We start from the raw sequence: 56478 nt of genomic DNA on the forward strand, positions 1-56478 counted from the left end.
TCACCCGGGACGACGAGGCGCTGGCGCTGCAGATCCCCAGCGACGGCAGCCAGCGCGAACTGCGCTCCATCCTCGACTGGCTGGACTCGGCCGGCATCGAGGCCGACGAGCTGACCGTGCACACCCCCGACCTCGACGACGTGTTCTTCGCCCTGACCGGCGGCACCGATCAGCCCAAGGAGGCTGTCCGATGAGCACCCCCCTGGCTCCCGCCCACCCGACCCGGCTTTCCCTCGCCCTGCGCGACTCTTCCACGATGCTGCGCCGCAACCTCCTGCACGCGCGACGCTACCCGTCCCTCACCCTGAACCTGCTGCTCACGCCGATCGTCCTGCTGCTGTTGTTCGTCTACGTCTTCGGCGACGTGATGAGCGCGGGCATCGGCGGTGGCGGCGCCGACCGCTCCGAGTACATCGCGTATCTCGTCCCGGGCATCCTGCTGATGACCATCGGCGGCACCCTGGTCGGCACCGCGGTGTCCGTCTCCATGGACATGACCGAGGGCATCATCGCCCGCTTCCGAACGATGGCGATCCACCGCGGTTCCGTGCTCATCGGACACGTCATCAGCAGCGTGGTGCAGTCGGTCGTCAGCGTGACTCTCGTCGGCGCCGTCGGCGTGGCCATCGGCTTCCGATCCACGGATGCCACGGTCCTGGAGTGGATCGCGGCATTCGGGCTGCTCGCGCTGTTCGCCCTGGCGTTCACCTGGATCGCGGTCGGGATGGGCATGGTCAGCCCCAGCGCCGAGGCAGCCAGCAACAACGCGCTGCCGCTCGTCTTCCTGCCGCTCATCTCCAGCGCCTTCGTCCCGGTCGACGCGATGCCGGGCTGGTTCCAGCCGATCGCCCAGTACCAGCCGTTCACGCCCGCCATCGAGACCTTGCGCGGACTGCTGCTCGGCACCGAGATCGGCAACAACTGGTGGATCACCATCGTCTGGTGCCTGGGCCTGGCGGCGCTCGGCTACCGCTGGTCGAAGGCGGTGTTCAACCGCGACCCGAAGTGACCGCGCGGGCTGCCTCCGGCGGTTCGTCCCGCTCGAGGGCGGCATGCTCCGGCACCGCGTCGGCGTACGCCGCCCCATCGTCGTTGTCCGCCGCCTGCCGGAGCCGCGCCGCCCGCACCGTCGGCAGGAACTCGCGCTGTACTTTCGACGACCGAACGCCGAAACCGGCCTCGCATGCGGACGGACAAGCTTGCTGTCACCTACCAGGCTGCACCGCACGTGGCCGTCATCCGCCCCCGGACCCCGCAGGTGGCAAGACGCCGACGTAAGCCCCTGCCCCTCAGGGTGAGGCCGCCACCGGCAGGTCCAGATGCTGTGGCCGCCGCCCTCATCAGAGCCCAGGCGCCGAGCCCCAGAAGCCACAGCGATGCGGTGAAGAATCCGGCGGTCAGCAGGGCGGCCATAAGGAGGAAGAGACCGCATTGGATGCGCCGGAGACCGCGGTCGGGGTCGTCAGGGTGCGACATCGCGTCTGTTCCCTATCGGTCGGCGGTCCGCCGCGTCGCCAGGCTGAGGTGACGGGCTCAGCCGCCGACGTGGATACCGGGGCGGCGGTCGTGGTCGGGTTCGTTGCTGCGGATGATCTCGCGGGTGACCGGGGCGGTGTCACCGCGGCCGAGGAGGAAATATCGGATCATGTGCACCAGGGGGCTGCCTTCGGCCCAGGCGAAGTAACAGTGCGGCCGCACGCCGGTGGCATCGCGCAGGGCGAGCAGGATGGCGGCGATGGCGTTGGGGGCGGCCGGCGCCTCGGCGCGCAGGATGCGGTAGCCGTCGACTTCGACGCCGTGGACGGTGAGGGTTTCGCTGAAGTCGGACGGGTCGACCACGTCGATCTCCAGGAAGATCACGTCAGCCGGGCCCGGCACCGGGTTGGTGCCGCGCTGTTCGCGTTCCTTGGCGCTGTACTCGGCGAAGTCGCCGGCCTGGCGACGGTTGGCGATGATGTTGATGGACTCGTCGTGGGCGAGGGTGTCGGCGATGAACCGGCGGGCGGCCTCGTCGAAGACGATGCGGTCGGCGCGCAGTTCGGTGGTGCGCGAGACGCGGGAGATCAGCGATACGACGATGATGCCCAGGATGAAGAAGCCGGAGATGGCGATGCCGTCGGGCTTGTCGACGATGTTGGCCACCAGCGCGTAGAACAGGACCGCGGTGAGCAGGGCGAAACCGACGGTACTCGTGCGCCGGCGGTTACGTGCGACGAAGACGGTCACGGCGAAGGCGCCGGAGACCATCATCGCCAGGATCCCCGTCGCGTAGGCACCGGCCTGGGCATCGACGTCGGCGTCGAAGGCGATGGTGATCAGGATGCACAGAGCCGTGTAGACGATGACGACCGGACGCACCGCTCGTCCCCACTCGGGGGCCATGCCGTAGTCGGGCAGATAGCGGGGAACGATGTTGATCAACCCTGCCATGGCGGAGGCACCGGCGAACCACAGGATGAGGATGGTGCTGATGTCGTAGGCGGTGCCGAATGCCTCGCTGACATGCTCGTGCGCCAGCCAGGCCAGCGCCCGGCCATTGGCCGCACCGCCGGGCTCGAACTCCTTCTCCGGAATGAGGACGGTGGTCACGAAGCTGGCGGCCAGCAGGTAGACGCTCATGATCAAAGCGGCCGTCGTCAGAAGGCGCCGGGCGTTGCGGATCCGCGAGCGCAGCCGCTGCTCGGCGTCGGCACCGTCGGCCGCCACGAGCGGCATCATGCTCACCCCCGTCTCGAAGCCGGACAGACCCAGCACCAGCAGCGGGAAGGCCAGCAGTGCCGGACCGGCAAGGTCACCGAAGCCGCCTCCGCCGTCGACCAGCGCGTCGGTCCAGACCGACAGCGCGCCGTCTGTTGTGAACACATGGACCAGGCCCACACCGATGACCACCGCGTTGAGCGCCAGGAAGACGGCGACCAGCGGGATGGCGACACTGACCGCCTCACTGAACCCGAGCAGGAATACACCTCCCAGCACCAGCAGCAGCCCCACGGTCAGGGCGACCTCGTGGCCATGGAGTACGGAGGGGAAGAAGGGGTTCTCCACCACGTGTACGGAAGCGTCCGCCGTGGACAAGGTGATGGTGATGATCCACGAGGTGGCCACGAAGCCGAGCAGGACCAGAACAAACAGCTTGCCCCACCAGAACGGCAGCAGATCCTCCAGCATGGCGACCGACCCCGCGCCGTGCGGGCTCTCCTTCGCCACCTTCCGGTACATCGGCAGCATCCCCAGCAACGTCAACGCCACGATCAGCAGCGTCGCCAGAGGAGAGACGGCCCCAGCGGCCGACGCAGCGATCGCCGGCACGTAGGCCAGGCTGGAGAAGTAGTCGACCCCGGTCAGGCACATCACCTTCCACCAGGCATGCGGCTCGGCATGGCTCTCACCGGCCGCGGGCCCCACCGGCTGCACCTGGTGACGCAGCAGCCACCGCGCCGCCTTGCCTGTCGGCGGTGTCCGCAGAGCTGGACTGTCCACCGACTCGGGCATTATCGGCCGGTTGCCACCACTCATGTCCCCCATGCCCTTCGTTGTCTGACCACCGATCGGTCGCAGCAGCCACCGCCCTGCGGCTCCGCAACGATCACCGAGTATGCGGCCTCCCGGCACCACCACCCAATACCGGGGCACGTATGAGCCAGCCGACGGCGGAACTGACGTGCGGGACGACCCGCATCAGCGTCGGCGATCCGGGTGCCGCGGTCGGAGCGGGCTGGACCTTGACGCTGCGTCAACCCTCCATCCTTCCGGCAGGAGCTTCCCCGCAGTCGCCTGGAGCAGCTCCTCGAAGGAGGCGGATGACCATGACGGCCCAATCCATCGCGCATCCGGCGATTCGCCCCTCACCCTGCAGCTGCAGCTGCAGCACAGCCTGCTGTCCCGCGAGAGCGAATGGGAAGTCGTCCCGGCCGCCCTGCACAACGACATCGGCCTGCTGCCCTGGTCCCCCCTGGCCGGCGGTTTCCTCACCGGCAAGTACCAGCGCGGCGACGTCCCGGCGTCCGACTCCCGCGCGGGCTCCGAGAAGCACCTCTACCAGTGGGTGTCAGCCGAGTACGCCGCCCCGGACCGGAACTGGGCCAACGATGGAGCCCAGGCCCCTGGCCCCCTCCTCGAAGGCGGCTCGGACCATCCCCTCGGACGCGTCTGACACCCGCCTCTCAACACGCAGTGGCTCAGCAGACCCTGTGGGCCTGCTGAGCCACTGCACGCATGAACGCCAGGGCCGGGCCAGCTCGACGCGCGCAGTTTCCGCATTCCAACTGGTCCGCCATTGCGGACGAGCAGAAAACTCGACGGCGGGTTCGGGGCCCACGTCGTTCCGGATTCCGCGAACTTGCACGCTTCAGCGTTCGATCTGCTCAGGTTGTCCGGGATGCACACGACTGGGTGGCCGTACCAGCGGCGGCGGGGCCGCGCTGGAGTCGATGTTCGCCGCTCGCCGGCTTTTCGCGCCGTGGGTGCTGTGTCCGTCGACCATCGCCCCGGCCACCGTGTGCAAGTGGCTGTCATGGGCGTCGGTCAGGATGGAAGGCGTTGTCTTCGAGAAGCTCAGTGATCCCTACCAGCCGTCGGTGAGGGGCCGGCATTGACGGCGGCCGGGTGCGGAGGCCCCGCCGACGCGCAACGCGAGCGAGCGCGCCCCGATCCTCGGCTGCGTCCGCGCCGCCCATCCCGCCCCTCGCTCATCCTCAACTCCGGCCAGGGCATGGTCGAAGGGGGGGCGCATCGGGGATGTCAGCAACCCGACCATGTCGTACGCCCGTGGTGACCTGGGCGGACTCCAGGACGCTGTGGAGGCCTACGCAACACCTACCGCAACACTCAGCGCAACGCAGGGACTTGTGCGGTGGAACGGCTGACGGGCGGGCTGGTCACGGTGTCGTCCTGCGATCTCCTGAGTTGGTCGCCGGTCACGCGCACAACCAGGTCCAGGACGTCGTCGAGGGCGAGCCGAAGTTCGCGGCCGTCCTCCGAAGCGGCACGGGTCGGGAGTCCAGGATCGCGGCGCATCGCGCTGCGACCGGTGCGAGTCGTCCGTGGGAGACCTCGGGGCGGGCTGAAAGTCAGCCGCGGCGCCGGCCTGCGGAATCGTCCTCCTGCTGGGGGATCGCCTCGGCTTCGTGCTTGCGCGTCTGCGCCCAGGAAGCGAGCAGGACGAGGCCGTCGGCGCTTGGGCTGCCCGGCGCGGCGGTGTAGGTGACGATCGAGACGTCGGGGTCGCCGGGCAGGTCGAAGTCGGTGTACTCGAGGTCGAGGGTGCCGACGGCCGGATGGTGGATGACCTTGCGGCCGCGGGAGTGGCGGCGCACGGCGTGCTTGGCCCACCGGGCGGCGAAGTCGGTGCTGCGGGCGGAGAGCTCGCCGATCAGGTCGGTCGTCCTCCTGTCTAGCGGGTCGCGGCCGGCGGTGGCGCGGAGCACGGCGACGAGGAGGTCCTTGCCGGCGTCGATGTCGGCGTAGAAGTCCTCCGCGCGGGGGTCGAGGAACACGAAGCGGGCGAAGTTCGGCGGCTGCTCGGCCATGCCGTCGAGCGGGGAGTAGAGGGCGCGGCCGAGGTCGTTCGCGGCCAGGAGGTCCAGTCGACCGCTCTGGACGATGGCGGGCACGCTCATGGAGTCGAGGACCTGCTGCACCGCCGCCGTGATCGGCGCGGCGGGCTTGGCGCGCCTGCGGCGGGATCCAGGGGCGACGCTGCGGGCCAGGTCGTAGAGGTGGGCGCGCTCGTCCTCGTCGAGCTGCAGCACGCGGGCGATCGCGTCGAGCACGCTCTCGGACGCGCCGCCGAGGCGTCCGCGCTCCAGGCGCGTGTAGTACTCGACGCTGACGCCGGCGAGCATCGCGACCTCCTCGCGGCGCAGGCCTGCGACGCGGCGGTCCCCGCCGACGTACGGCAGACCGGCCTGCTCGGGCGTGACGGCGGCACGGCGGCTCATCAGGAAGTCCCTGATCTCCTTCTGAAACTCCATGTCTCAAGGCTATGGCGGCCATTCCCGCATTGGGGGGCCCTGAGAGTGCCTGGCAGCGCCCCGGGACGCGGGTGACGCTGGATGGGCATTTACGGATCGTGCTGGAAGGAATTGCACAGATGAAGGCCATCGGCCTGAACACCTACGGCGGCCCCGAGGTACTCGAGGTGGTGGATCTGCCCGAGCCGCGTCCCGGCACTGGCGAGGTGCGGGTGCGGGTGCGCGCGGCCGCGATCGCACCGGTCGACGCGCTCATGCGCACCGGGGCGTTCGCCGCGGCGCACGAAGGGCTCGAGCCCCCGTTCGTGCCCGGCATGGAGATCTCCGGCGTCGTTGACGAGGTCGGCCCCGACGCCGAGCTGGAGCCCGGCCTGGCCGTCGGCGATCCGGTCGTCGCGTTCGTCGACTTCGCCGGCGCGCACGGCGGCTACAGCGACGTCGTCGTCCTGCCCGTCGCGTCGGTGACCCGCGCCCCGGAAGGTGCGAGCTTCATCGAGGCAGCGTCGTTCGTGAACAATTCCCTGACCGCTCGTAACGCCCTGGACGCGCTGGCCCTGGAGCCGGGGGCGACCCTGCTGGTCACCGGTGCCGCCGGATCGGTCGGCGGGTACCTCACCCAGCTCGGCACGGCCGAGGGCCTGCGGGTCGTCGCGGTCGCCGCCGAGTCCGACGAGGACCTGGTCCGCTCCTTCGGGGCCACCGACTTCGTCGCCCGCGGCGAGGACGCGGCGCAGCGGGTGCGCGACCTGTTCCCGGACGGGGTCGACGCGGTGGCCGACGCCGCGGTCCTCGGCGATGGGATCGTCGGCGCGATCCGCAACGGCGGCCAGATCGCCAGCTTCCGCGCCTACGACGCAGACCCCGGACGAGGCATCCGCTCCCACGTGCTCAACGTCCGGGAGCGGGCGACTGACCACGCGGCGATCTCGCGGCTGCGCGAGCTCGTGGAGAAGGGCGTGCTGAGCATGCGCGTGGGCCGCGTCCGCCCCGCCGCCGAGGCGACCGAGGCGCACCGCCTGATGGAGAGCGGCGGAACCCGCGGACGGATCGTCCTGGAGTTTCCCGTGGAGAAGACCGAAAAGTGACGACCGGACAGGAGACGCCCATGACCGTATGGCCCGCGGAGACGATCGAGAAGATCGCCGCCACCGACGACCTGCACATCGCCCCCTACCGCGCCGACGGCAAGACCACCGGCACCTTGACCTGGATCTGGTCGGTCGTCGTCGACGGACGGCTGTTCGTCCGCGCCTACAACGGCACCCGCGGACGCTGGTACCGCTCCGCGGTCGCGCAGCGCGCCGGGAGGATCACCGCCGCCGGCAGCGAGCACGCGGTCGCGTTCGCCCTGGTCGACGATCCGGAGCTGAACGACAGGATCGACCAGGCCTACCGGGAGAAGTACGCGGGCAGCCCGTACCTGCCGCCCATGATCGCCGCGGGCCCGCGGGCCGCGACGGTCGAGATCGCCCCGCGCGGCGCGGCCTGAGCTGCGCCGGTCCGACGTCCGCTGACCACCATCCCGGCCTGCGCCATCCACCGAACCCGAGGAGCATCTGCGTGGCACCAGCGCCGCAGGAGACCGTCGAGCGCTGAACGACTACTTCGGCGCGCTGGAGGCGAAGGACTTCGACCGCCTCCGCGCCTTCTACGCCGACGACGTGACCCTGACCTTCGCCAACCACCCGACCATCACCGGCGCGGACGGCGTACTCGCCCTCATGGCCGACCTCGCGGGCAAGCTCGAGCGCATCGAGCACCGCCTGCTGCGGGTGTGGCAGGAGGACGACGGCGTCGTGATCCTCGAGGTGCGGTGCGTCTACCACCTGAACGACGGCGGCGTCATCGAGATCACCGCCTGCTCGATCTTCGCCATCACGGACAGCAAGCTCGCCGACATGCGCCTCTACGTCGACCACGCCCCGGTCGACGCCGTCCTCGGCTGAACCGCCCGCACGCATCGGACCCACCACTCATCGACAGGAGAAACACCCCTCATGCGCGCAGCGCTCATGCACTCCGCCGGCGACGTCCGGATCGAGGACGTCCCCGATTCCCGCATCAAGCACCCCACCGACGCCCTGGTGCGGATCACCGCGTCCTGCATCTGCGGCTCCGACCTGCACCCCTACCACTCGATGACCGCCGAGGCCGGACCGGCCCGGATGGGCCACGAGCTCCTCGGCGTCGTCGAGGAGGTCGGCGCGGACGTCGCCACCCTGAAGAAGGGCGACCTCGTCGTCTCCCCGTTCGCCGTCTCCGACGGCGTCTGCCAGTTCTGCCGAGAGAACCTGCAGACCTCCTGCAGCCATCACGAGGCGAACTTCTGGGACGGCATCGCCGACGAGGGCGGCCAGGCCGAGGCGGTCCGCGTGCCGCTGGCCGACGGCACCCTGGTGAAGCTGCCCGTGGCCGCCGACTCGGCGCTGATCCCGTCGCTGCTCACCCTCGCCGACGTGTACGGCACCGGTCACCACGCCGCGAAGATGGCCGGGGTCAAGCCCGGCGACAGCGTGACCGTGATCGGCGACGGCGCGGTCGGCCTGCTGGCCGTGCTCTCGGCCAAGCGCCTCGGGGCCGAGCAGATCGTCCTCATGGGCCGCCACAAGCCCCGCACCGACCTCGGACGCGAGTTCGGGGCCACCGACGTCGTCGCCGAGCGCGGCGAGGAGGGCATCGCGAAGGTCCGCGAGCTCACCGGCGGCCACGGCTCCCACGCCGTGCTGGAGGCCGTCGGGCATCTTCCCGCCTACGAGCAGGCCATCGGCGTCGTCCGCCCCGGCGGTGTCATCAGCCGTGTCGGCGTCCCGCAGTACGAGGACGCGCCGATCGGCTTCGCCAGCCTGTTCCGCCACAACATCCGCCTCGCAGGGGGACCCGCTCCGGTGCGTGCCTACGTCGAGGAGCTGATGCCCGCCATCCTCGACGGCACCATAGAGCCGGGCAAGGTCTTCGACGCCGTCACGGACCTCGAGGGCGTGCCCGCCGGGTATCGCGACATGGACGAACGGAAGAGCCTCAAGGTCCTCGTCCGCCCCTGATCGCTGTCGCGCTCCTCTCCCCGCGCCAGGCCGTCGGTTCGACGTCGATGCTCGGGGCCCGGGCGGCCGGGGTGCGGCCCATGTCCCCTCGCCGCCACGCGGCGGCCCATCGGGTAGCGACGACCTCGCTCACGTCAACCAGGCCTGGCTCGCCACGACCGAGGATCCCGGGGCGCTCGTCTCCGGCCGGTACTGATTCCACCAGAAGACCGAGGACCCGCACCCGGCCGTGCGCGACGAGCTGTCCCGCGACTGACCTCGCCCCTCAGCACCACATCACAAGGAACACCACCCATGACCGTCACCTACGACTTCACTGGCAAGACCGCGTTCGTCACCGGCGGCAGCGCCGGGATGGGCGAGGCCGCCGTCCGCGCCTTCGCCGAGGCAGGGGCCGCAGTCGCGATCGTCGACCGCGACGTCGACGCGAGCCAGCGGCTCGCCGACGAGCTCGCAGCCAAGGGGCAGAGGGCCATCGCGGTTGCCTGCGACGTCGCCGACGAGGACCAGGTCGCATCGGCGGTTCACGCGGCCGTCGAGGCCTTCGGCGGCCTGGACATGGCGTTCAACAACGCCGGAATCATGCTCCCGCCGGTCGACTCCGCCGACGAGACCGCCGAGGCGTTCAACACTCTCGTCGCGGTCAACCTCAGGGGCGTCTGGGCATCGATGAAGCACGAGCTGAAGCAGATGCGCGAGCAAGGCTCCGGAGCGATCGTGAACTGCTCGTCGCTGGGAGGCCTTGTCGGCGGCGATGGCCGCACCACCTACCACGCGACCAAGCACGGCGTGATCGGAGCGACCAAGTCCGTCGCCCTGCAGTACGGCAGGCACGGTGTGCGCTGCAACGCCGTCTGCCCCGGCACCATCGAGACCCCGATGGTCGCCCGGATGGCCGCCGGCGGCGAGCTCGACACCGAGGCAGCCGCAGCAGGAGTGCCACTGGGCCGGCTCGGCCGTCCCGACGAGATCGCCGCCGCCGTGCTGTGGCTGTGCTCCGACGCCGCCAGCTATGTCACCGGCGCGGCCCTGCCCGTCGACGCCGGCCACACCGCCCAGTAGCAGGGGCACCGCGAGACGGACGACCACGTCCGCGCCGTCACGCAGGCGCGGAAGCGGTTGCCTGGAGCAGCGCCCCGGTCACGACCGTACCGACCACCACACTCCTTTCCCCCACCGATCGAATATGAGGTCCGCTCCATGGAACGTCGCAAAGCGCTCGGACTGATCGCCGTTACCGGCGCCGCCACTGCCGCATCCTTCACGGCTCTGCCCGCCTTCGGTGAAGACAGCGGCCGCGCCGCGGGCACCACAGCACAGGGCAAGGCCATGGCCAAGGGCGGCTACACGTTCGCCCTGGACGAGAACGTCAGGCGGACCTCGGTGCGGTTCAAGAACCGCTACGGCATCGAACTCGCTGCGGATCTCTACGTGCCGAAGAACGCCAGGGGCAAGCTGCCCGCCCTGGCGGTCAGCGGCCCGTTCGGCGCGGTCAAGGAACAGGCCTCGGGGCTCTACGCCAACGAGTTCGCCCGGCGCGGCTACATCGCTCTCGCCTTCGACCCCTCCTTCACCGGGGAAAGCGGCGGCACGGTGCGCGACGTGGGCTCGCCCGACATCAACACCGAGGACTGGAGCGCCGCCGTCGACTTCCTCGGCCTGCAGAAGATCGTCGACCGCAAGCGGATCGGCGCGCAGGGCATTTGCGGCCTGAGCGGCATGGCGCTCACCGCAGCGGCTGCGGACAGCCGTATCAAGGCGGTCGCCACGGCCGCGATGTACGACATGTCGCGCGCCATATCCCGCGGCTACCAGGACTACTACACGCGTGAGCAGCGCCAGAAGGTCGTGGACCACCTGAGCCGGCAGCGCTGGATCGACGCCGAGAGGGGCACCTACGCGCGGCTCTCCGCAGAGGTCCCCTTCGACGAGAACGGCAACGTCGCCCCCTCCAACCGCGGCTTGCCCGAGACCCTCCCGGCGGACGCCGACCCGATCACGACGATGTTCTTCAACTACTACCGCACCAAGCGCGGCTACCACCCACGCTCGATCAACTCCACCACCGCATGGACCGGGACCACGCCGATGTCGTTCTTCGCCTTCCAGCAGATGACGAACATCGACCTGCTCGCGCCCCGCAAGGCCCTTTTGGTGACCGGATCCGAGGCGCACTCCCGCTACTACTCCGAGGACGTCCAGAAGATGGCTCCCGACAGCATCGACCTCCTGGTCGTTCCCGGCGCGGACCACGTCGACCTGTACGACCGCAGGGACATCATCCCCTTCGGCAAACTCGACGAGTTCTTCGCCAAGAACCTCGCCTGACCGGAAGCGTTCCACGACAGGCCGGTACCCCCGCCGGCCTGCCCCCCCCTGCGTTCCTGAGCGACCAGCACCGACTGTTCATCAGGGGACCACCGGTAAAACGTGACCGGGAACAGGATCGGCCGGTAGGTGGCATGCGCATGATCATGGCCACGGCCGAGGGCGGGGCGGCGAGCGCATCACCGTGCTACTGGTCGACGACCACGCCATGGCGCTCGCCCCGGAGGCGGGCTCGGCCCTGCTCGTCACCGGGGCCGCCGGCTCGGTCGGCGGCTACCTAACCCAGTTCGGCACGCACGAAAAGCTGCGCGTCGACGCGATCGCCGCCAAGGACGACGAGGAACTCGTCGGCTCTTTCGGCGCCGAAACCGTCGTGCCCCGCAGGAGTACGCCTGCAGTACATCGGCCGCAGCACCACCCACGCAGCCGCGGCCTCGTGACTCGGCGCCACGAAGGACTTCGGTGCCCGCTGGCGCTGCTCGACATCGGGGGTGGGCCCCTGGAAGTCGGCTTCGGCCGGGGCCGAATGCCCGGCTTCGCCGTCTCTCTCCCGCTCGGCGCGAGCCGGCTGACGGCAAAGTTCCTCACCGCTCACGATCCGCCCACCCCCGTCGAATTCGAGGCGCTGCGGCGTCACCTCGCCACACGCCATATCCATATCTTCTGTTGAACGGCGGCTGGCCCAGCTGCCGCCCGACGCCCGGCCGCTGCCCTCGGTCGCGGCCAATGACCAGCTGCTGCGAGTACGGCAGCCGGCCGACCGCCCCGCCATCCAGGGAGAGATGCCGTGACACTCAAACGACACCGCGCGCTGACCGAACAGGCCGCGACCGCCGCCGTCGACCAGGCATGCCGCATGCTCCGGCTGCCCACTATCCGGGCCCAGTTCCCCGAACTGGCCGAAGCCGCCGCCCGTGACCAGATGTCGTATCGCGGGTTCCTCGCCGAGCTGCTGATGGGCCGAGTGCGACGACCGGGCCCGGCGACGCTCCGAACGGCGGATCAAGGCGGCGCAGTTCCCGCGGGAGAAGTCGCTGCGGGCCTTCGACTTGGGTCAAGAAGGGCGTGTCGCTCTGCCTGATCGGCGACTCGGGCACTGGCAAGTCCCACCTGTTGATCGCGCTCGGCACCGAGGCGGCCATGGCCGGCTTCCGGGTCCGCTTCACACTCGCCACCAAGTTGGTCAACGAGTTTGGTCGAGGCGGCGGACGAGAGGGTCCTGACCAAGACCATCGCCCGCTACGGACGCGTCGATCTGCTCTGCATAGACGAACTTGGCTACATGGAGCTGGACCGCAGGGGCGCTGAGCTGCTGTTCCAGGTGCTGACGGAGCGGGAGGAGAAGAACAGCGTCGCCATCGCCTCCAACGAGGCGTTTGGAGGGTGGACAAAGACATGTACGGATCCGCGGCTTTGCGCGGCCATCGTCGACCGTCTCACCTTCGGCGGGAACATCATCGAGACCGGCACCGACTCCTCCCGGCTCGCCAGCACCCGGGCCGCCCGGGCGCAGAGCGCAGTCTCAGGCTGACCCGTCCGAGCCTCAAAAACCGGCTATCCGTGCCACGACCGAGTGGGCGTGCGCTGAACACGCTACGGGCGGGGGAGCGAGTTGAGGCCGTCGATCGCGATGTCGGTGGCCCTTTGAACGGCTTTGTAGGTCTGCTCCGGCCGGTTGCCCCGCTTTTGGCATGCGGCGACGACGACCTTGATCGCCCCGACCAGCGAGCCCACCGCCGCGGCCGCCTCGACGAGGTCCAGCTCGGGGCAAGCCAGGTGGAGCGCTTCGGTCAGCTGTAGCTGGATGTCGAACAGCAGGTGCAGCTCGCGCGCCTGAAGTGCCGGGACCGATGCGATCAGCCGTCTCCGAGCTGGGCCGACTCTCCGCGCCAACTCCGAGTCTGTGTCCGCGAAAACACTCTGGTCGATGACGCGCCGCAGCAGGTCGGCCACCGGTTCGCCGGGCTGCCGTTCTCCGATGATCTCGACCGCGCGCTCCAGCCGCGACCTGTCGTCGAAGAAGACGATGTCGTCCTTGCTGTCGAAGTAGCTGAAGAAGGTCCGTGTCGCGATGTCTGCGGTGGCCGCGATCTCGGCCACGGTTGTCTGGTCGTAACCCTTCTCCGCGAACAATCGCAGGGCGCCTTCGATGAGCGCTTGCCTCGTGCGCATCTTCTTCCGCTGGCGCAGCCCTGGGTCGCTGGTCACGACCGCACCTTACCGCATGCGATGTAATTTTGCATCCGTTGATGTTTTGCATTGAGTGCTGTTTTATCGGGAGGCCCGTACCGACCGAGGAGCGGCCGATGGAGAGCACATCCCCGGCAATGGTCATGCCCACGGCCCGCCAGAACCCGTTCGATCCGCCCGAGGCACTGCGCCGCCGGCAGGGGCTCGGCCCAATCCATCGGATGACCTACGTCGACGGTGGTCAGGGGTGGTTGGTGACCGGCTTCGCCGCAGCGCGGGCGATCCTGGCAGATCCCCGATTCAGCGTCCGCCCGGACCACATGCGCTCACCAGTTGCCCAGCCGACAAGGACGCCCGTGCCGCCGGGATTCTTCCTCCGCATGGACCCGCCCGAGCACGACCACTATCGGCGGTTGCTCACCGGTGACTTCACGGTGCGCCGGATGAAGCTCCTCGAACCGGAGATCGAAGCGATCGTCAATGACCAGTTGGACGCGATGGAGCTCGCCGGGGGCCCGGCCGACCTGGTCAAGGCATTCGCGCTGCCGATCCCGTCACAAGTGATCGGCGAACTGCTCGGGGTGCCCTACTCCGACAGGCAGGGGTTCCAGCGGAACGCCGCCACGCTCTTGAACATCGACCTCACACCGGAACACCGGCAAGAGGCGGTCAGGGAGCTCATGGCATATCTACGGGACCTGCTGCGACACAAGCGTTCCTGGCCAGAGGAAGATGTGCTCAGCGGGCTCGCTGCGCACGAGGGACTTACTGCGGACGAGAGAGCCGGACTGGCGCTCCTGCTCCTGATCGCCGGGCATGAGACAACGACGAACATGCTTGCGCTGGGCACTTTCGCTCTGCTGGCCAACCCCGCACGGTTAGCCGAGGTCCGCGACAAGGAGGAAGACGCCCCTGCGGTGGTCGAGGAGCTGCTGCGTTACCTCACGATCATCCAGCACGTGGTCCGCGTCGCGCTCGAGGACATCGAGCTCCACGGCTGCCTGATCAAGGCTGGCGAGTCCGTCACCGTCGCACTTTCCGCGGCGAACCGGGACGCTGACCATTTCGCCGACCCGGACGCGCTTGACCTCACCCGCTCCACGGCCGGACACCTCGCGTTCGGTCACGGCCTCCACCGGTGCCTCGGGCAGCGACTGGCCCGCGCCGAAATGCGCATCGCCCTCCCCGCACTGCTTCGCCGCTTCCCGGCACTACGTCTCACTGTCGCGCCCGAGGAAGTGCCACTGCGATCGGCCATGACGGTCTACGGCGTGCGTGAACTTCCGGTCACCTGGTAGGCAGATCAAGGTCGAGAAGAACGACGTGTGCCCGCCGACTTGCAGCGCGACGTCTGCGAGTTCGAGCAATGCCCCTTCAATGCCGACTTCCCACCGACATCCGGCCCTTCAAGCACCGCCCGCATCACCGCCCCCAGACACCTCCCCGACTAACGCCTCCAGCGGATACCCCGCATCGGACCACGATCGTCTGGATCGAACTCACCCAGGCGCACGGCATGGATCAGTTGCGGCCTCCGGTGTTGTCACTTCGCATCGACACTTCCGACCGAGTGATCGCTAAGTGCTTCCGGAAACCGCCGACAAATGTTGTCCGTTCCCACCTACGAAACCAGACGCGCGGTACCGCTGGCGAGCTTCCCTGACGTCCTCGAGTTGTCGAGCTTCTCAATCGGTCGTGTGCCCTCTGGAGGTTCGCCGCGGTCCCAGCCTCGGGCAGCGCGGTCTCGCACCGATGGTCGGCGGCTCCTTACTCTCCCCCGGCGGAATGGAGCTGGAAGTCGACGACGACGCAACCAACCTGTCCGTCATCGGTGCGGCCGATCCAGACAGGGTAGGCCCCGTCACCCCGGCCGGCACGGAAGGCGATGAGGTTCGGCTCGGGCTCCGTGCTGGGCAGTTCGACGGTGAAACGGCTGTCGAGGGGTATGAACAGGTCCTCATCCAGCTGGTCTTCGATCACCGTCCGGGTCGCATCCAGGAAAGCCGCTGTGCCGGTATCCACGCCAACCCCGTAGAACTGGCCCTCGCCGAGCAGCCCCAGATCCTCGTCGGGCAGGAGAGCCATTTCCCACTCGCGGGGCGGGATATCCAGGCACGTCACTTTGGCCGCGGCAACATCGGCTCCGCGCTTCGTGCGCAAAAGCGACAGCGTGACCGGAAACTCGCCCGGTGGCACAGCGACGGTCCGCGGGGTCTCTCCTACCAAGCCGGGGTCCGAGACCGCCAGCTGCCCTGACGTGATCCGCAGCAGGCCGGCGTCGACGGGCTCGACGACGGCCGGCCCATCCGGGGTGTCACACGCGCCCGGACTGAACAGTTGCTCAATTCCGGTGGCGCGCAGCGGTCCCGACCCCTCTGCCACCGACACGTCACTCAGGACCACGGTCGTGGCGGGCACATGGCCCTGCTGGGCGAGGAACGGCGCGAACACCTGCCACTCGCCGAATTCCGGTACCGGGCACAAAAAGTCCTCGACGGGCGCCGAGAACCGCCGCACGGGGACGCTCGACGGGCCGGATGTTCCATCGTGCAGTGGCGCCGTCGAGGCCCCCCTCGGCCCGGCGAACTCGGACCTCACCTCGACCTGCCCGTCGGCCGAAACGGTCGTGGTCTCCTGAGCATCGAACTTCCAGGACGAGCGCGCCTGCTCGTTGGAAAACTGCCATCGGCTGTTGTGGTGAGCCAACAACATTCCTGTGCGATGCGGCTTGAGGTCGATCACCTGCATGCGCCAGGACCTGTCGTCGAACAGATACACACGCCACTTCCCACGCGGCCAGTATTCGACCAGCGCCAGCGGTCGCTCCCGCGAGGACAGCAGAACCGCGTACTCCCTACCGGCAGCGTGTCTGCGCGCCGCAAGAGCGCGCGGAATCGGGTCCGGATGGGTCATTCCTTGGTGGGAACCCCACATATCTCCGTACGACACATCAAGTCTGTCGAAGATCACAGCCGCTCATCTCCCCCCGTGGCACCGGCCAACCCCCGAGCAGTGCCCGCTCGATGGGTGACCCTGCCTGATCGCCCTGCCCATTTGGAGCTTCGTCGTGCCGCCAGTCTGCCACTGGGGTGTGACACGCAGGATCGTGGGAGACCAGCGACCTGACTGGCCGCCCCACGCGAGGGAGTCAAGCAGGGCGGCAAGCGTGCCCGAGACGGTGTCGAAGTGTTAGGGGTCGACTAGCGTCCTGCCGTGCGTTGCGCAGTGCCCTCGCCGCCAGATCGGTCGGTTCGACACCTGCCGCGACTTGACCATGTGCTCCCGGGACCTGGTTGCCACTCATAGAGGAAGCGGCCAGCGCGGGAGGATACGAACTCCAGGTCCGACGCGATGGTCGCGGCGAGCGCGTCGGCCGGCTTCAGCAGTCGCGATAGAGACGCGACCAGGCGCCTGACCGCGTCGCGGTAGAGGTCGCGGCAACTGGCGCGGCGTCTACAACCGGCTGCGGATGTGGGCCTTCGACGGCTGCGCTGTCGACCTGCGGCCTGCTCGCGTCGTACTGCGGCTGCCAACTTGCCGAAGCAGCGCGGGCTCAAACCGGCCCTCTCGGTCCGGGGTCGGCCCAGACTGCTTCCCATGGCCGACGAAGAGCGCAACGAGGCAGAAGCACCCACGTTCCTGTCATCCATGGTCGAAGTAGCTCGGCTGCTAGACATCAACAATGCGGTCAGCGTGCGGGAAGACCGACGTGCGCGACATCTGGCCCATGCTGTGCGCAGGCCACTACTCCAACGCGCCAGCTTGCCCGAGGAGTTCTTCGCACCGTTGATGGCCGCAGCCGTCTACGACGCTGGGACAGGTACGGACGCGGAGCAAGCAGGCGCCAAGCGGACCTGGTACTGCGCCCACTTGATGCTGCGCGCGGACCGTTCTCCGGCATACGCACCGCACCTGGTGGTAGCCATGATCCGGCCCTGAGTACGCGGCCTCACTGGACCGCACTAAGCCTGATCCCGTCCACCGGGTTATGGGACAGCTCTTAGAGGATGTCTCACGTGGCGAGTTTCGCGAGCTTCTTGTAGCAGGTGAGGGCGGCTGCGAGGCCGAGGAAGGCGAGGAAGTGAGATCCCTTTCGCTCGTACCGGACGGTGAGCCGGCGGAAGCCGAACAGCCAGGCGACCTCGCGGACCTCCTCCCTGCCGTGCCCGCGGTCCTTGGAGTGGTGCAGGACGGGCGCGTCCTTCCAGGGAAGTTGCCTCAACTGGCCTGAGAGCTTGGGCTGATTGTTCTTGATCGACAGAAGGTAGTGGGCGTGGCGTTGTTCGACGAGGTAGCGGGCGTGGTCCTTCTGTGCGTGCAGGGCGTCCACAGTGACCACGGGGTCGGCCAGGCCGGTGTCGTCGATCTGGTCGAGGAAGCGGGGCGAATCCGGGAATTTCGTTGGTCTTCGCTCCGATCTCACGCCGGGCCGCGGTCAGGGTGTCGTCGTGACGCACGGCGGTCAGTATGAACACGCGGCTGCCGTCGGCGCGTACTGCGCCGCGCAGACACTTTCCATCCACCGCGAACACCCGTTGCGACGGCCGAGCGTCGCCTTGTTGCGGTGCGGCGGCCCGATGCGCACGCCGTTGTTCCCGCTCACGGACACCATCCGGTGCCGTGGCGCAGGGGGATGAGGGCGTCAGGGCCGTCAATCGGGCGAAGCCGGCTTGGGTGAGCGCGGCGGCGTCCACCTTGCCGAAAACGTCCCGCAAGGTCCGCTCGCCAGGAGCTGTGAAGCGGCCGGTGAACGGATCGTAGGGACAGCCGAGGCGCGCAAGTACCGCTTGATCGCAGCGTCTTGCCCACTCGGCGATCGAGGTCAGTGAGTTGTGCCCCGCGCTGGTCATCGCACACACGCCCACCGCGAGCAGCGTCGCCAGCCGGTATCGCACACCCCGGGGATCACGCGGGTCAGGCACCCGGCTCAGCCCCTCCACCAGCCCCGCAGGCACGAGCGCCCCCGGCGGCGAGGAGGGCAGGGGCGCCGCGTGCGGGGCGATGGGCGTGGGTGATGAGGAAACAGCGAGCACGGCAACCTTGCAGACCGTGAAGTGTGGAGAACTCCATGATCACAAGGGGCCGTGCTCGCCTTGCACTGACCGCTGACACAGCATCACCTAATCAACCGGGTGAACGTGACTCTCCCCCTGGGTCCGGCAGTTGACCTGCAACGATCGAGGCTGGAAGGCGGCAGCGGCCACCGCTTCGGCTTCCGGCAGCAGGTTCTTGCTCTCCTGGATCACCCTCTCGTAGGTGCGCTCGTGGTCCCCGCATTCGAGAGCGAACTGCAGGAGCGAGCCGGACCAGTTGTCGAAGAGCGAGAACGTGCGGTCCACAACCCGCTTGGCTTCCTCGCGCTGTGCGTCGTCGAGGGACGGCAGGCTTTTCTCTTCTACCTCGGGCGACTTTATGCTGTGCGACGCCTCCGCCATATAGTGCTTGGTGCCGAAAAACTCACATTCGCGACCGTCCCGCAGGGCGATTCCGCGGCAGTGGGTGAAGATTGTGATGGAGACAGCCTCGATGGACTCGACCATCGCGAAAACAGCGTACGTGGGGGCGCCCGCGGCGAGCGCGGCCAGCTCCAGGCAGAGACGTCGAGAGTGGCTGAAGTCCGCACTCCACAGGACCCGCGTGGCGTCCGACAGGGGCATGCTGCTGTCGGCCCCCAGCTTCTCCAGGTCGGTCAGCATCCACTGCCAGTGGAAGTCCTCTTCGTACGTGTGCGCGTTCAGAAGGGCCTGTAGCTGATCGGCCCGGGCATTGCCTTCGTCTTTACGGAAGACGTACTTGTTCAGGTCGGAGTAGCCCATGATGAAGGGAACCACGCTGGGCCCCCACGCCAGACGCCTTTCTCCGGGGAGCGACTCGTCGGTGAGCAGGCGAGTGAAGAATGCATGGTTCTCGTACGCTTTCCGATGTTCTTCGATGTAGTCGATGACCTTCTGCATGGAAAACTCCGTTTGTGATGTGTCGAAATTTCCGCAGCGACAGGCGGAGAAGGCATCATCGCATAGGTCTCTTCAACTCATCATGTCTTACGAAGCGTTGACATGGGTCTGCCCTTCTTTCCCTTCAGGATTGCCCTTCCTTCTGGAGCGCACGGCCGCACCGTGACCGGCCCGTGATCGATCCCGACGGCCGGGGACGCCAGCCAGGTTCAGAGCCACCGCACCCCCACCGTCATGACCGTCCTGCGCGACCCGGCACACACCACTTTCCACTGCGCCGGCTGGGCCAACACCGCCAGCGCCCGACGCGAGCACGGTCAACCCGAGGCCGTCCTGACCCTCCACGGCATCCCGTGATCAAACGGGCGAACGTGACTCTCCCCGGGGCCCTGCGGGCCGGGGCGTGGGGCCGGCCGCACGAGGCGGTGCTGCACCGACTCGATGACGCCGGCCTCATCGACGTCTCGCGCGTGGTCCTCGACTCCGCTCACGTGGGGGGCTAGAAATGGGGGCGAACTCAAGGTCCGGGGCACCCTTTTTCGTGTCGATGTGGCTGCCGTCGATCACCGCCCGGGACCAGTCGATCTCGTTTGCCGCGTTCAGCTGGGCAAGCAGGATCCGATGCAGATCGTCGAACACCCCGGCGTTGATCCACCGCTTGATCCGCCGCCAGCACGTCATGCGTGACCTGAAGCCGAGTTCCTGCGGAAGGTCTTCCCAGCAGATCCCGGTATGCAGCACGTACAAGATGCCCTGCAGGCACTGCCGATCCGGCACCGGCCGCGGGCCGGGCGTCTTCATCGGGCCACGGCGGCAGCAACGGCTCGAGAAGCTCCCACAACTGATCATTTAGCAGAGCGCGTGAGCAGCTCTTTAACGTTCGTCTCAGGTTCGCTCGGTAGGAAGTAGGCATGCGGATAAGCGATGCAATCCGTATGCAGGAGGCTAGTGATGGCAGTCGACGCAGCACATCGGGGAAAGCGCAGCCCGGCCGGTTGCGGTTCGAGGCGGCCACCAGGGCGCTGGCGACGGCGTTCCCTGTCGCCGCATGCGGGGTCACACGCCGACAACAGTGCGGGGCCCGCCGCGACCGGCCCGCACAGCGCGCACGCGGGCGGTCGTCAGCTCCACCACAGCCGCTGCGCACCGGCGAGCGGTTCCTCGACCTGAGCGCTGCCGTGGTGCGCGAGCAGGACGCGAAGACCCCCTGAAGCATCTCGCAGACGGATGCCGTACGGATACCTCACCACACAAACGCCTGAAGAGAGGGACTGACATGAAGCCCATGGGACGCCGCGGCTTTCTCACCGCCAGCACGGCACTTGGCATTGGTGCCGGCTTGTCCACGCACGCCATTGTCTCGGAAGTGAGCGAGAACGAGACTTCGGACAAGACTTCGGGCATTTCACGGCGGGACCAGGACCTGCCCTTCATCGGCACGGAGGAGACCTTTTCGACTCCCACGTTGTTGAAGCTGAACTCCATCAATCAGGATCACATAGCGTTCCTTGAGGGAATTGGTCTTTCGGATCTAGGTCAACGCCGCATCGGCGATATGGATGCGGGGGGACTCAACGTTCAAATCCTCTCTGCTCATACACCCTCCGTACAAAATGTCCCTGGGCCAAGGGGCATCGACCTTGCCTATCGTCTTAACCGGCAACTTGTAGACGGGCCAATCGCCAAATATCCGGGCCGCTTCAAGGCTTTCGCCACCTTGCCCTTGCAGAGCCCGGAGGCGGCGGCGGACGAACTGGAACGCTCGGTTCGGGAAGATGGCTTCTTGGGAGCACTGACCAACGGACACATCGCGAAGAAGTATCTCGATCATCCCGATTTCGAGCCTGTGCTGGCACGTGCCGTTGCTCTCGATGTGCCGATCTACCTACATCCCGGCTATCCAGCTGACGAGGTCTTCAAGATCTACTACAGCACCACGCGGTCTAAATACACGGAAGAGTACCAAGACTACATTTTCAGTGGGTCTGGATATGGCTGGCACCAGGAGGTGCTGACCCAATGCATTCGGATGATCGCGTACGGGGTTTTCGACAGATTCCCCAAACTGAAAATCATCATCGGCCACATGGGAGAAGGTCTTCCCTTCTACTACGAGCGGATCGTCAATGACATGGGCGAGCCGACCAAAGACTCGCTCGAGAAGCCCATCGGGCAATACTTCCAGGACAACTTCTGGGTCACAACCAGCGCATTCCCCCAGACCGAACTGCTCGATCTCCTGCTGAAGTACATAAGCGTGGATCGAGTGATGTTCGCAACCGACTACCCGTTCGCGGACATAAAGGAGCAGACCGACTGGTTCCGCGGAGTCGATTTGCCACGCGAAGACAAGGAAAAGATTGCGTTCCGAAATGCGGAGAAACTGTTCAGAATGAAAGTGTCCATGAAGTGATACGCCAGCGGCGGCCGGAGTGAAAGAATGCTTTGCTGTAAGGCGAGAGTACGGCCGAAGTATGCGATGCGCGGCTGCCCCATAACGCGGTCTCATACAGGCTCTTCTAAGAGGACGTCTCACGTGCTCGTGTGGTGAGCTGCGGCACCATTGCTGCTTGCGGGTGTCGATCTGTCGGAGCGGCTGGTTCCTGACGGTCTGTGGGAGCTGGTCGCACCGTTGCTGCCGTCGTTCAACTCCCGTCCGCAGGGCGGCGGGACTGCTCCGTGTGACGAGCGGGCTGTGTTCACGGCGGTCGTGTATGTGCTGACCAGCGGGTGCGCCTGGCATCTGCCGGAGACGTTCGGCGTCTCGCCCGCGACCGCGCATCGCCGGTTCACCGCGTGGATCCGGGCGGGACTGTGGCGTCGGCTCCACCGGGCGGTCCTGGACGAACTCGGTGCGCGGGGCGAGCTGGACTGGGCCTCGGCAATCGTCGATGCCGACTCGGTCCGGGCCAAAAAGGGGGCACGCTGACCGGGCCGAACCCGGTCGATCGCGGCAAGAAGGGCAGCAAGCTGCATGTGCTGTCCGAGGCCCAGGGCATCCCGCTGGCCGTCGCGGTGTCCGGTGCGAACACCCACGACAGCCTGGCTCTGAAGCCGCTGATCCGCGGTATACCCGCCGTCCGCTCCCGCCGCGGGCCGCGACGGCGTCGGCCCGTCAAACTCCGCGCGGACAAGGCGTATTTCTCCGCCGAACACCTCACCTGGCTGCGCGAGCGAGGGCTCGTCCCGCGCATCGCGCGTCCCGGGATCGAATCGAGCGAGCGGCTCGGCCGACACCGCTGGAAGATCGAGCGGTCGATCGCCTGGCTGTTCGGCTTCCGCCGGCTCACCGTCCGGTACGAGCGAAAGGGATCTCACTTCCTCGCCTTCCTCGGCCTCGCAGCCGCCCTCACCTGCTACAAGAAGCTCGCGAAACTCGCCACGTGAGACATCCTCTTAGTGCTTCGGTGTCCAGGAGCGAGGCGTGAGTGAATAGGGCGGTTGGCCGTCAGGGCCCGCCGGCCGACCGTCGCGGCGCTGTTCCGCCGGTCGGCGGTGTGGCCCCGGTCGGTCGGCGGGGGCGTTGCCGAAACCTGTCGGGTGGTCCGCCTTCTGACGGCACCGAAAGATCCTGCGCATGACACAGATAAGGCCGCCGCAGGAGATATCGGCTCCGCAGGAGAACTCGCCTCCACCGCCGCGAACCTCGTCCGAGTCCGCCGGGCAGGTCTCGGGCGGCACTTCGCTGGGACGCCTGGTCGGGGTGGATCTGGCCCGCGCGCTGGCGGTGTTCGGCATGTACATCGTGCACATCGCCCCGATGACGTCAGCCTCGAACAACGTCGGCAGCTGGGTGTACTTCCTGGCCGAGGGGCGCTCGTCGGCCCTGTTCGCCACCCTCGCCGGGTTCTCGCTGATGCTGATCGCCGGCCGCCGTGAGCCGAGGACCGGCCTGGCCGGCCGGCAGGCGAAGGCCAGGATCGCGATCCGCGCCGTGATCCTGCTGGCGCTGGGCACCGTGCTGGCCATGGAGTACGGCGACATAATCATCCTCGCCTACTACGGCGTCTACTTCCTCCTCGCACTGCTCCTGGTGCGACTGAGCGCCAGGACGCTGGCGATCATCGCGGCGGGGATCGCGCTCGTCATGCCGCAGCTGGCGTTCGTGCTGAAGATGTGGCTGAGCGACTCCGTCCAGCAGAGCATCAACGCCTACGACCCGCTGGAACGGCTCAGCACCGTGGGAGTACTCGATCTTCTGCTCACGGGCCTCTACCCGACCATCACGTGGATGGCGTTCGTGATCGCCGGCATGGCGCTGGCCCGCCTCGACCTGTCCGCCGCCGTCCAGCGGCGCCTGGCCGCGCTCGGTGCCGGCCTCGCCGCAGGCGCCTACTGCCTGGCCATGCTGCTGGCGGGCAAGGACGCGGTGTGGAGCTTCGGGGGAGGCGGGGGGCCGTCCAGCGGCTCCGGTGCGGGCTCCATGGGCAGCGGCTCCGGGTTCTCGGGGTCCATGGGCAGTGGGTCCGGCGGGCCTGTGCTGTCTGCCTCGGACCTGCTGGGCGCGGTGTCGCACACCGGCACCACCTTCGACACCATCGGCTGCCTGGGTGTCGCGATCCTCGTGATCGTGGGCGCGACCGCAGCGATGGACCGCCTGCCGCGGCTGCGCCGTCTGGCGAAGCCGGTCATCACTGTGGGCACCATGTCCCTGACGGCCTACGTGGGCCACTTCCTCGCACAGTCCGCGTGGCCCGCTTCCGGCGCCGGCATGACGAAGTCCTGGGTGCCCGTGCTCCTGTACATCCTCGGGGCGATCGTGTTCGCCGCGATCTGGTCCCGGTTCTTCCGCCGCGGCCCTCTGGAGTATCTGCTCAACGCCGCCACCAAGCCTGCCAAGTACATCCGGTGAGGTCCCGCCCGCCCGGCCCGCAAGGGGATCGCCCTTGCGGGCTTCGGCTGTGGTCCTGGCCGACTGGATACAGCTCCGCCTGGCGCCGACCGGCCGTCCACGGGGCGCGGTCTGGACAGCTGCAGGGAGATGCGCGGGTCTTGGTGCCGACGCGGCCCGGGGAGGGCACGGGCTGCAGCGGCTCAGGACACGGCGGCCGCAGCGTGGCTGAGAACAGGGCGGACACACAGGTTGGTGCGGAGACTCGAGCTCCGCACCGGGCGACACCCAGAACCTCATCCCCTTGTAGTCACCGCCCTCCTCGGCCGTGACCACGACGACATCGCACACAGCCACAACATTCCATTCGCTGGTCCCGCATCCCCGTCAGACAGGCGATGACAATGAAGCACCCCTTGCCCAGCCGGCGCATCAGGAAGCCTGTTTCGGCGTGATCGACGGCCTCTCGACAGCGTCGCAGTGACGGTGAGGGCCGGCTCGTCCCGGCTTCGAGCCACCGAAGTCCGCGGCCGCTGCCCGCAGATCGGCGACGCTCTGGTCAACGGCGCCCCGCAGCGCGCCCCGCGTCCAGAAGCACAACTCCGAGGACCGGGGGGGCGGCCCTCGGTCCTCGGAGTTGTCCTTCTGGACGGCTGAGGACGGCCTCCGGGACGTCCCGTTCGGCATTGCTCCAGACGGCGAACGCCAGAGCCACGACAAACGCCGACAGAACCCGCCAAGGTCGCCGGTGGCGGCGGCCGCACACCCCCAACACAGCCATCTGACCGCCGCCGAGCCGAGCCCTGCCCGTTTGGGGCGGTGATCTCGGGAGCAGTCAGTTCCTTGTACGGACCTCCCGGGCTGCCCGCCCGCGGCTCAGCGGACGCGGTTCGCCAGTTGGGTGGCGCTGTTGAGGAGGTACTCCAGCGGGCCGCGGCGGAAGAAGCGAGACCAGATTGCCGCGAACAGAGTGGCCCCGACGACGAAGCAGAGCAACAGCTCAAAGGAGGCGGACTGCGGTGGGGTGACCGCCTCGCCCGGCAGGGCGAGAATCACCAGGATGTGGCTCACGTAAAGGGTCAGGGACATGGTGCCGACGGCGATGACCGGCGCCGCCAGCCGGCGCAGCCACGGCAGTCGGTCCATCGCCACCGTCGCGCACAGGATCACGGTGATCGCGATCCCGATGCAGCCGACGAGGTCGAACGTGGAAGCGCTGTGCGGCTCGGCCGCCAGCAATCCCCACGCGTCGGGGCCCCACAGCCCACCACCGACCGGCAGGTCGAAGGATCCCTCTGCCATGCCGGGATCCTTTATGGCACCGCGATCCTTCAGGACGTCGAAGTCCTTCATCTCAGGCATCCCGCCCGTGATCTTCTCCGCGCCACCGGTCAACCGGAGCGCCAGCCACGAGACGCCGTATCCGAACGCGATCAGCGCGGGACCGACCACGGCCAGCCGCCGCTGCACCACGCCGGAGGCCAGGTCCAGCCGCCCCAGCGCCATGCCGGTGACCACGAACGTCATCCAGGTGATCGCCGGGAAGAAGCCGGTGAGCAGGAAGTCGAGCACGCCCACGCCGGAGATTCGCGTGATCGGGTCGTACGAGTCGACGGTGTTCAGGATCGACTGGCTGAGCAGCGCCCGCAGGCAGTACGCCAACTGCGGCGTGACGACCGCGAGCGCGACCGCGATGGTCGCGAGCGTCCTGGCTCTCAGCCGCACCAAGGGCAGGGCCAGCAGGAAGAACACCGCGTAGAAGTTGATGATTACGGCGCCGCCGAAGTCGGTCATCGCCAGCGCGCTGCCCACCACCAGCAGGATCACGGCCCGGATCACGATCCTGACCTTCGCCTGTCGGCCGGCCAGTCCGGTCTTCGGCTCCAGGCGGCTGGCGATCAGCACCAGGGAGAACCCGGCGAGGGTGGCGAACAGCGCCGAGGCCCGGCCGCTCGCCAGCCAGACGAACCAGGTGCCAACGCCGTCGCCGGACGTGGGGAAGGGGTTGAAGGGGCCGGTGTGCACGGCGAACATGCCGAACACCGCCAGTGCACGGGCGAGGTCCACTCCGACCAGCCGCGCCGTCGACGAAGGGCGTTCCGTCGCCGTGGCGGACTCGGGTGAGGGTAAGGGCTGGGCAGGCGCCTTCTCGGCGCCTTCGATGTCGGTCACCGGGACAACCTCGCCGAGGCGCGGGCGGTCGACCATCCGCCGAACTTCAGGAGGTGCCCCGCCGGTCGGCCGACCGACCCCCTCCGGTTGGCGGGGGTCGATCTTGGCCATACACGAACGACTGTGGTCGTCGAGCTGGTCGCCGGGATGCCGCGGGTCAGCAGGCTCACCACGACCAAAAGAACATGTCTTACGGGATGTGTCGGGCCAGTCCGGTCACCTTGCCCATCAGCCATTCCAGCGGCCCGCGCTGGAAGAAGCGGGACCAGAGGGTGGCGAGAACGGTGATGGACGCGATGAAGCCGAGCAGGATGTACAGGGGCGGGACGGTCGCTTCCTCGGTGTCCAGGAGCCAGATGGCGACGATGTGGTAGACGTACGCCGTCAGGGACATCGAGCCGACCGCGATGACGGGCGTGGCCAGGCGGCGCAGCCGGGGGAAGGCGTCCATGGCGGCCAGGCAGGCGGTGATCACCAGGATCGCCACACCGGTGTTGCCCACGATGGACAGGGTCGCCTCGCTGTGCGGGGAGGCGACCAGCATCCCGGCGGGGGTGTCGCCGAAGATGCCCTCGCTGCCGGGCGAGGCGGACGACATGGACGACATACCCGGCGCCCCTGCGGTTTCCCGGACGGCTGCGGCCGCACCGGGCACGAGACGCAGCGCCAGCCAGGAGCCGCCATAGCCCGTGACGGCGAGGGCGACGCCGGCGAGGGCGAGACGTATCCGGACAGCCGTGGCGGCCAGGTCGAGGCGGGCGGCGGCCATACCGGCGATGACGAACGGGACCCAGGTCAAGGCCGGATAGCCACCGGTGAAGAGTAGCGAGACGACACCGTCGGCCTGGCCGACGGTGGGGAACGAGCGGCCACCGACCACCGGCTTCAGCAGGTACAGCAGCTGCGGGCCCACCAGAGCCCAAGCCGCGGCGATCAGCGCCAGCGGTTTGGCGCTCAGCCGGTGCAGCGGCAGCACGAGCAGGAAGAACAGTCCGTAGAAGGCGAGGATCGGCACGACCGGGGTGCCGGTCATGGTCAGGGCGGTGCCGACGGCCAGCAGGATCACGGCTCGGATGACGACCTTGGCTACGGCCTGGCGGCCGGCCAAGCCGGTCTTCGGTGTGCGGCGCCCGGTGATGAGGGCGACCGCGAAGCCGGCCAGGACGGCGAACAGGGCGGAGGAGCGGCCTTGCGCCAGATCCATCAGGAAGCCGATGACACCGCCCTGATCCGGCGCGGGGCCGACATGGACCGCGTACATGCCGAAGACGGCCAGGCCGCGGGCCAGGTCCAGCCCGATCAGCCGGCCCACCCCGGGCGCACCGGTCGAGGTCTCACCACGCTCACGGTCGGGGGACGCGGCGTCGGCCGGGAGCAGCGCGGAGTCTGGGTGATGGGTCATGACCCTCAGGCTGGAGACCGGGCCGATCATGGACTATCCGGCAGAAGGCTGCCGTGTCCCTGCCGACTGGTGGGTGCTACCCCGCCGTGTGGCTGGAGCTGCCGCTCGACGGGCCACCGGGACCGATCGGGGCTTTAGGGTCGAGTCGGCATGGGCCGGACGGCATGAATGAAGGTGAGGCGGAGCACGTGATCCGGGTAGTGGTGGTCGACGACGAGGCACTGGTCCGCTCGGGCTTCGAACTCATCCTGGGCGCGTCCGAGGACATCGAGGTCGTCGCGACCGCCGGCGGCGGCGAAGCCGTCGAGACGGTCCGCCGGGAGCGGCCGGACGTGGTGCTGCTGGACATACGTATGCCGGACGTCGACGGGCTCACCGTCCTGCGCGAGCTGCGGACGACGCCGGACGCTCCGGTGGTGGCGATGCTGACGACGTTCGACGCCGACGAGTACATCCTGACCGCGCTGCACTCCGGCGCGGCCGGTTTCCTGCTCAAGGACACCGAGCCGGAGCAACTCGCCCACCTGGTGCGCACCCTGGCCGCGGGCGGGGTGGTGCTGTCCCCCAAGGCGTCGCGGACGCTGCTGCACAGCCACCCCGGCACCGGGGCGGCCGTCGACGAGGACGCGGCACGGGTCCGGCTGCTCACCGCACGTGAACGCGATGTCCTCGTCCTGGTGGCGGAGGGCCTGTCGAACGCCGACATCGGCGCGCGCATCCACCTGGGTGCCGGCACGGTCAAGGACCACGTCAGCGCCATCCTCACCAAGCTCCGGGTGTCGAGCCGGGTGCAGGCCGCACTGCTGGCCCAGCGGGCCGGACTGCTCGACGGGCACGCGCAGGAGGCAGGCCGATGAGCCGTGCACGCGCCATGTGGCAGCGGCTTCCCACGCCGGTCACCGACCTCGCCCTGGTGGCGGTGGCGGCCGTGGATGTATGGCTCAACATGTGGGAGCACACGCCCCTCGAGCTCGTGCTGGCCGCTATCGGCTGCACCGCGCTGGCCTTCAGGCGCCGCTTCCCGCTCGGCGTGTTCCTGCTGACCCTGCCCGTCGCGCTGATGCAGGATGTCGCCGTTGCTGTGCTCGCGGCGCTGTTCACCCTGGCCGAACGCTCCCGCGACCGCCGTCTCCTCGCCGTGTGCGTCGCCCTGTCCGCCGTCGCGAGCAGTACTCCGTGGCCCCTGGCCGAGGTCGACCGAACCATGACACTGGTCTTCTTCGTGTACGGCCTGGCGACCGCCGCGGCCCCGGTCCTCTTCGGCCAGCTTCTCCAGGCCCAGCGGGACCTGGCGCGGCGGCTGGCCGAGATCGAGGAGGCCAAGGAGCACGAGCGGGCCCTGCATGCCCAGGCAGTGCTCGCCCGCGAACGCGCCCAACTGGCCCGCGAGATGCACGACGTGGTCTCCCACCAGGTCAGCCTGATCGCCGTACGGGCCGGGGCGCTTCAGGTCGCCACCAAGGACGCGGACGCCAAGGAAGCCGCCCGCACGATCCGTTCGCTGAGCGTCACCACGCTCGACGAACTGCGCACCATGGTCACGCTGCTGCGCGCCTCCGGCGGCGACGCCACCGAGCTGACGCCTCAGCCCACCCTGGCCGACCTGCGCAAACTGGTGGAATCAGGCGGCCCTCACGTGGACTTTTCGGGTGAGCTGCCGCCCACCGTGGGCACACCCGCGCAACGGGCCCTCTACCGTACGGTCCAGGAAGCCCTGACCAACGTCCGCAAGCACGCCGCCGGCGCCAGAGCGCGCGTCGAGCTGTGGCAGGCCGACGACGGCATCGGAGTGACCGTCACCAACACCCCGCCCACCCGGCCTTCGCTGTCCCTGCCCGGTTCGCAGCAGGGCTTGGTCGGTCTGCGGGAACGGGCCGACATGCTGCACGGCACCCTGGAGGCGGGCCCGACCGCGGAGGGCGGCTACCGGGTGCGGCTGCGCATTCCCCTCAGCGCGGACTGACCGACCAGGCGGCCGAGCGGCACAGCCGCCGTCCGGCCGCCTGCCACGGCACGCCACCTCATGCTGTGCCGTGGTGGTGACTGGATGGGCCCATCGGTCAGGTCCAGACCTCATGCCGCGAATCGCAGTTACGCTCGTCCGCCGCCCGGCGGCGGGATGTGTCCTGTCGCGGGCCCCTTCAGAACGGTGTTGAGTCCTCGGTCCGTCGGCTGATCCGCGTGGATCTCGTACGCTCGCCGACGCCCCGGCCCGGCGTCAGCGCCCGACGGAGGCCGGACAGGGGCCGGCCAGGGGCCGATACGCGGCCGACGGCATCGGCCCCTCAGTGGCATCCGCGACATCGCCTCGTCACTTCAGCAGGGTGCTGACCAAGGCGACGGCCATTCCCAGAAGCGCGTCGATACAGCCGATCCTGACGGCTCGTCCCCACGTCCGGCCCGCGGCCCGGGCGGCGAGCAGGCCCCAGCCCAGCAGCAGGACGGTGTTGATTCCGAAGGCGACGTACTCGATGCCTATGGAGCGCCACCAGCCAAGGCCCGCCCCCCACAGCACCAGCGTGGTGGGCAACGCTGCCACTACCAGCGGCCATTCGGCGAGCACGGCACGCACCACACCCCGTACGCCGGGATGGCCCTGCGCGTCGCGGTGGGCGATCTGGTGGGCGTAGCCATGGGCCAGGGCCGAGGCGAGGGCGGTGAACAGGACCCATAGGGCGTCGTCCATGCGTGCCGCTCGACTCGTCTCGCCGAACTGGGTGAGCGCGGCGACGGCCGAACTCGACACCAGGAGCCCGTACACGCCGCCGAACAGCGCGGTCGGCTGGGCCAGCCAGTCCCACACCGCACCTCTGCAACGGATGGCGGACTCGGTGCGCATACGGGGCCTTTCACGGTCTTGGTTTGCGTGGGTGTCGGTGCTTGGGGTTGTCCGGCCGGGAACGCTGCAGTGGACGACCGGACAACCCTGTGTGTGGTGCGTCATCGCGCGGGAGCCAGGAACTGGGTGGCCGCCAGTTGCGCGTACAGCCGGTCCTGGGCCACCAGTTCGGCGTGGGTGCCCACCGACCGGACCCGGCCGGCGTCCATGACGACGATCCGGTCGGCGCCCGTCACCGTCGACAGGCGGTGGGCCACCACCAGCACGGTGGTCTCGCGGGCCACCTCCGCGACGACGTCCCGCAGCGCCAGCTCGTTGACGGCATCGAGCTGCGAGGTCGCCTCGTCCAACAACAGCAGGCGTGGCCTGCGCAACAGGGCGCGGGCGATGGCGACGCGCTGCCGCTCACCGCCTGACAGCTTCGAGCCGCGGTGTCCGACCGGGGTGTCCAGGCCGTGGGGCAGGCGCTCGACGAGGGTGTCGAGCTTCGTGCGGGCCAGGACGTCGCGGATGTCGTCGTCCGTCGCGCCGGGCGCCGCGAAGACGAGGTTCTCGCGGAGCGTGCCGGCCAGCACCGGGGCGTCCTGCTCCACGTACCCGATGGCGGACCGTAGCTCGGACAGGGACCAGTCCCGTACGTCCTTGCCGTCGACCAGGACCCGGCCACCGGTGGTCTCGTGGAACCGCTCGAGGAGTGCGAACACCGTCGACTTGCCCGCACCGGAGGGGCCCACGAAGGCCGTCATCCCGGTGCCCGGTACCTCGAAACTCACCTGCTGATGGACGTACGGCTGGCCAGGTCGGAAGCGGAAGGACACGTCCTCGAAGCGGACCGACGCCGGACCCGGGACCGGTGCCCCCTGCCTGGGCAGGGCGCCCGTCCGACGGTCGGCCGACTCCGTCGCCAGGCGTTCCACCTGCGCGATCCTGGACAGCGCGGCCGCCCCCTCCTGGTACGAGGACCCGGCGTCGACCAGCCTGGACACCGGCTCGATCAGGTAGAAGAGGTACAGCAGGAAGGCGATGAGGGTGGACACGGGGATCTCCCCGGACGCCACCCGCGCCCCGCCGACCGCGAGCACGGCGAGGAAGGCCAGCTGGACGGCGAGTTCGTCCGCCGAGCCCGCCACCGCCTCCCACTTCGCGCTCTTCACGCCGTGCCGCCACGCCCGCCGTGCCGCCGCCTCCACCCGGGCGGTCTCCCGCTCCTCGGCGCCGGACGCCTTCACCGTACGGAACGCCCCGAAGGCCCGCTCCAGCACGGTGGAGATCTCTCCGACCGCCTCCTGGGAGCGCTGGGTGGCCTGCGCGATCCTGGGCATGACCAGTGCGACGGCCCCGCCGACCAGCACGACCACCAGGAGCGTCACACCCAGCAGTACGACGTCCAGGTACGCCATCATCACGATGGCCGCCACGAAGGCCACCACGCCGGTGGCGGCGGAGACGACCGCCTGGGTGCTGACCGCCCGCAGCAGCGTGGTGTCCGAGGTGACCCGGGACATCAGATCGCCCGGCGGGGTCCGCTCCCACTCCGCGATCCGCAGCCGCAGCAGCCGCCCCACGAGGGTGCGCCGCGCAGCCAGGACCACCGACTCCGCCGTCCGCTCCAGCACATACGCGCCGAACGCCTCGACCGCCGTACCCACCAGCACCAGCACGGTGAGCGCGATCAGGATCCCGGCGATGGTCTCTCCGGCGGCGAGCCGGTCCACCAGTGCCTTCGTGGCCAGCGGCTGCAGCAGTCCCCCGGCGGCCCCGACCAAGGCGCACAGCAGACCGAGGGCGACGGCCCACCGGTGCGGCCGGACGTACGAGCCCAGTGCCTTGAGCGTCTCTCGGGCGGACAGGGAGGTTTCATCCGTCGTCGGGGCGGATGCGGTGTTCACGAAGTTCCCTTCTTCTTCAGTGTGCCGGGGCGTGAGCATGTGCCGGATCAGTGGCCGAGTCCGGCGGTGCGCATGGCGAGGTGGCGCACCAACGCTTCGGTCACCTCCGGGCGGACGACGCACAGGACGAAGGCGCCCGCCGCCAGCGCCATACCGAGGAACTCCAGAAACTCGCCCCTGCCAGGGACGGCGTCACGGCCCGGTACGTCGGCCGATGTTCCGCGGAAGCCCTCGCGCTCGTCGTGTCGCACACGCTGTGTCATGCCTCCAGCCTGGAAGCCCGCCCACCCCGCTCCCATCCGGCAACTGTCGGGGCCACCCCCGCCGAGTGGCTGAAGAAGGACCGCCGTCCGGTCGCACCGGACCGGCCGGGCACCGAGGTTCCACCGGTCGGCAGGGCGCTCCCCCCGATCGGCGGGGGCGTTACCGAAGACTGCCGGATGGTCCGCCCCCTGGCGTCCGCGCGAGGTTCTCCGTATGACACAGACACAGCCGCCGCAGGAGACGTCAGCTCCGCAGGAGAACTCGCCTCCGCCGCCCCGAACCTCCCCCGAGTCCGCCGTGCCGGCCTCGCCCGGTCCCTCGATGGGACGTCTCGTCGGGGTGGATCTGGCCCGCGCGCTGGCGGTGTTCGGCATGTACATCGTGCACATCGGACCCCCGCTGTCCGCCACGACCGGTGTCGGCAGCTGGATCCGGTACGTGGCGGACGGTCACTCGTCGGTCCTGTTCGCCACCCTCGCCGGGTTCTCACTGATGCTGCTCGCCGGCCGCCGGGAGCCGAAGACCGGCCTGGCGGGCCGGCAGGCGAAGGCTCGGATCGCGATCCGCGCCGTGGTCCTGCTGGCGCTGGGCACCGTGATGGCGATGGAGTACGGGGGAGTGATCATCCTCGGCTTCTACGGTGTCTACTTCCTGCTGGCCCTGCCCCTGGTGCGACTGAGCGCCAAGACGCTCGCGATCATCGCGGCCGCGTTCGCCCTCGTCACACCGCAGCTGGCGTTCGTCCTGACCTCGCTGCTGACTCCGTCGGTCCAGGAGAGCATCAACGCCTACGACCCGCTCCGCCGCCTCAGCGAGGTGGGAGTGCTCGATCTGCTGCTCACCGGCTTCTACCCGGCGCTCACCTGGATGTCGTTCGTGATCGCAGGTATGGCGCTGGGCCGCCTCGACCTGTCCTCCAGCACTGTCCGGCGGCGCCTGGCCGTAGTCGGTGCCTCCCTCACCGTGGCCGCGTACGGCATGTCCTTGCTGCTCGCCGGCAAGAACGCGCTGAGGAGCACGGCGGAAGACGGGTCGTCGTCCGGCGGCTCCGGTTCGATGCCCCCCGGCAGCGGTTCGATGCCCCTCGACGGCGGGTCGTTCCCCGATATGCCGGCGTCGTCGCTTCTTTCGGCCGGGCCGCACAGCGGCACCACGTTCGACATCATCGGCAGCGTCGGAGTCGCGATCCTCGTGATCGTGGGCGCGACGGTGCTGATGGACCGCCTGCCGCGACTGCGCCGTCTGGCGAAGCCGGTCATCGCCGTGGGCACCATGTCCCTGACCGCCTACGTCGGCCACTTCGTCGCACAGTCCGTGCTGTCCACGCCCGCCGGGACCAGCACCCAGCAGTCATGGTTGCCGCTGATCATGTACGTCCTCGGGGCGATCGTGTTCGCCACGATCTGGTCCCGCTTCTTCCGCCGCGGCCCCCTGGAGTACCTGCTCAACGCTGCCACCAAGCCGGCGAAGCACATCCGATGACACCCGGCCGGGGTGAGACGCCTCCACGTCCCACCCCGGCCCGGGGCCGCTCATGGATCCGGCAAACGCATAGTCTTTGCAGGCTTCACCCGTCAGCCCTGTTCGTCGCCGAAGGGTGCACCGAGGGCCCGCCAATCCCTGTGCATGGCTGTCTCAGCCCACCACCCGAACCAGCGACAGCACCACACCTGTTGCCCTGTGTATCTCCAGCAGTGCCAGCGCTAAGCTGCATCAACGATAGAACGCCACGGCGCAGGCCTCGAGAGAGTTGCCGCGCCGACTGCGCGTCAGTCAACGGGACACCGGGGGGCGATCGCCTGCAACAGCACCTCGGCCGGGGAAGCGTCCCGGCGCGGCGGGCCGACCTCGATGTCCAGCAGGCAACTGTACTCCCGCAGCCGCATCCCCGTTGTGACCGCCAACTCAGCGGCCGCGCTGTTACGCAGCGGAGAACGGACCCTAAAGGCCGGGTCGATCAGGCCGTCGGGCTGGTAGCCGCGCAACCCCACCTGCTTAAGGAACCGCCACTGTTGATCGTCGCTCGGCGCCTTCGCCACGTGGCCGGCTTGTCCGGCGCCTCACGGTGCGCGGTGCAGTCCTCCCGGTAGGCCACCAGATCGTCCTCCGCGGCCGACAACAAGTCCGTCGGTACCGGGAGCTGGTCCAGGAAGTCGACCAGGTCCAGCGCGTCGTACACATAGTTCTCCAGGGACTTCGCCTTCAGCGACTTCGACAGATCCAGGAAAAACGAGCACAGCGGCTCCGCCGGACGCATGTCGGAGCTGAGGAAGAACGGCGTGCCCTCCTTCACCGCCCCGGGCCGCTGTACGTACGCCCCGGCATCGAGATCGACCCCAGCTGGGGCCTCGTAGTAGCGACGCACCTTGCTGGGTGACACAAAGAAGTGGTGCACCCCAACCCCCTCCGAGACAAGCGGTGGCTTCGGGAGAGCCGGTGCAGGTCGCCTGTCGGTAGAGCAGGACGACGTCGTGGAGGGCGAGTTCGGCGGCGGTACCGGGGTGCACGGTCATGTGGCGCCTACGTCGGCACCGTGCCAACGGCCTGCTTGATGGAGTAGATGCGGGTGAGTACGTCGCCGAAGGCGGCGGCGGACCAGCTGTCCCCGGCGGCGTCGGGGCCGGGGATGAGTCCGAGGCGCTGGGCGCGGCTGAACTGCCACAGCGTCAGGCCGGCGCGGTCGGGGAACTGCAGAGAGCCGTACGTCTTCAGCGTGCTGGCAGTGGTGGTGGGCATACGGGGTCTCCGTCCGGGTGCTACGGCTGCGGGGGCTATGGAGTGCCAGTGAACTTGCCGGGAATTACCGATCCCGCATCTCCTCGTCGGCGTACTCGCCGTGGTCGCAGAGCTCACTGAAGTCGTCCGTCTCGGCTCCCCGAAACTCGTCGTCCAGCGCGTCCAGGACCAGCTCCTGGTGCTTGTCATCGGCCGGGTAGTACGGCTCGCGGGCTTCGTAGGCCACGTCTGCCCAGTACGCCGCCTCCTGCTCTGATTCCCATTCGGAGCGTTCGGCCGGGGTCAGGGACGCCAGCCACGCCTCATGCTGCACCCGGTGGGCCTCGTCGGCCGCATCGTGGTAGCCCTGCCAGATGTGCGCCGGCAGGTGGGGCTCCGGGGACCACCAGGACCGGTGCCGTCGAGCAGGTGATGGCTGTCCGTACGGGCGCACCGGCCCGTCGTTGGGATGCGCCAGACCGTGGCAACGCAGGCCGAGTTCGTCGAGGGCGGCGGTGTCGTGCGGGTGAGCCTTTTACGAGGTCTGCGGCCGGCGCTTCAGTGCTCGAATACCGCCGTCGCCACCGGCACTGCCAGCAGCAGGCTGAGTCCGACCAGGGGGAGGCGGTCCAGCCACAGGATGGCGGCGAATTCGCGCAGTGTCGCGGCCAGCCAGTAGGCGGGGGAGGTCGGCGCGCCCACGACGTGCACGGGCACGCCGACGCGGCGGGCCAGCAGGGTCGTGCGGTAGACGTGGAAGTCGCTGGTGACCACCGTGGCACGGTGGCCGGGAGTGGTGCCCTCCACGAGGGCCGCGCTGAAGCGGAGGTTCTGCCCGGTGTTGACGGAGCGGTCTTCCCGCACGATCCGGTCCGCGGACACTCCGCGTCCGCGCAGATAGTCGGCCATCGCGTCCGCCTCGGAGCGGACCTCGTCGTCGCCCTGGCCGCCCGAGACGACGAAGACCACACCGGGCGTGTCCGGTGCGCGGGCGGCGTCGATCGCAAGGGCGCTCTCCAGCCTGCGGGTCAGCAGCGGGCCTGGCCGGTCGCCGTCGAGCCCGGCACCCAGGACGACCACATGAGTGGTTTCCGGCAGGGGGGTGCTACGGCCAAGGACGAACACGTAGCCGGCGAAAACCAGGAAGAGCAGAGTGAGGTATCCCGCGGCCGCGTTCACCGCGACCACGAGGACACCGAACGCCTCGCCGCCGACCACGTGGAAGACCGCGTCGAGGCCGAGCACCGCCAGCACCGCGCAGCCGGCGGCCCCGGTCGCCAGCAGGGCTGCCTGTGGTCCGTAGCGCCGCACCAGGAGGACGCTGTCGGCCAGCATCAGCAGGCCCAGGGCGAGCGCCAGGAGCAGAGCGGCGACGGCGAGGACGGTGGCGATGGTCGGGTGGGCCGCCGCACTACGACCGGCCACGCCGAGTCCGGCAGAGGTCAGCGCGAGGCAGAACAGGACGGCGGTGGAGAACCGGTGCGGTGCCAGCAGGGCGTTGACGATGCCGCCCGCGGCGAACACGACCGCGGCCAGATACTCCGGGTACTCCGGCATGTGCCGCACCGCTCCGCTCCCCCGCCCGCCGGGCCGCTGCCCGTACCCGCCCGCTTCTCTCCGCCCGCGGGTTCCCGGACCCGATACGGACGGCTGCCGGCCATCCTCCCAGACCTGCTGTGGTGCGCCGAACGCGGGCGGCGGTGCGTTCGGCGGGACCGGCACGTCATGCCGGTGGTGCTGCCCCGCAGCCGCGTAGGACACACAGATGAACGGTGTGCCCTATAGCCCGGTGCAGATCCAGCAGGTACGGAAGCGCGACACGGCGGACCGCTCCTTCGGGCGACGCTGCACCGATGGCCATTATCCGTAACACGATCCGGTAACAGGTGCCCTCATGTTCGACCGCCCCCACTCGGACGGGCATCCCGAGGACGCGGTACGGGTCGGCAACGCCAGTGGGCAGCTCTCGCACGGGGCCCTGCTGCGCGTTGTGCCCCGTCCCCGAACTCGGTCGTCCAAGCACCGCCGCATACCGGTCCCAGCCTGGAACGACGGACCGGTCCAAAGACCACCAGCCCGGTACACCACTACCTGCACCGCGTAGACTGCGTGACCTCCTGCACCATCGCGATCGCTCAGGCGGCGGCGAGGGAGCAAGCCGTTCGCCAAGGCTCAGGGGTTGGTGACCTTGACGAGTTCCAGGGTTACCGGTCCGTCCACATCCGGGTGCAGGAACACCTTCTTCGGGCTTGCCGTATAGAGCTGGATGTCGCCCAAGGCCTGGTCGTCGCTGGTCTCGTCGGGCACCAGGTACACGAAGTTCGAGTGCGAAGTGGCACTCCAGGTACCGCCGAAGTCGACGGAGGCGGGACCTCCGTGCCACCAGAGGTCGCTCTCCGAGATGCCCGCGACGGAAAACCGCCCGTTGACGTGCAACCGGATCTCTCCGCCCGTCTCGCCGTCGCGGTATGTCCCGGGCAGGCCGACCGGATCGACCACGACCGCGCCAGGCCGCCCACACCCCGAAGCGAACACCGCCACAGCTGCGACGAGCACGGTAACAAACCCGCCTCTGACCGCGGCCCTCGTCCTCACGGTTCTGGCTCCCATGTCCACACGCCCCCTTCCCGAAATCGGACGGCAGGCGTGCCGCCGAATACCTCAATTTGAACATGCTCAAAAATGGGATGCCCCGGGGCCCCGGCGGGCACGCCCGCCCCGCACGGGACACCGCGCGGAACATCGGAGAAGAGTCCCGGATCACAGTCGTCTGCGTCCATGGGGTGCTTGAAGGGGCAGGGGCAGGTGTGGATGCGCTCGGCGGCGAGGAGAGCTGCGACGTGCTCGGAGAAGGGCTTGCAGCAGTGGTGCGGTTGATCGGGGGGATCCGTCGCCGTTGCGGCCTTGCAGGTGGCTCCAGAACCGGCGGCCCTTCCAACCGCACAGGCGGCATTCCATCAGCCAGGGCTGGCCTGCCCCGGGGTAGCCCTACAGCGGCCTCCAGCCGAGCCGCGCAAGACGGGCCATCGCCTCCGCTGCCCGTACCAGGTTGGCCAGGCTCAGGCGCAGCTGGGGGATGAGGCGGGCAAGTAGGAGCGGATGGCCCGCATCCCCTGGATCAGGCTGGCGGGGGTGCGGGGTGCCGGGGACGGGACGGCGGGGCGCCCTGGTCGATGAACGTGACCAGGTGGGCGGCGGCCTGGTGCCGGTCGGCGGCGCCGGGACCATCGAGAGGGACGTCGTCTGCTGTTCGCGATTCCGGCCACGACTCGTACCTGACGGGCCATGAGTGCAACCGAGGTGATTAGGAATGCTCATAACCGGCTATGTCGTCGTCGCTCATGCCTCTGAGGACGACGCGCTGGATCTTGCCACTCGGCGTCTTCGGAAGACGCTCGACTAGTGCACTCTGCGCGGATACGCGTGGACCCCGTACTGGCTGCGCACCAGCGCCTGGAGCCGCTCCACCAATGGAATGCCGCCCTCTTCGCTCGATTGGGGCACGACAAACGCCTCGACGACTTCGCCGCGGATCACGTCGGGCGCCCGACGACGGCCGTCTCGGCCACAGCGGGATCCGTGGTGAGGATGCTTTCGATGTCGAAGGGGGCGATGCGGTAACCCGCGGCCAGGATGACGTCGTCGTCGCGGGAGGCTAAGAAGAAGTGGCCGGCCTCCTCGCGTCCGACGTCTCCAGTGAGATACCAGCTGCCGTCGGCCACGAAGCGTTCCCGTGTGCTCTCGGGTGCGTTCACGTATCCGGTGAACCACATCAGAGGGCTGTTGTCGGCTGAGATCGTGATCGCCTCGCCCGCCGTGCCGGCCGCAAATCCCGGCAGGGCTTGTCCCATCGAGCCCGCAGGCACCTCGCGCAGCAGCCGCGGATCCCAGGCGTTGGCTATCACCTTGCCCTGCTCGGTCTGGCCGAAGTGGTCCCGGACCTGTGTCCCCAGGGCCTCCGGAGCCCACGACGTCACATCGGGGGTCAGCGGCTCGCCGGCCGATGACGCGACACGCAGGCGACGGCTGTCCGTCAGAACCACTCCCTGCTGCTTGAGCGCCCGGTAGATGGTCGGCGCCGCCGCGAAGTTGGTGACGCCGAAGCGGGCACGGGTGGAGAGGGCCAGGCCGCCGGTGCTGGCGGCCCGCTTCTTAGCCTTCGCCCTGATCTGCGGTTGCCACCGCTTCTTGACCTCACGCTCTATGCGGTCCGGGAGGCCGCTTGAGTTTTGCCTCGCCGTAGGCCAGGCGGCTGTCTTCGTCGATGGCGGGGTGGACGTAGTCGAAGCCGACGCTGCTGCGCCGGGCGCGGCCGACTTGGCATGCATAAGCACGGAAGCCGCGTTGGTTCCATGTTCTTCCGCACTCGACCCCGCCCCACGCCTTGGTCGAGTGGGTCACCATGCTCATCGTCACCCGCGAGGGTGACCGCCGCTGCAAGCTTCCACCGCACCAACGTGCCCTGGTCGGCCTGGTGTGCCTGCGACGGCACGAGACTCTCGCTCAGCTCTCGGCCGGGTTCGGCATCTCCGTCGGCCCACGCCCACACCACCACGTTCATCGATCTGCTGGCCGACCGCGCACCCGGCCTACTGCGCGCCCTGCGCGAAGCCGACCCAGACTAAGTTCTGCTCGAACGGCACTCTGGCGGAGTGCGACCGGGTCGGCGACAGCCGGGCAGCCTTCTCCCACAAGCACCGCCGACACGGGATAAACGTGCAGGTGACCGACCTCGCCGGGCAGTTGCTGTGGATGCCTACCTGGGAGCCGACCCGTGGGGGACGACGCCCCTTAGACGTCCACCGAACCGTGGCCTGACGCCGACTCAGCAAGCCGTCACAGGCGCGTTGTCCACGGCGGGGGCACCCGTCGAGCGCGGCGCCGCCCGACTGGACTCGTGGCGGATCTTCCGCCGGTCCCAGTGCAGCCCGAATCGAATGTCGTCAATCTCCGCGGCCGCCCTCACCTTCGAGCGGGAGCGCTGAAAAGACTCAGTGAAACTACCCAGACATTCTGAACAATTCTCAAGGAATGGATGTACGGGTCACCTCCCTGGCGTTCTCCCAGTGCCGGTCAAAGTACGACTTGAAGTACGCTGCGGCCTCGCTATCCTCAATGCGCATGCCTTGGACTCGGTCGCCGACGGTGAATGCGAGGAAGACCGCGCTCGTGTCCATGATGGCCATGCTCATGAGGTCAGCCTTGATGGGCCAGGTCACCTGGCGAATGCTGTAGCTGCGCAGGTGACGGGTCTGTTCCCGGTGCTGTGCTGTCCAGGTGGCATATCGTCTGGACGAGCCGAGGCAGAACAATCGTCGCACCGATCCGCCGCTGCCCGCCCAGTCGAGTACTGCTTGGAAGTAGTCCGAGAAGGCCGCAGACGATGCACTGAAATCATCCGGTGTTTCAAGTCGCATGTACCAGGCATCCATATGGCTGGGGTGGCGGTTGACGAGATAGTCGACCTCCGCCTTATAGAAGGCCGCCGCGTCCGGATAGTGCTCTATACGTGATGAGTTCGCCTGATCGAAGTCGCGCCGCAGCAGTTTGACTTCGGTTCGGAGATCGGCCAGTTCTTGCCGCGCCGCGGTGATGGGGACGAGGGAGCGCAGGATTGCGTAGACCGCCGTGAACAGGAATGGCATCTGCCAGGCGGCAGACAGGCCGAAGAGCGCAGCGGTCACTGATCCGCAGATGGCGACAAGACAAGCGATGGCCAGCCCTCGCTGATCCCAGCGCTCCAACAAGTTCCCTTGCCCCGACGCGGGCCGCGAACCAGCCATGCACACCTCACAGACTCTCCGACTACGTACGTCCAGTGGGTGAGCCCCCGTTGAGCTCAATTCCCTGCGCTTGTCGAGCTCAATCGCGGCCGGTTCGTAGAGCGCGACCGCTCTGGTCGCCAATTCGCGCGCTCACTCGCCAACTGAAGCGTTCAGTCACACCGTCTGAGCTGGGCAACCTGGGATGCCGCACCCAGAGGTCGAACTCGAGGTGCTCGACGGCGAACCCGACCTGGCACCTGACATGGCAGCGCCACTACTAACGCGCCCGCGACGCCGCAGCCGCCTCGGGCACCGTCCCGATCTGAGGCCAGTCTTCGAGACGGCGCTGGCACACGCGCGGGCCTGGCACGCTGAGGACGGCCATCTCGCAGCTCCCCGTGACACCCGGCATGACGGCTACCCGCTGGGCATGTGGCTGTTCAGCCAACGCAACCGAGAGAAAGAACGCGCCCGAGCGGGTATGCCGCCCTCACCCCACCTGACCGAACTCTCCGCGATCGACCCCGGGTGGAACCCGCCGTGAAACCTGCACTGGCAGCGCAGCTACTACCGCGCCCGCGACCACGTCCAAGCGGGCCGCCCCTTCCACCCCGCCGCCCTACCCCCCTCCCCCAGCACCGATCTGGGACGCGCAAAGTCCTCTACCGAGCCCCCGTCTCCGGAGCCCAGGGCCACCGCGACGGGCATCCTGAGCGGCAGCGGGGGCAGCAGGCGGCTTCTCCGGCGCACAGTTGTGGCGGGAGCGCTGGATCGAGCACGCGGGCACCGTGGCCGCGTACCCCGAGGCGTTCGTGTCCTCCACGCAGAACACCGACGCCCCGGCCTGGCCTGGCCTGGTCCGCGCCGAGGGTCACTGCAGGCCCGGCGGACAGTTTTTCGCCCTCGCTCTTCAGGCCGGGCACGGGGGGTGTGGCGGTGGCGTCGGGAATGCTGAAGCCGTGGCGTTCGCATCGTTTGAGGAGCCATCGGAGTTGCTGGGCGGCGGTGCGGTGGGCGACGCGGAAGCCTCGGTACCGACCGCCGATGTCGGCCCCTTCCCCCTGCGACGGCCCGGCGTAAAAAGATGGTGACAGGTGAGTGGAAGTGGATCTACCTTCAGGCGTCCAACTGGTCATCCCCTAAGGCAGGTTCATTGTGAGAATGTCCCGCATGGCGGTCACCGTTGCGGCGGTCGCCGTCGTTCCGGCGCTCTTATTCGCCGCCCCCGCCGTGGCCGCCGGCAGCGCCCCCACCCGCGCCACCGCCGTCGCAGACGACCCCAACGACCTCAGGGTCGCGATCGTTCAGCTCATGTCCCGTCCCGAAGCGGGCACGGAGGTGCTCGAGAAGGGCCGGAAGGCTCTGAACGGCACGATCGAGGACATGCGCGCCTTCCTGGAGACCGGCTACCGCCTCGCACAGGCCCAAGACGACCGCGTCGCCCTCGCTCAGCTCATCTCCAAGCCCACGTCGAGCCCTGCGCTGCGGACAGCCGCCCGCAAGGTTCTCAGCGTCGGCAACCCCGAGGAAATGCGCTGGTTCCTGGAAGTCGGCCAGTACCAGGTCGCCGGCTAGGGGTCGTGAATCACGGCTGATGTTGCCGGGCAACTGTGCGTTCGATCGACTGGATGAGGCTCAGACGTTTCTTGGTGGGGTCAGGGGGTGTCAGCGAGCTCTCCGATCTGGTGGGCGAGGTGCGAGGGTGGGGTGGTGACGGGGCGTCCGCCGGCGGGAGAAGGGTGTGAGCTGGATGTGGGTGTCCAGGTTGACGGCCTGGTACGCCCAGTGGTCGGCGTCGCGGAGTTCGCCGCGGCCCAGGTCGGAACAGGTGGAGGCAGTGGGCCGCGGTGGCGTTCCCGGCGCCGGCCGCGTACTGCCACCACCACTGCGCCTGCACAGGAGCGCTTCCGCCTGGGCCTGGAGGTCTTTGTCGGCTCGGTCGAGCATGATCGGGAAGTAGTCCTCGGGTGCATGGCGCAGATCACGGCACGTGAGGTTTGATCGGCTCATGTCAGCACCTCAGCCGCGGCGACGGCCTCCAACGGGCTCAGCTGGGCGGGGGTGGGGGGCATCGGTGCAGGCACCACCGTGCTCGACAGCGCCGCCGTGCGGGTGATGCAGGAGGGCGGGCGCCAACAGATGGGTGCTGCACGCCGGGGGGAGTCACGCCAGGCACCGGGCAGGAGTGTCGTTGGATACGCCGGTCAAGGCAATGCGGGCCGTGATGCGCTTACCGACCGCCTCCTGATCGACGGACAGCCCCGCCGTCACCGCCTTGACGATCTCCAGGCCGTGGCCGCCGATCCTGCCGGGGTCCGCAGCCCGGGCGGCCGGGACCGTGGGGTCGCTGTCCCACACGGCCACTTCCACGGCTTCGGCGGTGAGTCCCAGCTCCACCAGGACAGGGCCCGGAGCGTACTTGCAGGCGTTGGTGACCAGCTCGCTCACCACGAGCTGGGTGAGGTCCTTCGCGCGCGCCGGCACCATCAGGCCGTAGTCGTCGCCGGCCTGGTCGAGGAAGGCGGCGGCGTGCTGGCGGGCGTCGGCGATGCAGCCGTCCTCGCCGCCCAGGGCGAAGCCGACACGCACCAGGTGCTGGTCCGGCGCCGTACAGCCACAACGGTCTACATCAGATTCCACTGGCCTCGCCCTCACTCCCCCGTTTCGTGCACCGGTACCCCCTCTGCCGCCATGCATGCCGGACGGGTGGTGTTCGAAAACCGCCACGCGAATGCATCCGGCCGGATACGTGGGGCAGAATCATCCGCGCGTGTCCTGAACCGGGGACAAGCCTAAATCGCAGTCGAGGAGACCGTGACCTACATCGAACCAGCGGACCGGCCAGAACGGCTCTTGGTCGAACACCGCACGCTCTCGGGCATCCGTGTAGTGACGCTGCGGGGCGAGATCGACCACGACGTCCAGGACGTCCTCAGACAAGCCCTGCTGGCTGAGGACACCACGGTGCCGCCGCGCATTGTGGCAGATCTCAGTGGTGTGACCTTCATGGACTCCAGCGGCATCAACGTCTTCGTCGCCGCCTACCAGCAAACGAGCGACACAGGCGGGTGGGTGCGCATCGCCGGGGCACAGGAATCCGTCCTGCGCGTCCTGCAACTGGTCGGCGTCGACACCCTCATCCCCTGCCACCCCACCACCGAACAGGCCCTGACCACCTGACCGCTACCCGGCCTGATGCGAGTCGTACGCTCCGCGCGAGCGCCGCTGCACGGCCTCGTCCAGCTCCTCGGCCACCGGCCCCGGCAGTGGCTTCCCCAGCGCCCAGCCGATCACCGACTCGGCCACCGAGTGCAGCTTGATGTTGGTCTGCTGGGAAATCTCACGCAGCACCTCGAACCCAGCCGCCGGCAGAATCCGGTGGACCGCGATGAGAACACCGATGGCCTGGTCGACCGTGGCATGAGAGCCGACCGCCTGGCGTAGCTGGGCGTTCTCCTGCTCCAAGCCGGTGACCAGGGCACCACTGTTCTCGGGCAAGGGCCGCTGCGTGTGGGAGGTCATCACCAACCGGCACTCCATCGGGGACAACGTCTACCGCAACGCCTGCCCGCAACCTCAGCGGTAAGACACCCGTCTTCCGGCCAACAACATCAGCCGTACTGCCGGCCGCCCGCCGGAATCACCGGCCATCACGATCTCAAGACGGTGCTTGCCGACCCAGCCCACGTCCGCAGCCATGGCCCGAACGTAGTGACCATCGGCAGCCGGATGCCAGGGCGAGCCGACACGCCAACCTCCTGCTGCCGTCAAGAAGACCTCGGGCTTAGAGGCGCAAGGTGGTCCCCCCGCTCCAGATGCGACAGCTTCTCGGGATTGCGCACGGCGTAGAGCCCGGTGATGATGCCGTCGTCGATGCGCATCGCCATGACGGTGTCGATCTCGCCGCCCAGCCGGACGATCAGCGCCGGGTCGCCGTTGACCTGTGCCGGCTGCAGCGACATCGCGGCGGCGATCCTGCTCAGGACGTGGGCCACCTGGTCGGCCCCCACGACGGGCGCCAGGGCGGCCTGCACGACTCCACCGCCGTCGGTCAGCAGGACGACGTCCGGCGCGAGGATGTCGAGCAGGCGTCGCAGGTCGCCCGTCTCGACCGCCCGTTGGAACGCCTCGACGGTGCGGCGAGTCTCTGCAGCGGAAGCAACCCCGCGCGGCCGGCGCGCGGCGACGTGGGTTCGTGCCCGGTGGGCGATCTGGCGGACTGCGGCCGGGCTCTTGTCGACGGCTTCGGCGATCTCGTCGTAGGCCAGGTCGAACACCTCTCGCAGTACGAACACCGCCCGCTCAGTCGGGGTGAGGGTCTCCAGCACCAGCAGCATCGCCATCGAGACGCTGTCGGCCAACTCGATGTCCTCGGCCACGTCGGGCGCGGTCAGCAGCGGTTCGGGCAGCCAGGGGCCGACGTAGGACTCCTTGCGTCGGCCGAGCGAACGCAGATGGCTCAGAGCCTGCCGGGTGGTGATCCGGACCAGGTACGCGCGCTCGTCCCGCACGGTGTCGGGATCGACGCCCACCCAGCGTAACCAGGCCTCCTGCAGGACGTCCTCGGCGTCGGCGGCCGAGCCGAGCATCTCGTAGGCGACAGTGAACAGCAGGTTGCGGTGGGCGACGAACGCCTGAGTAACGCTATCCATGCGGTCGCCACGAGCGACCGGTTCTGATGTGTCCCTTGTCCAGTCGCTCACAGTTCGGTCGGTCATCGCCGGCTCCTGTCCGTTCGCTCTCAACTGCGCCGTACACCAGACGCCGGCTCCCACAGCTTTGTGACACCCGCGACCGGTGACGCACGCCACATCACCGCGCCGTCACAAGAACCGGGCCGTCGGCATCTTGTGTTCGTCCAGTGCAGCAAGCACGCAACACCACGAGTGAGGACGACGTCATGGAACCTCGTTTCAACCTGTTCGACAGCCCGACCGCCGCGAAGGTCGCCAAGCGGTTCTACAACACCTCATTGGTCCTGGAAGGGCCGACGCTGCCGAAGGTCCTGCGGGAACTGGTGGAGCTGCGGGTCGGCCAGATCAACGGCTGCGGCTTCTGCGTCGACGTCCACACCAAGGAGGCTGCAGCCGCCGGTGAAACCGCGCTCCGGCTCAACCTGGTCGCCGCCTGGCGGCACAGCACCGTGTTCACCGAGGCCGAGCGGGCCGCGCTGGCGCTCGCCGAGGAAGGAACGCGGCTCGGCGACCACGGCGTGTCCGACGACACCTGGGCCGAGGTGCGTAAGCACTACGACGACGACCAGGTCGGTGCGCTGGTCTGCCTGGTCTCCCTGATCAACGCGGCCACCCGGATGAACGTGATCGTGCACAATCCGGGGGGCTCGTACAAGCCCGGCATGTTCGCCAGTACGTCGAGCTGACCGGCAGGCGAAACCCGGCCCGTCCCGGGACCGTTCGATCCGGGCCGGCACATGCCACGGACGACAAGGATCCGCACCGTTCCTGCCTGCTGAAGGGATCGTCAGATGGCCTACCAGGTGGTGGCGATCCTCAAGCTGGGCCCGGCCAGTATGAGGATCCGCCAGTTCTTGAGGTGGGCGAAGCCGTGTTCGACCGGTGCGCGTCCGACGGCAAGGAGCCGGCTGGAGTCTTCTGGCTGGGGGTGAGCTTGTGGGTGCGGCTGGCGTGGAAGCCGGTGACGATCACCGGATCGCGTACGTCGTTGTCCAGGCCGCGGAAGCCGAGATCTGCCGGCGCCCCAAGGCCGGCGGCGCGCAGGTGGGCCCGGATGCGGTCGTGGCGGGAGGCGGTGCTGTCATGGGTGCGGCCGGGCGGCGGATATCCAGGTCGGCCGCCCTCTCTCGTCGGTCAGGGCGACGAAGTGCAGGCCGTGATGGTGGTGCTTTGCGGAGTAGTTCCGCCGATCGGCCTTTCCGGTGCGACGCTGGGTGGGGATGAAGGTGCCGCCGATCAGAACCCTCCCGGGCCTTTCCGACTCCCTGACCCTCTGTTACTTCTGCCCGCGCTCTCGGCCCGCTGCCCCACGTCCTCTTCACCCACCGCCTCCCCTTCTCGCTGCTGCTTTCATGACAGCTCCCTACTGCTGCGGCGGGCGTCTGTGATGAACGGTTCTTGCGGGGCCGGGATGTCCAAATGGGGTTCCTGGTTGTCTGTTGGCCAATGTCAACGTCAGCGGAGGGCTCTTGGTCGTGACTTTGCAACCGGCGTGGCTCAGTACAGGGTCTGGGCGGCGTACAGGGCCCCTAGGACTGCGGCAAGGGTGCCAAGGAGCAGGCGGAGGGCTCGTTCGGGCAGGTGGGGTTGAAGACGGGCGCCGAGGTAGCCGCCGATCAGTCCGCCAGTGCCGCAGGCGAGGCCGAGCCACCAGTCGGGGGCGACGTCTCCGGAGCCGACGAGCGAAAGGAGTGCGTAGGCGGCGGCGCCGACGACGGAGGTGGTGAAAGTGGCGGCGAGCGCGGCTGGGGCAACGCGCGCGACGGGCAGACCACGTCCGGCGAGGATCGGGCCCAGGAGAGAGCCGCCGCCGATGCCGTAAATGCCGCCGACCACACCGACCGTGAGAGCAAGGCCGGTCAGCGTGCGCGGGGGCAACTCGCCCGACGGCAGCGGCCGGTGGTGTGACGGGGCGAGGGCGCGCAGGCACAGCCACAGCCCGAGCGGCAGCAGCAGGACGGCGATCAAGAGCCGGAAGACGTCGGGGCCGGGGAGGGCGAAGACACGGATGAGGGCGCCGAGTACGACGCCGGGCAGCGTGCCCAGAACCAGGCGCCGGGCGAGGTCACCATGCTGGGCGCCGTTGCGGCGGTAGCGCCACAGGGCTCCGGGTCCGGCCACGACGTTGAACAGCAGATTGGTCGGGGTGATGGCGGGGTTGGGCACGCCGAAGAGGCTCAACTGGACCGGGAGGAGGAACACCGCGCCGGACACGCCGACCGGGGCGGTCACGATCGCGATCAGCAGGCCGGCGGCCAGTCCTGCCGCCCATGTCCAGTCCACCGTTACCCCTGCCCGTCGAGCGTCCAGCCAGTATCAGCGCGTCAGACAACAGTGCGGGCATTCCGCAACGAAATGTTCATGAGCAGCAAGCGCAGCCGGGCCGGCAGCCGTACGCGACCGCAGCAGAGTCTGTTGGAGCGGCCCTGGCGGCGCAACAACCCTTGCCCTGCCAGGCGTCGTGGTCTTCCTTGACGGCGATGGCGGCGACAGCCAGGGCGGCGACGGGGTCGGCCCAGGACCAACCGAGCGTGGCCTTGAGGGCTAGACCGACAAGGAGTATCAGCGAGATAGGTACACAGGAGAGTCTGCTTGGAGTCGGCCACGGCGCTGGCCGAGCCCAGTTCACGTCCGGCGCGGCGCTGGGCGGCGGATCGGCGAAGGGCTGCGCCATCGACGACATCCTGACCGGCGGTGTCCTCGAACCGCTGTTGGTGGCCACGCCGAACTCCACGAGCCACACTCGACTCGCCTACGCTCTGCTTCAGAGCCGCGGCCAGTTCCCCCCTGACGCCCCCAAGACCCTGCGGAGCATCGAGAAGCGTGCCGGGCAGGTGAGCCCGGCTGAACTCGTCGGCCGATTCGAGGTGAAGTGCAAGCCGATCCGCGACCTGCTCGTCGGCTACTTGACCGAGCGCCAGCCCTCAGTCGACTACGTCACCTTGGTGCAGCTGTCCAGATGCTGGAGGTGCGGTCGGAGACGATGCCGGCGATGGCTCGGTAGGTGTCGGGCAGGCGGTCGCGGCGGTGGGTCCAGCGCATCAGTTGCTTCCAGCGTTTGTGATCTGCCAGGGCGTATTCGACGGTGATGCGGTCGGAGGAGTGCCAGTGGCGGTCGCGTTCCCCTTGTTCGACTCGTCCGGGCAGTGCTCCGGGCCGTGGCTTTCCTGGCGGGGTGATCGCCTGACCGGGGTGATCCCGTCCCAGGCCGAGGTAGCCGTCGTCGCGGAGAACCTCCACTTCGGGGAAATGCTGGAAGCAGACGGCGACGCCTTCGTTGCGGGCAGCTGTGACGTCGTGCATACGTCCAGGTCGCAGGGCATCGGTCCATAACGTGCGGCCACGCCGGTCGGGCCGGTCGGTGGCCTGCGGACCTGGATCTCGGTGGCGTCCAAGCGGAGCTCGATGCCCTCGGCCCGGGCGTAGGCGAAGTGCTCTCGTCGACGAGCACGGCGCCGTCGGCGGTCACCCGGTCCGCGGGGCCTGCGATGACACGGTCGGCGGTGATCAGTAACGTGTTCACGGGAGTGAGGGTCTCCCCCACGTGGGGGTCTCCCCTCGTGCCTGCTGCTTCCCGGCGAAGCGCTCCGCGAGCCCTCCTACGGGAACTGCTTCTCCTCGCGGCCGATGTCGTCGATCGGGCCGAGGATCGTCCAGCCGGGCCCGAGGGGGCGGGTGGAGCGGAAGCAATGGGCGTCCGCGTACTCCTCGGCCTCCTCCGCGGTGTCCTCGGGGGCGCGCATGATCGTGTAGCGCGGGGGGTCCTCGGTATAGAAGCGGTAAAACGTGTACGGCACGTGTGGTGAGTGGACGTACGTGCTGGAGGACTGGGGCATGGCAACCTGGGCGACCGGCTACCAAGTCAAGGCCGAGTCGATGCTTCCCTGCGAGGGCCGGGAGACCTCTCTGCATCCTTGTCCATGATCCGTATGTCGCCCGGGTCGCAGTGCCACGGCAGCGGGGCAGCCCTGGGTGGGCGCCCCGCCGCGGCGTCGCCGTCGGTCAGTCGGCCGGGGTCAGTGCGACCTCGGCGCTGCCCGTGAGGGACGGCAGGCCGTCCGGGGGCGTGTCCGTGTAGGTGGCGTTGAAGACCGCCTTGAGGTTGTCCGAACCGGAGTGACCGCCGTCCACGAACGTCTTGAACGATCCGGAGCAGCCGTTGCTCGTCGACAGCGGGTGGCCGTGCGAGTCGTGGCCGAGGATGAACGAGACGCTGACCTTCGCGCAGTCCACCGGCTGGTCATCGGTGACGGTGACCTGCCAGGTGACTGTGTCGCCCCAGTGGAACGCCGTGCCGCCGTGCGGAGCCGGGTCGGTGGTGAGTGAGACGACCGGTGCCTTGTTGCCGACGACGACGGGAACGGACGCGGAGGCCGAGCGCCCGGTGCTGTCGGTGACCTTCAGCGTGGCGTCGTAGACGCCGTTCTTGGTGAACGTGTGCTTCGGGTTCGCCTCCCTGGAGTCCACGGTGCCGTCGGCGTCGAAGTCCCAGGCGTAGCGGAGGGCGTCACCGTCGGCGTCCTTCGTGCCGGCGCTGGAGAGCTGGACCGTCAGCGGGCTGGTGCCGTTGACTACGTCCGCGGCGACCTTGGGCTCCGGGGTGCGGTTGCCCCGGGTGAAGTCGATGCGGGAGAGCTGGGCCTCGGGCAGTTCCGCGAAGTACCCGGTGCCGTACTCGAGGACGTACAGCGCGCCGTCCGGGCCGAATTCGGCGTCGATCGGGCCGTCCGTCTTGATCGAGGGGATCGCGTCCTCGATCTTCTGGACCTCGTTCTTCTTGCCGAGGGTGATGGCCTTCATCTGGTCGCGGGTCCACTCGTAGAAGAGCGGCTTGCCGTCGAAGTACTGGGGCCAGCGGTTCTGGGCCTTGTTCCGCTGGTCGTAGCGGTACGCCGGGCCGCCCATGGGACCTATGCCGCCCGTGCCGAGTTCGGGGAACGTCGGGGAGGCGTCGTAGCCGTAGACGATCTCCGCGTCCGTGACCGGGGGCAGCACGCTCCGGCCGGTGTTGTGCCGCGAGTCGTTGACCGGCTTGGCGCAGTTGAACGCGCCGCTGGAGGTCTTGGTGGCGAAGTCGTAGTCCTGGTACGGCTGGTCCTGGGTCACGCAGAACGGCCAGCCGTAGTTGGCGGGGCGGTCGATGACCATCCAGCGCCCCTGGCCGGCGGGGCCACGGTCGGGGTTGGCGGTTTTGGCGTCGGGTGAGTAGTCGCCGACGTAGACCTCGCCCGTCTTGTCGTCCACCCCGAAGCGGAACGGGTTGCGCAGACCCATCGCGTAGATCTCCGGGCGGGTCTTCGGTGTGCCCGGCGCGAAGAGGTTGCCGTCCGGTATCGCGTAGCCGCCGTCGCGCTTGGCCTTGATGCGCAGGACCTTGCCGCGCAGGTCGTTGGTGTTGCCCGCGGTGCGCCGCGCGTCGTAGGCCGGGTTGCGGTCGGGTCGGTCGTCGAGCGGGGCGTAGCCGTCGGAGGAGAACGGATTGGTGTCGTCGCCGGTCGACAGGAACAGGTTGCCCTTGTGGTCGAAGTCGATCTTGCCGCCGACGTGGCAGCAGAGGCCGCGGTCGGCCGGCACGTCGATGATCTTCTGCTCGGTGGTGTAGTCGAGCTTGTTGCCCGCGAGCTTGAACCGCGAGAGCCGTGTGACGCCCTTGTACTTGGCGAAGTCCTCGGCGGTGCCGGACTCCGGTGCGTCCCCTTCGTTGACGCCCGCTGTGGCCGGGTCGTCCATGGGGGTGTCGAGGCGGGGCGAGTAGTAGAGGTAAACCCAGTGGTTCTTGGCGAAGCCGGGGTCGACGGCGATGCCCTGCACGCCTTCTTCGTCGTGCTGGTAGAGCCCGGCGGGGCTCTTCTTCATGTCGGCGGCAAGGAAGTTCACGCCGCTCTTGGGATCGTGGATGCGGACTTCTCCCGTGCGCGCCGTGTGCAGCACTCGCCGGTCGGGCAGGACCGCCAGGGCCATGGGCTCGCCCGGGCGGTCGTTGAGGGTGACCTTCTGGAAGTCCGACGAAGCCGGCGGTCCGGGATCTGACTTGGCGGCCTGGGCTGCGGGGAGGGGCAGGAGCCCGACGGCTCCGGCCAGTGCAGCCGCCCCCACGAGGGTGACGATCCGTCTGTTGCGCACTCAGAACTCCTTTGGTCCGGCCAGCGGAAAAGCCCGGCGAGATGCGTGAGTTGGACGCTAGGGCGCCCACTTTCAACTCGTCAAGGACAAAGTTCCAATCTCCTCAAGGAAAGTTTGCCCTTGCATGTCGTGCCTTTTCGGGCACTCCTGAGAGGCCCGCCCCGCGCCTGGACGCCGGGCGGGCGTCGCACATGACTCTCTGTCAGTTACGGGCGCGCAGGGCCGCGAGATTGTCGTAGCCGATCCGGGCGAATTCCAGGGACTGACCGGGAACGCTCGCGCTCGGCGCGGTGTCCTGCTCGACCATCGGGTTGTGGTAGTTCTTCGCCCCCACCCGCGTGAAGAACTTCCGGTAGTCGATGTCGCCCGTGCCGAACGGCACCATGTCGTAGCCCAGGCCGCTCTGGGGATTGACCACGCCGTCCTTCGCGTGGAAGAGCGGGAAGCGGTTGGTGTTGCGGACCACGAGTCCGGCCGGGTCGAAGACGCGCTCACGCTGCGAGCCGTCGTGGGCGGTGTACGTGTGGAACTTGTACTGGGCCACGTGCGCCCAGAAGACGTCCAGCTCCAGATAGACGCTCTTGGGGTCCGTCACCTTCAGGAAGTACTCCAGCTTCCGGATACCGGAGCTGCGGGTCGGCCGGCCCTCGGCGTCGAGCGGGCCGCCGTCGAGCAGGAAGTCGTAGGCGCTGTCGTGGTTGTGGGTGTAGAGCTTGATGCCTTCACGGCGGGCGATGGCGCCCAGGGTGTTCCACTTCTGCGCGGCGACGTCCCAGTCGGCCCGGTAGGGGGCGCCGGTGGGGTCGCCGCCGGTACCCATGTGCTCCATGCCGAGGATGTTGGCGATCTCCAGGGAGCGCTTGAAGGTGTCCAGGTCGGACGGGGTCAGCGGCCAGGACGCGGGGATGAAGCCGTGGCTGCCCTGCGCCCGCAGACCGTACTCGTCGAGCCAGGAGCGCAGCAGCTTCGCGCCCTGGACGGTGCCCAGATCGGCGCCGCCCGGCGCGCCTGCGTGCTGGCCGTAGCCGGCGAACTCCACCTGGCGGTAGCCGAAGCGCGACAGCTGCTTGAACACCTCGCGGAAACCGGAGGGCAGATCGGAGGCCAGCGGGTCGCGCCCGACCGCGTCTCGCACGGTGTAGAGGATGATGCCCCGCTTGTGGGGCGGGACCAGAGCGGAACGCCCGGCGTCATGACCGGCGGCTTCCGCGGTGTCCTGCGCAAGGGCGGGCGCGGCACCGAAGACCGGGGCGGGCGACCGCCGCGGCGGTGGCGGCCGTGCAGGTGCTGAGGAAACGGCGGCGGCTGACGCCGAGTGCCCGGCGCAGAGCGTCGCCGGTGACGGCCTCGTCGTTGAACGCGGTCACAGTGGTTCTCCCTTTCGTTGTCGCGGTGCTGCGGGTGCCCGGGCTCGCCGCCTCAGGAGAGGCCGGCTAGCCGCAGGAGCAGGGACTTCACTTCGGTGGCCGCTACGCGGCCGGATACTGCGCGGGGGGTGGAGACCAGGACGAGCGGACCTTCTTGGTCGCTCGTGGGGAGACGGCCGTGGCTGCCGCGTATGGGTGAGGCGTCAAGGGGGACGAAGCATGTGGTCCAGGAGACGGGGGGTGAGGCCGACCACGTCGAGCACCAGGAGCGGAGTGGGGCGGGGGCTCATGGCAGCTCCTTCAGGCCGAGGTCCGTCAACAGGTCACGTGCGAGGGTGAGTTCGGCGGCGATGCCCTCGACGAGCTGGGTCCTGGTGGGGGGCGCAGGTCAGGCGGCATTGCCTGCCAGGTGTAGGTCTCCACCTCGAGATGACGGGTGAGCGGCTCCGCGCCTCCCACCAGCCGGGTCAGGGTCTCCTGGAACACGTGCAGGGTGGAGGTGAGCGGTGCGGCGGGCGGGGCGTGCAGGGGGACGTGGAAGTGGGCGCGCCAGGGTGCGTCGTCGGGCAGGGCATCGTCGGCCAGCGCCTCGCCGAGGTCGTCGGTGCCGCGCAGTCCGGCGGCGGTGAGGGTGCGGGTCTGGTGCAGGAAGCGCGGTTCCGCGAAGGCCGCGAGGGCGTCGCGAACCTCCGTCCGGCGGGGTTCCTCGGCGTGCAGGGCCGCCGACAGCTGCGCCTTGGGGATGCCGACACCGGCCGCCTCGAGCGCGGCCAGCGCCGTTGCCGGGTTCTCGAAGGAGGTGGCGAGGTGACACGTGTCGACGCACACACCGATACGGTCGCCGGGCAGGACTGCGAGCGGTCCGATCGCGTCGGCGGTTGTCTCCACCGTGCATCCGGGCTCCGGTTCGAGGGCGATACGGATCGACTTGCCGGTCAGCTCCTCCAGCGCGTCGAGCCGCCCCGACAAAGTGGTCAACGCCGCACCGGCGGTGGTGGCGGCGCGCTCGTCGAAGTCGGTCCGCCAGGCGAGCGGAAGGGTGGAGATGCTCCCCTCGGTGACGTCGTCCGGCAGGAGCGCCGTCAGGAGCCGGGCCAGGTCGGTGGTGTACGCGAGGCGTTCGGTGTCGCTCCAGTTGGGCTGGTAGACGCGGTACTTGACTTCCTGTGCGCCGAACCCCTCGTAGGGAAAGCCGTTCAGGGTGACGACTTCGAGGCCGCGCCGGTCCAGCTCGGCACGCAGTCCTCGCAGCGCCGCCGGGTCGGTGATCAGTGCGCGTGCGGCGTCCTTGGCGAGCCACAGGCCGATGCCCAGGCGGTCGCGTCCCAGGGTTTTGCGGACCGGCTCGCAGTGGTCGCGGAGCTGGGAGAGGTCGCCGTCGAGGGTTTCGGCCGGGTGGACGTTGGTGCAGTAGGCGAGGTGGACGGTGGAGCCGTCCCTCCGGGACATCGAGCCGGAGACGGCCGCTGAGTCCGTAGAAGGCGGCCGGGTTGCGCCACAGCACCTGGTCGACGTCGTCCTCGCCGAAACCGGCCGCGAGCATGGCGTCGGCGACCTTGCGGGTCTTCAACGGGTCGCTCTTCCCCCAGTCGGCGGCCGAGTTGACGAGGACCTTCTCCGTTCCGTAGGTCCTCAGGATCTCGACCATGCGGTCCTCGTCCATCTTGGTGTCCGGGTAGACGGAGAAGCCGAGCCAGCAGCCGCTGTCCTTCGCGTGCTGGACGGTCGTCTCATTGAGATGGTCGAGCAGCACCCGCTCCATGGGCAGGCTCGACTCGCGGACGACGTCCACGGTGCGGTGCAGGCCGGCGAGCTTGTCGCGGTGGGGCGTGTGCACCAGAGCGGGCAGGCCGTGGTCGGCGGCGAGCTGGAGTTGGGCGGCCAGGGCGGTGTCCTCGGCCGGTGTCATGGAGTCGTAGCCGATCTCGCCGACGGCGACGACGCCGTCCTTGACGAGGTAGCGGGGCAGGGCGTCCAGGACCGGCGTGCATCGCGGGTCGTTGGCCTCTTTGGGGTTGAGCGCGATGGTGCAGTGGTGGGCGATGCCGTACTGGGCGGCGCGGAAGGGTTCCCAGCCGAGGAGGGCGTCGAAGTAGTCGAAGAAGGAGGAGGGCGAGGTGCGGGGCTGGCCCAGCCAGAAGGACGGTTCGACGACGGCGCGCATCCCGGCGTCGTACATCGCCTCGTAGTCGTCGGTGGTGCGGGATGTCATATGGATGTGCGGGTCGAAGATACGCATCAAAGCTCCTTGGGCTCTTCGCCCGTCAGGGTCAGCACGCGACCGAGGTCGTCGGGGACTTCGCGGCCGGCGGCTGTTCGCTCGGCGGCGTAGTCGGTGAGCATGCGGGCCAGTTCGCCGTCGCCGGCCGCGCGCTGCGCCAGGCTCGCGACCGCGTCGACGGGGACGCCGGTGAACAGGCACTTCAGGACGGCGTGACGCCAGGCGTGCGGATCGAGGTGGGCTGCGGCGTACGAGCCGACGGCGGCGGAGACGAGCCGGGTGTCGTTGCTGCGCAGAGCGTCCTCGACGAGGTGTACGGCGTGTGGTCCTTCGACCCGGGCCGGCAGCGCCCGGAGCACGGGGCGGCGTTCGGCGGCACTGCCGTGCTGGTAGAGCCGGGTCAGGGTCTCGAGTCCTGCCCTGGCCTCGACCAGCAGCAGCGTACGGACGGCGTCCGCGTTGCCGGGGCCGCAGTACCGCCCGGCGGCGGCGAACCGCAGCTCCCACGTACGGGCGGGGTACGGGGAAGAGGCCGCCGGCGATGCCGGGGCCGCACACGCGGCGTCGGTCAGCGCCTCGTCGAGCCAGGCGCGCGCGGTGTCGTCGGGCAGCGCCGCGGCGACGTCCTCACGGGTCCAGGGAGAGGTTTGCGTCATGCTGCCGGCGCTCCCTTCGTGGTGGTGGCTGCCGCGGACCGGAGGAACTCGATGG

Annotated in this window: 49 protein-coding genes and 13 pseudogenes (1 of these 62 only partly in view); 26 read left to right on the forward strand and 36 right to left on the reverse strand. The window is 68.8% G+C overall.

Features of this window, described 5'->3' with window-relative positions:
- Both ABZ016_RS26685 and ABZ016_RS26690 read left to right on the forward strand, forming a co-directional pair.
- Positions 1 to 194 (forward strand): annotated as a pseudogene (locus ABZ016_RS26685) (ABC transporter); the annotation flags it as partial.
- Complete coding sequence (locus tag ABZ016_RS26690) at positions 191 to 1009, forward strand: ABC transporter permease (RefSeq protein WP_356919231.1); 819 nt, start codon at positions 191 to 193, stop codon at positions 1007 to 1009. The pseudogene ABZ016_RS26685 and the gene ABZ016_RS26690, both read left to right, overlap by 4 nt.
- A gap of 524 nt (positions 1010 to 1533) precedes the next feature.
- Here ABZ016_RS26690 and ABZ016_RS26695 read toward each other — a convergent pair.
- Positions 1534 to 3525 carry an amino acid transporter gene (locus ABZ016_RS26695; protein ID WP_356919232.1) on the reverse strand — a complete coding sequence of 664 codons (1992 nt, stop codon included), beginning with the start codon at positions 3523 to 3525 and terminating at the stop codon, positions 1534 to 1536.
- A 136-nt stretch (positions 3526 to 3661) separates the two neighbouring features.
- Between ABZ016_RS26695 and ABZ016_RS26700 the strand changes: the two genes are divergently transcribed.
- The gene (locus tag ABZ016_RS26700) at positions 3662 to 4153 is read left to right on the forward strand and encodes an aldo/keto reductase (RefSeq protein WP_356919233.1); all 492 of its coding nucleotides are present in this window, start codon (positions 3662 to 3664) and stop codon (positions 4151 to 4153) included.
- A gap of 916 nt (positions 4154 to 5069) precedes the next feature.
- On the opposite strand, the gene ABZ016_RS26705 is transcribed toward ABZ016_RS26700, so the two are convergent.
- Positions 5070 to 5972, reverse strand: coding sequence for a helix-turn-helix transcriptional regulator (locus ABZ016_RS26705; RefSeq protein ID WP_356919234.1), 903 nt, complete (start codon positions 5970 to 5972; stop codon positions 5070 to 5072).
- A gap of 119 nt (positions 5973 to 6091) precedes the next feature.
- Between ABZ016_RS26705 and ABZ016_RS26710 the strand changes: the two genes are divergently transcribed.
- The 8 genes and pseudogenes from ABZ016_RS26710 (at position 6092) to ABZ016_RS26745 (ending at position 12872) form a co-directional block, all read left to right on the forward strand.
- Positions 6092 to 7057 carry an NADP-dependent oxidoreductase gene (locus ABZ016_RS26710; RefSeq protein WP_356919235.1) on the forward strand — a complete coding sequence of 322 codons (966 nt, stop codon included), beginning with the start codon at positions 6092 to 6094 and terminating at the stop codon, positions 7055 to 7057.
- A 20-nt stretch (positions 7058 to 7077) separates the two neighbouring features.
- A complete protein-coding gene (locus tag ABZ016_RS26715; RefSeq protein WP_356919236.1) occupies positions 7078 to 7461 on the forward strand; it encodes a DUF2255 family protein in 384 nt (127 codons plus the stop codon).
- Positions 7462 to 7564: 103 nt separating this feature from the next.
- Positions 7565 to 7918, forward strand: a complete 354-nt coding sequence (locus ABZ016_RS26720) for a nuclear transport factor 2 family protein (protein WP_356919359.1) — start codon at positions 7565 to 7567, stop codon at positions 7916 to 7918.
- A gap of 51 nt (positions 7919 to 7969) precedes the next feature.
- Complete coding sequence (locus ABZ016_RS26725; protein ID WP_356919237.1) at positions 7970 to 9013, forward strand: zinc-dependent alcohol dehydrogenase family protein; 1044 nt, start codon at positions 7970 to 7972, stop codon at positions 9011 to 9013.
- Positions 9014 to 9307: 294 nt separating this feature from the next.
- Positions 9308 to 10075: a glucose 1-dehydrogenase gene (locus ABZ016_RS26730; RefSeq protein ID WP_356919238.1), complete on the forward strand. Its 768-nt coding sequence runs from the start codon at positions 9308 to 9310 to the stop codon at positions 10073 to 10075.
- Positions 10076 to 10213: 138 nt separating this feature from the next.
- Complete coding sequence (locus ABZ016_RS26735) at positions 10214 to 11341, forward strand: alpha/beta hydrolase (protein WP_356919239.1); 1128 nt, start codon at positions 10214 to 10216, stop codon at positions 11339 to 11341.
- 184 nt (positions 11342 to 11525) lie between these two features.
- Positions 11526 to 12011, forward strand: coding sequence for a hypothetical protein (locus tag ABZ016_RS26740; RefSeq protein ID WP_356919240.1), 486 nt, complete (start codon positions 11526 to 11528; stop codon positions 12009 to 12011).
- A gap of 117 nt (positions 12012 to 12128) precedes the next feature.
- Positions 12129 to 12872 (forward strand): annotated as a pseudogene (locus tag ABZ016_RS26745) (ATP-binding protein).
- A 62-nt stretch (positions 12873 to 12934) separates the two neighbouring features.
- On the opposite strand, the gene ABZ016_RS26750 reads toward ABZ016_RS26745, so the two are convergent.
- On the reverse strand, positions 12935 to 13549 hold the full coding sequence (locus ABZ016_RS26750) for a helix-turn-helix domain-containing protein (RefSeq protein WP_356919241.1): 615 nt from the start codon (positions 13547 to 13549) through the stop codon (positions 12935 to 12937).
- A gap of 98 nt (positions 13550 to 13647) precedes the next feature.
- Between ABZ016_RS26750 and ABZ016_RS26755 the strand changes: the two genes are divergently transcribed.
- On the forward strand, positions 13648 to 14829 hold the full coding sequence (locus tag ABZ016_RS26755) for a cytochrome P450 (protein WP_356919242.1): 1182 nt from the start codon (positions 13648 to 13650) through the stop codon (positions 14827 to 14829).
- Positions 14830 to 15298: 469 nt separating this feature from the next.
- Here ABZ016_RS26755 and ABZ016_RS26760 read toward each other — a convergent pair whose 3' ends face one another.
- Entirely contained in the window at positions 15299 to 16309 is a 1011-nt protein-coding gene (locus ABZ016_RS26760; RefSeq protein ID WP_356919243.1) for a DUF4241 domain-containing protein, read from the reverse strand.
- 819 nt (positions 16310 to 17128) lie between these two features.
- Here ABZ016_RS26760 and ABZ016_RS26765 point away from each other — a divergent pair.
- A complete protein-coding gene (locus tag ABZ016_RS26765) occupies positions 17129 to 17470 on the forward strand; it encodes a hypothetical protein (RefSeq protein ID WP_356919244.1) in 342 nt (113 codons plus the stop codon).
- 73 nt (positions 17471 to 17543) lie between these two features.
- Here ABZ016_RS26765 and ABZ016_RS26770 read toward each other — a convergent pair.
- The 3 genes and pseudogenes from ABZ016_RS26770 to ABZ016_RS26780 form a co-directional block, all read right to left on the reverse strand.
- Positions 17544 to 17678: pseudogene (locus ABZ016_RS26770) on the reverse strand (IS5/IS1182 family transposase); the annotation flags it as partial.
- Positions 17679 to 18258: 580 nt separating this feature from the next.
- A pseudogene (locus ABZ016_RS26775) lies at positions 18259 to 18564 on the reverse strand (transposase family protein); the annotation flags it as partial.
- A gap of 87 nt (positions 18565 to 18651) precedes the next feature.
- Complete coding sequence (locus ABZ016_RS26780; protein ID WP_356919245.1) at positions 18652 to 19485, reverse strand: hypothetical protein; 834 nt, start codon at positions 19483 to 19485, stop codon at positions 18652 to 18654.
- Positions 19486 to 19719: 234 nt separating this feature from the next.
- On the opposite strand from ABZ016_RS26780, the gene ABZ016_RS26785 reads away from it, so the two are divergent.
- Both ABZ016_RS26785 and ABZ016_RS26790 read left to right on the forward strand, forming a co-directional pair.
- Positions 19720 to 19842, forward strand: a complete 123-nt coding sequence (locus ABZ016_RS26785) for a hypothetical protein (RefSeq protein WP_356919246.1) — start codon at positions 19720 to 19722, stop codon at positions 19840 to 19842.
- 35 nt (positions 19843 to 19877) lie between these two features.
- Positions 19878 to 19979 (forward strand): annotated as a pseudogene (locus ABZ016_RS26790) (IS5/IS1182 family transposase); the annotation flags it as partial.
- On the opposite strand, the gene ABZ016_RS26795 reads toward ABZ016_RS26790, so the two are convergent.
- On the reverse strand, positions 19939 to 20334 hold the full coding sequence (locus ABZ016_RS26795; protein WP_356919247.1) for a transposase: 396 nt from the start codon (positions 20332 to 20334) through the stop codon (positions 19939 to 19941). The pseudogene ABZ016_RS26790 and the gene ABZ016_RS26795 overlap by 41 nt on opposite strands.
- A gap of 427 nt (positions 20335 to 20761) precedes the next feature.
- On the opposite strand from ABZ016_RS26795, the gene ABZ016_RS26800 reads away from it, so the two are divergent.
- From ABZ016_RS26800 to ABZ016_RS26810, 3 genes are all read left to right on the forward strand, one after another.
- Positions 20762 to 21898, forward strand: coding sequence for an amidohydrolase family protein (locus ABZ016_RS26800; protein WP_356919248.1), 1137 nt, complete (start codon positions 20762 to 20764; stop codon positions 21896 to 21898).
- 171 nt (positions 21899 to 22069) lie between these two features.
- A protein-coding gene (locus ABZ016_RS26805) for an IS5 family transposase (RefSeq protein WP_356919360.1) occupies positions 22070 to 22872 on the forward strand; the annotation gives its coding sequence in 2 pieces (ribosomal slippage) (positions 22070 to 22412 and positions 22412 to 22872; 804 coding nt in all).
- A gap of 190 nt (positions 22873 to 23062) precedes the next feature.
- The gene (locus ABZ016_RS26810; protein WP_356919249.1) at positions 23063 to 24337 is read left to right on the forward strand and encodes a DUF418 domain-containing protein; all 1275 of its coding nucleotides are present in this window, start codon (positions 23063 to 23065) and stop codon (positions 24335 to 24337) included.
- Positions 24338 to 25192: 855 nt separating this feature from the next.
- Here ABZ016_RS26810 and ABZ016_RS26815 read toward each other — a convergent pair.
- Entirely contained in the window at positions 25193 to 26488 is a 1296-nt protein-coding gene (locus ABZ016_RS26815) for a DUF418 domain-containing protein (protein ID WP_356919250.1), read from the reverse strand.
- Between the two features lie 190 nt (positions 26489 to 26678).
- Positions 26679 to 27890 (reverse strand): DUF418 domain-containing protein, encoded by a 1212-nt coding sequence (locus ABZ016_RS26820; protein ID WP_356919251.1) that lies wholly within the window; start codon positions 27888 to 27890, stop codon positions 26679 to 26681.
- Positions 27891 to 28054: 164 nt separating this feature from the next.
- Between ABZ016_RS26820 and ABZ016_RS26825 the strand changes: the two genes are divergently transcribed.
- Both ABZ016_RS26825 and ABZ016_RS26830 read left to right on the forward strand, forming a co-directional pair.
- Complete coding sequence (locus ABZ016_RS26825; protein WP_356919252.1) at positions 28055 to 28747, forward strand: response regulator transcription factor; 693 nt, start codon at positions 28055 to 28057, stop codon at positions 28745 to 28747.
- Complete coding sequence (locus ABZ016_RS26830; RefSeq protein ID WP_356919253.1) at positions 28744 to 29853, forward strand: histidine kinase; 1110 nt, start codon at positions 28744 to 28746, stop codon at positions 29851 to 29853. The genes ABZ016_RS26825 and ABZ016_RS26830 overlap by 4 nt, the downstream gene beginning before the upstream one ends.
- Positions 29854 to 30201: 348 nt before the next feature.
- On the opposite strand, the gene ABZ016_RS26835 is transcribed toward ABZ016_RS26830, so the two are convergent.
- The 3 genes from ABZ016_RS26835 to ABZ016_RS26845 form a co-directional block, all read right to left on the reverse strand.
- Positions 30202 to 30729, reverse strand: a complete 528-nt coding sequence (locus tag ABZ016_RS26835) for a hypothetical protein (RefSeq protein WP_356919254.1) — start codon at positions 30727 to 30729, stop codon at positions 30202 to 30204.
- Positions 30730 to 30830: 101 nt separating this feature from the next.
- The gene (locus ABZ016_RS26840; RefSeq protein WP_356919255.1) at positions 30831 to 32618 is read right to left on the reverse strand and encodes an ABC transporter ATP-binding protein; all 1788 of its coding nucleotides are present in this window, start codon (positions 32616 to 32618) and stop codon (positions 30831 to 30833) included.
- Between the two features lie 47 nt (positions 32619 to 32665).
- Entirely contained in the window at positions 32666 to 32881 is a 216-nt protein-coding gene (locus tag ABZ016_RS26845; protein WP_356919256.1) for a hypothetical protein, read from the reverse strand.
- 214 nt (positions 32882 to 33095) lie between these two features.
- On the opposite strand from ABZ016_RS26845, the gene ABZ016_RS26850 reads away from it, so the two are divergent.
- Positions 33096 to 34364 carry a DUF418 domain-containing protein gene (locus tag ABZ016_RS26850; RefSeq protein ID WP_356919257.1) on the forward strand — a complete coding sequence of 423 codons (1269 nt, stop codon included), beginning with the start codon at positions 33096 to 33098 and terminating at the stop codon, positions 34362 to 34364.
- A gap of 475 nt (positions 34365 to 34839) precedes the next feature.
- Here ABZ016_RS26850 and ABZ016_RS26855 read toward each other — a convergent pair whose 3' ends face one another.
- From ABZ016_RS26855 to ABZ016_RS26880, 6 genes are all read right to left on the reverse strand, one after another.
- A complete protein-coding gene (locus ABZ016_RS26855) occupies positions 34840 to 35277 on the reverse strand; it encodes a hypothetical protein (protein ID WP_356919258.1) in 438 nt (145 codons plus the stop codon).
- 125 nt (positions 35278 to 35402) lie between these two features.
- The gene (locus ABZ016_RS26860) at positions 35403 to 35618 is read right to left on the reverse strand and encodes a hypothetical protein (RefSeq protein ID WP_356919259.1); all 216 of its coding nucleotides are present in this window, start codon (positions 35616 to 35618) and stop codon (positions 35403 to 35405) included.
- A gap of 64 nt (positions 35619 to 35682) precedes the next feature.
- Positions 35683 to 36051 carry a hypothetical protein gene (locus ABZ016_RS26865; RefSeq protein WP_356919260.1) on the reverse strand — a complete coding sequence of 123 codons (369 nt, stop codon included), beginning with the start codon at positions 36049 to 36051 and terminating at the stop codon, positions 35683 to 35685.
- A 104-nt stretch (positions 36052 to 36155) separates the two neighbouring features.
- Positions 36156 to 37154 carry a YdcF family protein gene (locus ABZ016_RS26870; RefSeq protein ID WP_356919261.1) on the reverse strand — a complete coding sequence of 333 codons (999 nt, stop codon included), beginning with the start codon at positions 37152 to 37154 and terminating at the stop codon, positions 36156 to 36158.
- Between the two features lie 615 nt (positions 37155 to 37769).
- A complete protein-coding gene (locus tag ABZ016_RS26875; protein WP_356919262.1) occupies positions 37770 to 38207 on the reverse strand; it encodes a hypothetical protein in 438 nt (145 codons plus the stop codon).
- Between the two features lie 923 nt (positions 38208 to 39130).
- Entirely contained in the window at positions 39131 to 39802 is a 672-nt protein-coding gene (locus tag ABZ016_RS26880; protein WP_356919361.1) for an AMP-binding protein, read from the reverse strand.
- A gap of 197 nt (positions 39803 to 39999) precedes the next feature.
- Here ABZ016_RS26880 and ABZ016_RS26885 point away from each other — a divergent pair.
- Positions 40000 to 40582: pseudogene (locus tag ABZ016_RS26885) on the forward strand (transposase family protein).
- A gap of 39 nt (positions 40583 to 40621) precedes the next feature.
- Here ABZ016_RS26885 and ABZ016_RS26890 read toward each other — a convergent pair.
- Positions 40622 to 41380 carry a hypothetical protein gene (locus ABZ016_RS26890; protein WP_356919263.1) on the reverse strand — a complete coding sequence of 253 codons (759 nt, stop codon included), beginning with the start codon at positions 41378 to 41380 and terminating at the stop codon, positions 40622 to 40624.
- Positions 41381 to 41624: 244 nt separating this feature from the next.
- On the opposite strand from ABZ016_RS26890, the gene ABZ016_RS26895 reads away from it, so the two are divergent.
- Both ABZ016_RS26895 and ABZ016_RS26900 read left to right on the forward strand, forming a co-directional pair.
- Positions 41625 to 41906: a helicase associated domain-containing protein gene (locus ABZ016_RS26895; protein ID WP_356919362.1), complete on the forward strand. Its 282-nt coding sequence runs from the start codon at positions 41625 to 41627 to the stop codon at positions 41904 to 41906.
- Between the two features lie 626 nt (positions 41907 to 42532).
- Complete coding sequence (locus ABZ016_RS26900; RefSeq protein ID WP_356919264.1) at positions 42533 to 42937, forward strand: ALF repeat-containing protein; 405 nt, start codon at positions 42533 to 42535, stop codon at positions 42935 to 42937.
- A gap of 588 nt (positions 42938 to 43525) precedes the next feature.
- Here the strand turns inward: ABZ016_RS26900 and ABZ016_RS26905 are convergent.
- Positions 43526 to 44002 (reverse strand): ATP-binding protein, encoded by a 477-nt coding sequence (locus tag ABZ016_RS26905; protein ID WP_356919265.1) that lies wholly within the window; start codon positions 44000 to 44002, stop codon positions 43526 to 43528.
- Positions 44003 to 44176: 174 nt separating this feature from the next.
- Here ABZ016_RS26905 and ABZ016_RS26910 point away from each other — a divergent pair, with 174 nt between their 5' ends.
- Positions 44177 to 44542 carry an STAS domain-containing protein gene (locus ABZ016_RS26910; RefSeq protein WP_356919266.1) on the forward strand — a complete coding sequence of 122 codons (366 nt, stop codon included), beginning with the start codon at positions 44177 to 44179 and terminating at the stop codon, positions 44540 to 44542.
- A gap of 3 nt (positions 44543 to 44545) precedes the next feature.
- On the opposite strand, the gene ABZ016_RS26915 is transcribed toward ABZ016_RS26910, so the two are convergent.
- From ABZ016_RS26915 to ABZ016_RS26925, 3 genes are all read right to left on the reverse strand, one after another.
- Positions 44546 to 44884: an ANTAR domain-containing protein gene (locus ABZ016_RS26915; protein ID WP_356919267.1), complete on the reverse strand. Its 339-nt coding sequence runs from the start codon at positions 44882 to 44884 to the stop codon at positions 44546 to 44548.
- Positions 44885 to 44938: 54 nt separating this feature from the next.
- Positions 44939 to 45061 (reverse strand): hypothetical protein, encoded by a 123-nt coding sequence (locus ABZ016_RS26920; protein ID WP_356919268.1) that lies wholly within the window; start codon positions 45059 to 45061, stop codon positions 44939 to 44941.
- A 68-nt stretch (positions 45062 to 45129) separates the two neighbouring features.
- Positions 45130 to 46014 carry an RNA polymerase sigma-70 factor gene (locus ABZ016_RS26925; RefSeq protein ID WP_356919269.1) on the reverse strand — a complete coding sequence of 295 codons (885 nt, stop codon included), beginning with the start codon at positions 46012 to 46014 and terminating at the stop codon, positions 45130 to 45132.
- 248 nt (positions 46015 to 46262) lie between these two features.
- On the opposite strand from ABZ016_RS26925, the gene ABZ016_RS26930 reads away from it, so the two are divergent.
- Positions 46263 to 46742, forward strand: a complete 480-nt coding sequence (locus tag ABZ016_RS26930) for a carboxymuconolactone decarboxylase family protein (protein WP_356919270.1) — start codon at positions 46263 to 46265, stop codon at positions 46740 to 46742.
- 395 nt (positions 46743 to 47137) lie between these two features.
- On the opposite strand, the gene ABZ016_RS26935 is transcribed toward ABZ016_RS26930, so the two are convergent.
- From ABZ016_RS26935 to ABZ016_RS26990, 12 genes and pseudogenes are all read right to left on the reverse strand, one after another.
- Positions 47138 to 47296: a transposase family protein gene (locus tag ABZ016_RS26935; protein WP_356919363.1), complete on the reverse strand. Its 159-nt coding sequence runs from the start codon at positions 47294 to 47296 to the stop codon at positions 47138 to 47140.
- A 257-nt stretch (positions 47297 to 47553) separates the two neighbouring features.
- Entirely contained in the window at positions 47554 to 48339 is a 786-nt protein-coding gene (locus tag ABZ016_RS26940; protein ID WP_356919271.1) for a sulfite exporter TauE/SafE family protein, read from the reverse strand.
- Positions 48340 to 48415: 76 nt separating this feature from the next.
- Positions 48416 to 48710: pseudogene (locus tag ABZ016_RS26945) on the reverse strand (cation transporter); the annotation flags it as partial.
- Between the two features lie 283 nt (positions 48711 to 48993).
- Positions 48994 to 49493 (reverse strand): annotated as a pseudogene (locus ABZ016_RS26950) (transposase family protein); the annotation flags it as partial.
- Positions 49494 to 49655: 162 nt separating this feature from the next.
- Positions 49656 to 49853, reverse strand: coding sequence for a hypothetical protein (locus ABZ016_RS26955; RefSeq protein ID WP_356919272.1), 198 nt, complete (start codon positions 49851 to 49853; stop codon positions 49656 to 49658).
- Between the two features lie 205 nt (positions 49854 to 50058).
- The gene (locus tag ABZ016_RS26960) at positions 50059 to 52179 is read right to left on the reverse strand and encodes a PQQ-dependent sugar dehydrogenase (protein ID WP_356919273.1); all 2121 of its coding nucleotides are present in this window, start codon (positions 52177 to 52179) and stop codon (positions 50059 to 50061) included.
- A gap of 202 nt (positions 52180 to 52381) precedes the next feature.
- Positions 52382 to 53546 (reverse strand): annotated as a pseudogene (locus ABZ016_RS26965) (sugar phosphate isomerase/epimerase family protein).
- Positions 53547 to 53598: 52 nt separating this feature from the next.
- Positions 53599 to 53760, reverse strand: a pseudogene (locus ABZ016_RS26970) (alkaline phosphatase family protein); the annotation flags it as partial.
- Between the two features lie 72 nt (positions 53761 to 53832).
- A pseudogene (gene eboE / locus ABZ016_RS26975) lies at positions 53833 to 54995 on the reverse strand (metabolite traffic protein EboE).
- Positions 54994 to 55785, reverse strand: a pseudogene (locus ABZ016_RS26980) (TatD family hydrolase); the annotation flags it as partial. The pseudogenes eboE and ABZ016_RS26980, both read right to left, overlap by 2 nt.
- Positions 55785 to 56423 carry an EboA domain-containing protein gene (locus ABZ016_RS26985; RefSeq protein ID WP_356919274.1) on the reverse strand — a complete coding sequence of 213 codons (639 nt, stop codon included), beginning with the start codon at positions 56421 to 56423 and terminating at the stop codon, positions 55785 to 55787. The gene ABZ016_RS26985 and the pseudogene ABZ016_RS26980, both read right to left, overlap by 1 nt.
- Positions 56420 to 56478, reverse strand: a pseudogene (locus ABZ016_RS26990) (TIM barrel protein); its annotated part runs 223 nt beyond the window's last position; the annotation flags it as partial. The gene ABZ016_RS26985 and the pseudogene ABZ016_RS26990, both read right to left, overlap by 4 nt.

This window comes from Streptomyces sp. NPDC006372 (genome assembly GCF_040612515.1).
GTDB lineage: Bacteria > Actinomycetota > Actinomycetes > Streptomycetales > Streptomycetaceae > Streptomyces.

Bases quoted from the DNA above. Each gene is read 5' to 3' on its own strand.
- ABZ016_RS26690 (WP_356919231.1), top strand. From the start codon at position 191: ATGAGCACCCCCCTGGCTCCCGCCCACCCGACCCGGCTTTCCCTCGCC.
- ABZ016_RS26695 (WP_356919232.1), bottom strand. From the start codon at position 3,525: ATGGGGGACATGAGTGGTGGCAACCGGCCGATAATGCCCGAGTCGGTG.
- ABZ016_RS26705 (WP_356919234.1), bottom strand. From the start codon at position 5,972: ATGGAGTTTCAGAAGGAGATCAGGGACTTCCTGATGAGCCGCCGTGCC.
- ABZ016_RS26710 (WP_356919235.1), top strand. From the start codon at position 6,092: ATGAAGGCCATCGGCCTGAACACCTACGGCGGCCCCGAGGTACTCGAG.
- ABZ016_RS26715 (WP_356919236.1), top strand. From the start codon at position 7,078: ATGACCGTATGGCCCGCGGAGACGATCGAGAAGATCGCCGCCACCGAC.
- ABZ016_RS26725 (WP_356919237.1), top strand. From the start codon at position 7,970: ATGCGCGCAGCGCTCATGCACTCCGCCGGCGACGTCCGGATCGAGGAC.
- ABZ016_RS26730 (WP_356919238.1), top strand. From the start codon at position 9,308: ATGACCGTCACCTACGACTTCACTGGCAAGACCGCGTTCGTCACCGGC.
- ABZ016_RS26735 (WP_356919239.1), top strand. From the start codon at position 10,214: ATGGAACGTCGCAAAGCGCTCGGACTGATCGCCGTTACCGGCGCCGCC.
- ABZ016_RS26755 (WP_356919242.1), top strand. From the start codon at position 13,648: ATGGAGAGCACATCCCCGGCAATGGTCATGCCCACGGCCCGCCAGAAC.
- ABZ016_RS26765 (WP_356919244.1), top strand. From the start codon at position 17,129: ATGGCCGACGAAGAGCGCAACGAGGCAGAAGCACCCACGTTCCTGTCA.
- ABZ016_RS26780 (WP_356919245.1), bottom strand. From the start codon at position 19,485: ATGCAGAAGGTCATCGACTACATCGAAGAACATCGGAAAGCGTACGAG.
- ABZ016_RS26785 (WP_356919246.1), top strand. From the start codon at position 19,720: ATGACCGTCCTGCGCGACCCGGCACACACCACTTTCCACTGCGCCGGC.
- ABZ016_RS26795 (WP_356919247.1), bottom strand. From the start codon at position 20,334: ATGATCAGTTGTGGGAGCTTCTCGAGCCGTTGCTGCCGCCGTGGCCCG.
- ABZ016_RS26800 (WP_356919248.1), top strand. From the start codon at position 20,762: ATGAAGCCCATGGGACGCCGCGGCTTTCTCACCGCCAGCACGGCACTT.
- ABZ016_RS26810 (WP_356919249.1), top strand. From the start codon at position 23,063: ATGACACAGATAAGGCCGCCGCAGGAGATATCGGCTCCGCAGGAGAAC.
- ABZ016_RS26820 (WP_356919251.1), bottom strand. From the start codon at position 27,890: ATGACCCATCACCCAGACTCCGCGCTGCTCCCGGCCGACGCCGCGTCC.
- ABZ016_RS26825 (WP_356919252.1), top strand. From the start codon at position 28,055: ATGAATGAAGGTGAGGCGGAGCACGTGATCCGGGTAGTGGTGGTCGAC.
- ABZ016_RS26830 (WP_356919253.1), top strand. From the start codon at position 28,744: ATGAGCCGTGCACGCGCCATGTGGCAGCGGCTTCCCACGCCGGTCACC.
- ABZ016_RS26835 (WP_356919254.1), bottom strand. From the start codon at position 30,729: ATGCGCACCGAGTCCGCCATCCGTTGCAGAGGTGCGGTGTGGGACTGG.
- ABZ016_RS26845 (WP_356919256.1), bottom strand. From the start codon at position 32,881: ATGACACAGCGTGTGCGACACGACGAGCGCGAGGGCTTCCGCGGAACA.
- ABZ016_RS26850 (WP_356919257.1), top strand. From the start codon at position 33,096: ATGACACAGACACAGCCGCCGCAGGAGACGTCAGCTCCGCAGGAGAAC.
- ABZ016_RS26860 (WP_356919259.1), bottom strand. From the start codon at position 35,618: ATGCCCACCACCACTGCCAGCACGCTGAAGACGTACGGCTCTCTGCAG.
- ABZ016_RS26870 (WP_356919261.1), bottom strand. From the start codon at position 37,154: ATGCCGGAGTACCCGGAGTATCTGGCCGCGGTCGTGTTCGCCGCGGGC.
- ABZ016_RS26875 (WP_356919262.1), bottom strand. From the start codon at position 38,207: ATGGGAGCCAGAACCGTGAGGACGAGGGCCGCGGTCAGAGGCGGGTTT.
- ABZ016_RS26890 (WP_356919263.1), bottom strand. From the start codon at position 41,380: ATGGCTGGTTCGCGGCCCGCGTCGGGGCAAGGGAACTTGTTGGAGCGC.
- ABZ016_RS26895 (WP_356919362.1), top strand. From the start codon at position 41,625: ATGGCAGCGCCACTACTAACGCGCCCGCGACGCCGCAGCCGCCTCGGG.
- ABZ016_RS26900 (WP_356919264.1), top strand. From the start codon at position 42,533: ATGGCGGTCACCGTTGCGGCGGTCGCCGTCGTTCCGGCGCTCTTATTC.
- ABZ016_RS26915 (WP_356919267.1), bottom strand. From the start codon at position 44,884: ATGACCTCCCACACGCAGCGGCCCTTGCCCGAGAACAGTGGTGCCCTG.
- ABZ016_RS26920 (WP_356919268.1), bottom strand. From the start codon at position 45,061: ATGGCTGCGGACGTGGGCTGGGTCGGCAAGCACCGTCTTGAGATCGTG.
- ABZ016_RS26925 (WP_356919269.1), bottom strand. From the start codon at position 46,014: ATGGATAGCGTTACTCAGGCGTTCGTCGCCCACCGCAACCTGCTGTTC.
- ABZ016_RS26930 (WP_356919270.1), top strand. From the start codon at position 46,263: ATGGAACCTCGTTTCAACCTGTTCGACAGCCCGACCGCCGCGAAGGTC.
- ABZ016_RS26985 (WP_356919274.1), bottom strand. From the start codon at position 56,423: ATGACGCAAACCTCTCCCTGGACCCGTGAGGACGTCGCCGCGGCGCTG.